The sequence below is a fragment of the Streptomyces sp. PA03-6a genome (assembly GCF_033792765.1).
Taxonomy (GTDB): Bacteria; Actinomycetota; Actinomycetes; order Streptomycetales; family Streptomycetaceae; genus Actinacidiphila.
On sequence record NZ_JARAVK010000038.1, the window covers coordinates 1 to 49,377 of the forward strand.

44 protein-coding genes, 4 pseudogenes and 1 riboswitch are annotated in these 49,377 nt (G+C 70.4%); of the genes and pseudogenes, 17 read left to right on the forward strand and 31 right to left on the reverse strand.

Features of this window, described 5'->3' with window-relative positions:
• Positions 1-92: 92 nt before the first annotated feature.
• The 3 genes and pseudogenes from PV350_RS12200 to PV350_RS12210 form a co-directional block, all read left to right on the forward strand.
• Positions 93-380, forward strand: a pseudogene (locus PV350_RS12200) (ATP-binding protein); the annotation flags it as partial.
• The gene (locus PV350_RS12205; protein WP_500333683.1) at positions 377-1,075 is read left to right on the forward strand and encodes a response regulator; all 699 of its coding nucleotides are present in this window, start codon (positions 377-379) and stop codon (positions 1,073-1,075) included. The pseudogene PV350_RS12200 and the gene PV350_RS12205, both read left to right, overlap by 4 nt.
• 106 nt (positions 1,076-1,181) lie before the next feature.
• Positions 1,182-1,892 carry a class I SAM-dependent DNA methyltransferase gene (locus PV350_RS12210; protein WP_500333685.1) on the forward strand — a complete coding sequence of 237 codons (711 nt, stop codon included), beginning with the start codon at positions 1,182-1,184 and terminating at the stop codon, positions 1,890-1,892.
• Between the two features lie 31 nt (positions 1,893-1,923).
• On the opposite strand, the gene PV350_RS12215 is transcribed toward PV350_RS12210, so the two are convergent.
• From PV350_RS12215 to PV350_RS12235, 5 genes and pseudogenes are all read right to left on the reverse strand, one after another.
• Entirely contained in the window at positions 1,924-2,316 is a 393-nt protein-coding gene (locus PV350_RS12215) for a GntR family transcriptional regulator (protein ID WP_499516327.1), read from the reverse strand.
• A 4-nt stretch (positions 2,317-2,320) separates the two neighbouring features.
• The gene (locus PV350_RS12220) at positions 2,321-3,127 is read right to left on the reverse strand and encodes a hypothetical protein (RefSeq protein WP_500333687.1); all 807 of its coding nucleotides are present in this window, start codon (positions 3,125-3,127) and stop codon (positions 2,321-2,323) included.
• 351 nt (positions 3,128-3,478) lie between these two features.
• Positions 3,479-4,681: a cytochrome P450 gene (locus PV350_RS12225; protein WP_500333689.1), complete on the reverse strand. Its 1,203-nt coding sequence runs from the start codon at positions 4,679-4,681 to the stop codon at positions 3,479-3,481.
• A 36-nt stretch (positions 4,682-4,717) separates the two neighbouring features.
• A pseudogene (locus PV350_RS12230) lies at positions 4,718-6,023 on the reverse strand (NAD(P)/FAD-dependent oxidoreductase).
• Positions 6,013-6,239: pseudogene (locus tag PV350_RS12235) on the reverse strand (ferredoxin). The pseudogenes PV350_RS12230 and PV350_RS12235 overlap by 11 nt, the downstream one beginning before the upstream one ends.
• Positions 6,240-7,228: 989 nt before the next feature.
• Here PV350_RS12235 and PV350_RS12240 point away from each other — a divergent pair.
• Positions 7,229-14,209: a glycoside hydrolase domain-containing protein gene (locus tag PV350_RS12240; protein WP_500333691.1), complete on the forward strand. Its 6,981-nt coding sequence runs from the start codon at positions 7,229-7,231 to the stop codon at positions 14,207-14,209.
• 158 nt (positions 14,210-14,367) lie between these two features.
• Here the strand turns inward: PV350_RS12240 and PV350_RS12245 are convergent, their stop codons facing one another.
• From PV350_RS12245 to PV350_RS12260, 4 genes are all read right to left on the reverse strand, one after another.
• Positions 14,368-18,552 (reverse strand): carboxypeptidase regulatory-like domain-containing protein, encoded by a 4,185-nt coding sequence (locus PV350_RS12245; RefSeq protein ID WP_500333692.1) that lies wholly within the window; start codon positions 18,550-18,552, stop codon positions 14,368-14,370.
• 308 nt (positions 18,553-18,860) lie between these two features.
• Positions 18,861-19,052 carry a hypothetical protein gene (locus tag PV350_RS12250; RefSeq protein WP_500333694.1) on the reverse strand — a complete coding sequence of 64 codons (192 nt, stop codon included), beginning with the start codon at positions 19,050-19,052 and terminating at the stop codon, positions 18,861-18,863.
• 204 nt (positions 19,053-19,256) lie between these two features.
• Positions 19,257-19,463 (reverse strand): hypothetical protein, encoded by a 207-nt coding sequence (locus tag PV350_RS12255; protein ID WP_500333696.1) that lies wholly within the window; start codon positions 19,461-19,463, stop codon positions 19,257-19,259.
• Between the two features lie 361 nt (positions 19,464-19,824).
• The gene (locus PV350_RS12260) at positions 19,825-20,259 is read right to left on the reverse strand and encodes an STAS domain-containing protein (RefSeq protein WP_500333697.1); all 435 of its coding nucleotides are present in this window, start codon (positions 20,257-20,259) and stop codon (positions 19,825-19,827) included.
• Positions 20,260-20,374: 115 nt separating this feature from the next.
• On the opposite strand from PV350_RS12260, the gene PV350_RS12265 reads away from it, so the two are divergent.
• The 3 genes from PV350_RS12265 (at position 20,375) to PV350_RS12275 (ending at position 21,676) form a co-directional block, all read left to right on the forward strand.
• Positions 20,375-20,686, forward strand: a complete 312-nt coding sequence (locus PV350_RS12265; protein WP_499516336.1) for a helix-turn-helix transcriptional regulator — start codon at positions 20,375-20,377, stop codon at positions 20,684-20,686.
• A 337-nt stretch (positions 20,687-21,023) separates the two neighbouring features.
• Complete coding sequence (locus PV350_RS12270) at positions 21,024-21,395, forward strand: CBS domain-containing protein (protein WP_500333699.1); 372 nt, start codon at positions 21,024-21,026, stop codon at positions 21,393-21,395.
• 77 nt (positions 21,396-21,472) lie between these two features.
• Complete coding sequence (locus tag PV350_RS12275) at positions 21,473-21,676, forward strand: hypothetical protein (protein ID WP_500333701.1); 204 nt, start codon at positions 21,473-21,475, stop codon at positions 21,674-21,676.
• 79 nt (positions 21,677-21,755) lie between these two features.
• Here PV350_RS12275 and PV350_RS12280 read toward each other — a convergent pair whose 3' ends face one another.
• The 4 genes from PV350_RS12280 to PV350_RS12295 form a co-directional block, all read right to left on the reverse strand.
• On the reverse strand, positions 21,756-22,373 hold the full coding sequence (locus tag PV350_RS12280) for a Ku protein (RefSeq protein WP_500333703.1): 618 nt from the start codon (positions 22,371-22,373) through the stop codon (positions 21,756-21,758).
• Positions 22,374-22,474: 101 nt separating this feature from the next.
• The gene (locus PV350_RS12285) at positions 22,475-22,870 is read right to left on the reverse strand and encodes a DUF2267 domain-containing protein (RefSeq protein WP_500333705.1); all 396 of its coding nucleotides are present in this window, start codon (positions 22,868-22,870) and stop codon (positions 22,475-22,477) included.
• A 109-nt stretch (positions 22,871-22,979) separates the two neighbouring features.
• Positions 22,980-23,369: a DUF2267 domain-containing protein gene (locus tag PV350_RS12290; protein ID WP_500333707.1), complete on the reverse strand. Its 390-nt coding sequence runs from the start codon at positions 23,367-23,369 to the stop codon at positions 22,980-22,982.
• A gap of 108 nt (positions 23,370-23,477) precedes the next feature.
• A complete protein-coding gene (locus PV350_RS12295) occupies positions 23,478-23,912 on the reverse strand; it encodes an Hsp20/alpha crystallin family protein (protein WP_499516341.1) in 435 nt (144 codons plus the stop codon).
• Between the two features lie 129 nt (positions 23,913-24,041).
• Here PV350_RS12295 and PV350_RS12300 point away from each other — a divergent pair, with 129 nt between their 5' ends.
• Positions 24,042-24,719, forward strand: coding sequence for an HSP18 transcriptional regulator (locus tag PV350_RS12300; protein ID WP_500333708.1), 678 nt, complete (start codon positions 24,042-24,044; stop codon positions 24,717-24,719).
• A 442-nt stretch (positions 24,720-25,161) separates the two neighbouring features.
• The gene (locus PV350_RS12305; RefSeq protein WP_500333710.1) at positions 25,162-25,740 is read left to right on the forward strand and encodes a cysteine hydrolase family protein; all 579 of its coding nucleotides are present in this window, start codon (positions 25,162-25,164) and stop codon (positions 25,738-25,740) included.
• A 235-nt stretch (positions 25,741-25,975) separates the two neighbouring features.
• Here the strand turns inward: PV350_RS12305 and PV350_RS12310 are convergent, their stop codons facing one another.
• Together PV350_RS12310 and PV350_RS12315 are read right to left on the reverse strand one after the other, a co-directional pair.
• A complete protein-coding gene (locus PV350_RS12310) occupies positions 25,976-26,110 on the reverse strand; it encodes a hypothetical protein (protein ID WP_500333712.1) in 135 nt (44 codons plus the stop codon).
• Positions 26,107-26,325 carry a hypothetical protein gene (locus tag PV350_RS12315; RefSeq protein ID WP_500333714.1) on the reverse strand — a complete coding sequence of 73 codons (219 nt, stop codon included), beginning with the start codon at positions 26,323-26,325 and terminating at the stop codon, positions 26,107-26,109. Before PV350_RS12315 ends, PV350_RS12310 begins: the two co-directional genes overlap by 4 nt.
• 632 nt (positions 26,326-26,957) lie before the next feature.
• Between PV350_RS12315 and PV350_RS12320 the strand changes: the two genes are divergently transcribed.
• Positions 26,958-27,161 carry a hypothetical protein gene (locus tag PV350_RS12320; protein WP_499516345.1) on the forward strand — a complete coding sequence of 68 codons (204 nt, stop codon included), beginning with the start codon at positions 26,958-26,960 and terminating at the stop codon, positions 27,159-27,161.
• A 724-nt stretch (positions 27,162-27,885) separates the two neighbouring features.
• A complete protein-coding gene (locus PV350_RS12325) occupies positions 27,886-28,080 on the forward strand; it encodes a hypothetical protein (protein WP_499516346.1) in 195 nt (64 codons plus the stop codon).
• A gap of 384 nt (positions 28,081-28,464) precedes the next feature.
• On the opposite strand, the gene PV350_RS12330 is transcribed toward PV350_RS12325, so the two are convergent.
• From PV350_RS12330 to PV350_RS12345, 4 genes are all read right to left on the reverse strand, one after another.
• On the reverse strand, positions 28,465-29,697 hold the full coding sequence (locus PV350_RS12330; RefSeq protein ID WP_500333716.1) for a CaiB/BaiF CoA transferase family protein: 1,233 nt from the start codon (positions 29,695-29,697) through the stop codon (positions 28,465-28,467).
• A 5-nt stretch (positions 29,698-29,702) separates the two neighbouring features.
• Entirely contained in the window at positions 29,703-30,929 is a 1,227-nt protein-coding gene (locus tag PV350_RS12335; protein WP_499516348.1) for an acyl-CoA dehydrogenase family protein, read from the reverse strand.
• Positions 30,930-31,315: 386 nt separating this feature from the next.
• Positions 31,316-31,981 (reverse strand): nucleotidyl transferase AbiEii/AbiGii toxin family protein, encoded by a 666-nt coding sequence (locus PV350_RS12340; RefSeq protein WP_500333718.1) that lies wholly within the window; start codon positions 31,979-31,981, stop codon positions 31,316-31,318.
• Complete coding sequence (locus PV350_RS12345) at positions 31,978-32,325, reverse strand: transcriptional regulator (protein WP_499516350.1); 348 nt, start codon at positions 32,323-32,325, stop codon at positions 31,978-31,980. Before PV350_RS12345 ends, PV350_RS12340 begins: the two co-directional genes overlap by 4 nt.
• A 178-nt stretch (positions 32,326-32,503) precedes the next feature.
• Positions 32,504-32,597: riboswitch (TPP riboswitch) on the forward strand.
• Here PV350_RS12345 and PV350_RS12350 point away from each other — a divergent pair.
• From PV350_RS12350 to thiE, 3 genes are all read left to right on the forward strand, one after another.
• The gene (locus PV350_RS12350) at positions 32,588-33,994 is read left to right on the forward strand and encodes a purine-cytosine permease family protein (protein ID WP_499516351.1); all 1,407 of its coding nucleotides are present in this window, start codon (positions 32,588-32,590) and stop codon (positions 33,992-33,994) included. It overlaps the preceding riboswitch by 10 nt.
• A 71-nt stretch (positions 33,995-34,065) precedes the next feature.
• Positions 34,066-34,875, forward strand: coding sequence for a hydroxyethylthiazole kinase (thiM, locus tag PV350_RS12355; RefSeq protein WP_499516352.1), 810 nt, complete (start codon positions 34,066-34,068; stop codon positions 34,873-34,875).
• The gene (gene thiE, locus PV350_RS12360; RefSeq protein ID WP_500333721.1) at positions 34,872-35,561 is read left to right on the forward strand and encodes a thiamine phosphate synthase; all 690 of its coding nucleotides are present in this window, start codon (positions 34,872-34,874) and stop codon (positions 35,559-35,561) included. Before thiM ends, thiE begins: the two co-directional genes overlap by 4 nt.
• 284 nt (positions 35,562-35,845) lie before the next feature.
• On the opposite strand, the gene PV350_RS12365 is transcribed toward thiE, so the two are convergent.
• The 6 genes and pseudogenes from PV350_RS12365 to PV350_RS12390 form a co-directional block, all read right to left on the reverse strand.
• Entirely contained in the window at positions 35,846-36,007 is a 162-nt protein-coding gene (locus tag PV350_RS12365; RefSeq protein WP_500333723.1) for a hypothetical protein, read from the reverse strand.
• A gap of 454 nt (positions 36,008-36,461) precedes the next feature.
• Positions 36,462-37,562 (reverse strand): Gfo/Idh/MocA family protein, encoded by a 1,101-nt coding sequence (locus tag PV350_RS12370; RefSeq protein ID WP_500333725.1) that lies wholly within the window; start codon positions 37,560-37,562, stop codon positions 36,462-36,464.
• A gap of 65 nt (positions 37,563-37,627) precedes the next feature.
• Positions 37,628-38,236 (reverse strand): nuclear transport factor 2 family protein, encoded by a 609-nt coding sequence (locus PV350_RS12375; RefSeq protein WP_500333727.1) that lies wholly within the window; start codon positions 38,234-38,236, stop codon positions 37,628-37,630.
• Positions 38,237-38,924: 688 nt separating this feature from the next.
• On the reverse strand, positions 38,925-39,311 hold the full coding sequence (locus PV350_RS12380; RefSeq protein WP_500333729.1) for a winged helix-turn-helix transcriptional regulator: 387 nt from the start codon (positions 39,309-39,311) through the stop codon (positions 38,925-38,927).
• Positions 39,312-39,570: 259 nt separating this feature from the next.
• A pseudogene (locus PV350_RS12385) lies at positions 39,571-39,873 on the reverse strand (LLM class flavin-dependent oxidoreductase); the annotation flags it as partial.
• Between the two features lie 220 nt (positions 39,874-40,093).
• On the reverse strand, positions 40,094-40,981 hold the full coding sequence (locus tag PV350_RS12390; RefSeq protein WP_500333731.1) for a helix-turn-helix transcriptional regulator: 888 nt from the start codon (positions 40,979-40,981) through the stop codon (positions 40,094-40,096).
• A 132-nt stretch (positions 40,982-41,113) separates the two neighbouring features.
• Here PV350_RS12390 and PV350_RS12395 point away from each other — a divergent pair, with 132 nt between their 5' ends.
• The 3 genes from PV350_RS12395 to PV350_RS12405 are packed head-to-tail and all read left to right on the forward strand — an operon-like array spanning position 41,114 to position 43,498.
• Positions 41,114-42,037 (forward strand): SDR family NAD(P)-dependent oxidoreductase, encoded by a 924-nt coding sequence (locus PV350_RS12395; protein ID WP_500333733.1) that lies wholly within the window; start codon positions 41,114-41,116, stop codon positions 42,035-42,037.
• A 50-nt stretch (positions 42,038-42,087) separates the two neighbouring features.
• On the forward strand, positions 42,088-42,969 hold the full coding sequence (locus PV350_RS12400) for an NAD(P)-dependent oxidoreductase (RefSeq protein WP_500333735.1): 882 nt from the start codon (positions 42,088-42,090) through the stop codon (positions 42,967-42,969).
• On the forward strand, positions 42,959-43,498 hold the full coding sequence (locus PV350_RS12405; protein ID WP_500333737.1) for an alcohol dehydrogenase catalytic domain-containing protein: 540 nt from the start codon (positions 42,959-42,961) through the stop codon (positions 43,496-43,498). Before PV350_RS12400 ends, PV350_RS12405 begins: the two co-directional genes overlap by 11 nt.
• A gap of 51 nt (positions 43,499-43,549) precedes the next feature.
• Here PV350_RS12405 and PV350_RS12410 read toward each other — a convergent pair whose 3' ends face one another.
• The 6 genes from PV350_RS12410 to PV350_RS12435 form a co-directional block, all read right to left on the reverse strand.
• Positions 43,550-44,509 (reverse strand): NADP-dependent oxidoreductase, encoded by a 960-nt coding sequence (locus PV350_RS12410; RefSeq protein ID WP_500333738.1) that lies wholly within the window; start codon positions 44,507-44,509, stop codon positions 43,550-43,552.
• 463 nt (positions 44,510-44,972) lie between these two features.
• Positions 44,973-45,635, reverse strand: a complete 663-nt coding sequence (locus PV350_RS12415) for a 3-oxoacid CoA-transferase subunit B (protein WP_500333740.1) — start codon at positions 45,633-45,635, stop codon at positions 44,973-44,975.
• Positions 45,635-46,447: a CoA transferase subunit A gene (locus PV350_RS12420; protein ID WP_500333742.1), complete on the reverse strand. Its 813-nt coding sequence runs from the start codon at positions 46,445-46,447 to the stop codon at positions 45,635-45,637. Before PV350_RS12420 ends, PV350_RS12415 begins: the two co-directional genes overlap by 1 nt.
• A 110-nt stretch (positions 46,448-46,557) precedes the next feature.
• Positions 46,558-47,418 carry a fumarylacetoacetate hydrolase family protein gene (locus PV350_RS12425; protein ID WP_500333744.1) on the reverse strand — a complete coding sequence of 287 codons (861 nt, stop codon included), beginning with the start codon at positions 47,416-47,418 and terminating at the stop codon, positions 46,558-46,560.
• Complete coding sequence (locus PV350_RS12430) at positions 47,415-47,879, reverse strand: nuclear transport factor 2 family protein (RefSeq protein ID WP_500333746.1); 465 nt, start codon at positions 47,877-47,879, stop codon at positions 47,415-47,417. Before PV350_RS12430 ends, PV350_RS12425 begins: the two co-directional genes overlap by 4 nt.
• Before the next feature lie 173 nt (positions 47,880-48,052).
• Positions 48,053-49,183, reverse strand: a complete 1,131-nt coding sequence (locus PV350_RS12435; protein WP_500333748.1) for an NAD(P)/FAD-dependent oxidoreductase — start codon at positions 49,181-49,183, stop codon at positions 48,053-48,055.
• Positions 49,184-49,377 lie beyond the last annotated feature (194 nt).

The following is a 49,377-nucleotide window of genomic DNA, read 5'->3' on the forward strand; positions in this document are numbered from 1 at the left end:
AAGAGCCCTGGCGGTGTTTTGTGTTGCCAAGCAGAAGGCGGCATACGCGGTGTAGAGAGGTTTTGTGGGCTCGGAAATTTTTATAAGAGACAGGCCTCGAACTCGCCGCCTACCGCGTGGTCCAGGAAGCCCTGACCAACACCGTGAAGCACGCCTTCGGCGCCACCGCCGCCGTGACCGTCGAATACGGCCAGGACCGGCTCCGGGTGGAAGTCACCGACACCGGCGGACACCCGGGCGCGGGCGCGCCCACCGGAAACGGCCGGGGCCTGATCGGCCTGCGCGAGCGCCTCGCCGTCCACGACGGAACCCTGACCACCGGCCGGCGCATGACCGGCGGCTACCGTGTGGAGGCCCTGATCCCCTTGGAGACGCCGTGACCGAGCCGCTGCGCGTGCTCCTCGCCGACGACCAGACCCTGGTCCGCACCGGATTCCGGATGATCCTCGGCGCCGACGGCATCGACGTCGTGGCGGAAGCGACCAACGGCGCCGAAGCCGTCGAAGCGGTCCGCCGCACGCGGCCCGACGTGGTCCTCATGGACATCCGGATGCCCGAGATGGACGGCCTGGAGGCCACCCGCCGCCTCCTCACCGGCGCCCCCACCGCACCCCGCGTCATCATCCTGACCACGTTCGACCTCGACCGGTACGTCTACGCGGCACTGTCCGCCGGCGCCAGCGGCTTCCTCCTCAAGGACGTCACCCCCGAGCATCTGACCGCGTCCGTCCGCACGGTCCGCAACGGCGACGCCCTCCTCGCGCCCGCCATCACCCGCCGCCTCGTGCAGCGCTTCACCCAGCGCGGCAGCGACACCGCCGCCCTCCACCGCGACCTCGCCTTGCTCACGCCCCGCGAACTGGAGGTCCTCGGCCTGCTGGCCAGAGGACTCAGCAACACCGAGCTCGCCAACCGCCTCCACCTGGCCGAGGCGACCGTCAAGACCCACGTCGCCCGCATCCTCGCCAAACTCGGACTCCGCGACCGCGTCCAAGCCGTCATCGTCGCCTACGAGACAGGGCTGGTCAGCGCCGGTGGACGTGAGGCCGGCCAGCAGTCCGACGAGCAGACGTAGCCCGGATCCGAGACACTACGCCGCCCTTCACCTGGGGAGTTCGGCGGAGCGCTCGGGTTAGCGGATGCCGCCCGTCAGGCCGGTCGAACGGCCTTACCCTGGACCGGTGTTCTCACCCGAAGGCCCCTCGCTGCGTGAGCTGGCCGTGCAGGCCCTGTCGTCCGTCGAGCGCGGTTATGACCTGCTCGCCCCGAGGTTCGACCACACTCCGTTCCGCACCCCGGACCGCATCCTCGATGCGACCGCCGCCGCCCTGAGTCCCTTCGGCCCTTTCGGTGACGGGCTGGACGTGTGCTGCGGCACGGGAGCGGGCCTGCGCGTCCTGCAACCGTTGTGCGGGGGCCGGGTCGCGGGCGTGGACTTCAGCGCCGGCATGCTCGCGCAGGCGCGCCGTGGGCACCCGGACGCGGAGTGGATACGCGCTGACGCACGGAAGCCGCCCTTCGCCGCGGAGTTCGACCTGGCCGTCAGCTTCGGCGCCTTCGGGCACTTCCTGGCCGCCGAGCGGCCGGCCCTGTTCGCCGGGGTGCACCGCGCCCTCCGGCCCGGCGGGCTCTTCGCCTTCCCTGTTTTCGCACCGCCGCGCATCGCCTCCCGGCGCTACTGGATACCCGCCGGCTTCGACGCGGCGATGCGGATACGGAACGCGGTCTGGCGGCCGGCCTTCGTCATGTACTACCGCACCTTCCCGCTCCGCGCGGTGCGCGCCGAACTGACGGCGGCGGGCTTCACCGTACGCACGACCGCGGTACCCGACTTCGGTCACCGCCCGGACGGTGCCCCGTACGCGCGCCTGGTACTGGCCCGCAAAGCGTGACGGCGGGCCGGGACCCCGTCAGGCAGGCCCCTCATTCAACCGAAGTGCGTGAAGGGGGCGATGCCGCGACGCCGTTGGCCAGCGCCGCTCGGATGATGCGGACGGCCTCGTCGGTGTCGATGCCCGCACTGGCGATGACGGCGGCGTACTCGGCGGCGGCGTGGCGTGCCCGCTCGCGCCCCTGCTCGCCGGCCGCGGTGACGAACGAGCCCGCCCGTCCGCGGGTCTCGATCAGCCCCGCCTCCTCCAGCGCCCGGTAGGCCCGGCCGACGGTGTTGACGGCCAGGCCGAGGTCCGCGGCCAGGCGGCGGATGGTCGGCAGCTGGGTGCCCACGGCCAGTGTGCGGTCCTGGATCCGCCGGGCGAGCTGGGCGCGGAGCTGCTCGAACGGCGGGACGGGCGAGGCCGAGTCGATGACGATCATCGGCTCACCGGGCGCTCGTGGCGTGCCGCGCCACCGTTCCGCTCTGCGCGGTCCGCTTGGTGATCAGGGCGAGCGTGACGGTGCTCAGGGCGACGAAGACGAGCCAGGCGGTGTTCCACCAGCCAAGCGCGGTATCGAACACGGACACGATCGGCAGCAGCCACACCACGGTCGGCGTGGCGACCTCGCGGGCGTCCTCGACCCGCATGATGACGTCGGCGGTCAGCGAGACCTCGTCGTCGGCCACGACCGGGTGCGTCAGGATGTGGCGTAGCTGGACAGCCGTACCGACCGCGACCCCGCACAGCCCGATGAGCAGGACGAGTGCCGCGTACCGCGCGGTGGAGTCCCGCACGGTCAGGGCGACGACCGCCGGTACCGACGCGCCCGCGAACGTGGCGACCGCGAACGCCGCACGCGGCCGGCCGAGCACGGTGCGCCATCCGAGCCGGACCGGGTGGGCCACCCGGCGCGGCAACGTCGCGCCGGCGCGCCGGTCGACCCGCCGCACCCACCAGTCCAGCAGGGACTGGGCCAGCACCAACCCGACGACCACCGCCGTCAGGACCATCAACGACGATTCCCGGTACGACCCGGAGCCGTCAGCCCCAGGAGGCCGGTCGGTCGTGTAGACAAGGGCAACCGCGATGATGAACGCCGCCAGCAGGACCTGAGCGGCCAGCCGGGCACCGCGCCGGACCGCCAGACGCGTGGCCAACAGCGGCGTCGGCCGGACGTCGACCAGGCCGTGCCGGGCCAACCACACGCCGGCCTGCTCGACATCCGCCGGACGCACGGACTTCTCGGGCATCCAGCAACCCTCCCTTTGACGTGACCCCTCTATGTCGCAAGCGTTGTCACAAGATAGTGCGTCAAGCCTTGCGACAAGTCAACGGAATGCGGCTCGGCGGCGCCGACGCCACGCCGGCCCGAAACGTAGGGCCGCCGGGGTCAAGGCGCCCGGCGGCGCTCACGCTCCGGGCAGGTCCACAGACTGCCCGACGCGCCGAAAGGTCACGGATCCATGATCACTCGTGCCAAAGCAGCTCCCGGCCAGCCGCGTTCCGCCGACCCCGTGGGCCATGTGCCCGCCTCAGAGCTTGAAGGTGCGCACCGACGCCGCCACGGGGGTTCTCCTCAGTCGGCCCTGCGTCGGTGGTCCTCAGGCCGTCAGGCCCTCGATGGCCACGGGAAGATGGCGCGGGCCGCGCAGCACCGCGTTGGCGCGGTACGGCGGGGGGTCCTCGAGCAACCGGGAGAACTTGACCCGGCGAAAGAGTTCGGGCACGGCCAGGTGCAGTTCAATACGGGCGAGAGGGGCACCGAAGCAGTAGTGGATGCCGGTGTAGAAACCCAGGTGCTCGTTGTCCTTGCGGTCGGGATCGAACCGGTCGGGGTCCTCGAAGCGCTTGGGATCGCGGTTGGCCGCGGCCAGCATGAGCCACACCGGCGAGCCCTTGGGGATCGTGGTGCCGGCGACCTCGATGTCGGCCAGCGCGGTGGTCCACGGCACGAACTGGACCGGGGGCTCGTACCGCAGCACTTCCTCGATGAGCGGGGCGGCCAGGTCCGGCTCCCTCCGGAAGCGCTGGAGGACGTCGGGGTGGCGGAGCAACGTCAGGGTCGTATTGGTGATCGCGTTGACGGTGGTCTCGTGGCCGGCGACCAGGAGCAGCACCGCGGTGGCCTCCAGGTCGGCCGGTGTCATGTCGGGCGCGAGCGCGCTGAGCATCCCGGGGCCGGGGTGGCGGCGTTTGGTCTCGATCAGGCCGGACAGGTAGGCGCCCAGCTCCTGGCGTGCCTGCTGTCCCTTCTCCTGGCCGGCGGCGCCGGACTGGGGATCGAGTGACGACGCCAGGGCATCGGCCCACTCGTGGAAGCGCGACTCGTCGTCGCGCGGCACGCCCAGGACTTTGCAGATCGCGGTGACGGGAAGGGGGTAGGCGAAGTCCTCGACGATGTCGACCTGGTCCTTGCCCGCGAAGGCGTCGAGCAGTTCGGTGACGACCTTGGCGAGGTCTCCGCGCAGGTCGTCGAGGAACCTGGGACTGTGCGGGGGACCGAACGGCCGGTTGATGGTGTCGCGCAGTCGGTCGTGCACCGGCGGGTCGGTGAAGATGAAGCTCGGCGGCAGGTTCGTGTCGCCCGCGGCCGCTGTGCGTGCGTAGCCGGCGGCCCGGTTGCGCGTGTCGTTGCTCAGCCGTGGGTCGTTGGCCAGGCTCCGCACCTCGTAGTACGTGCTGACCACGTACGTGCCGTCGTCCTCCAGCCTGACCGGTGTCTTGCGCAGCTCCTCGTAGAGCGGGTACGGATCGGCTCGATTGGCGTAGTCGGTGATCTGCTCGATGATGGTGCCGGGCGTCATGGCGTCTCCTGGGGCCGGGCGGCACAGGGCCGGTGATCAGGCATGCGATGGAGTGAACGCAACACGTCGTTCGCCCGGTGAGTGACCCGTCAGCGTGACCGTGGCCCCGCGGGTGGGCAGATGGGGATCGGGGAAGGCCGGGTCGACCGGCTGCGAGGTCTCGTTGCGGCGGTCGACCGTGCGGTACTCCGGAGGGAAGGGGGCGCCGGACGCGATCTGCTGCTCATGGAACCCCAGCCACTTGGCTCCGTCGAAGGACACCGCGGCGATGACGCGGCCGTGGTAGCCGTACACCGCGACGAACCGGTTCTCGGCGAGGGCCCCTTGGGCGACGACCAGCTGGTCGCCCAGCGGGGGCACGCCCACGGACTTGATGTAGACGCCGAACTGGGAGGACCAGAACGTCGGCAGCCACAGGTGGGGACGGCGCTCGGGACCCGCGCAGATCATGTTGTGGGCGCCGGCGGCGTACATGTCGTCGGTGACAATGCCGTTGACGTCGAACACCCGACATCCGGCGTCGCAGGCGACGCCCCGGGGACCCGCGGCCACCCCCGAGCCGGCGAGCCGTTCCGTGTTCCGGACGGCGCCGAGCGAGACGACCGCCACGTCCACGTCGATCACCGAGCCGTCCGATAGATGGGCGCGCTTGAGTCGTCCTACATCGTCGCCCTCCAGGGCGGTGACGCTCATGCCGCAGCGTAGGTCGACTCCGTGCTTGCGCTGCAGCCGGTCCGCGACCGTGCCGATCACTCCGCCGAGAGCACCCACCAGCGGTGCCGGGCCGCGTTCGGCGACCCTGACCGCAAGGCCCAGCTCTCGGCAGGCGGAGGCGACCTCGGAGCCCGTGAAACCGGCGCCGATCACCAGCACCCGGGGCACGCCCCCGGTCGGCTTCCGGCGCAGGCGGGCGGAGTCGTCGCGCGTGCGCAGCACGAACACGCCGTCCAATGAAGTCTCTTCGGGGTGGATCCGAGGCCGCGCTCTGGTGCCGGCGGTGATTCGGCAGGCGGTCGTAGGGGACGGTGTCGCCGTTTGTCAGGCGTACCTGTTCGGCGTCCCTGTCGAGGCTCTCGGCGGCGACGCCCCGACGCCGTTCGGCGTCGATGTCGCGCCGCCGCGGCAACGCGGTGTCCTCGGGCCGTGCCCGCCCGAGCAGTGCCTGCTTCGACTGTGGCGGCCGGTCGTAGGGATCGTACGGCTCGTCGCCGATCATGGTGAGCAATCCGGTGAAGCCCTTCTCGCGCAGTGTCTCCGCCGCGCGCAGACCGGCCAGCGAGGCCCCAACGACGACAATGCCGCCCTGGCGCCGCAGGACCTGGACGTCCGCGTCAGACGACATGGGACTTCACCCGCTTCGTCGGCTCGTCGAAGTGGTCGACGAGGATCGCCTGGACCGGGCAGGCGGCAGCGGCCTTCTCCACCCGGTCACGTTGTGCCTCGTCGAAGCGAGGGGAGAACAGCAGCGCCTCTTCCCCGTGCAGGGCGAAGACGTCCGGGGCGACGAAGACGCACTGCGCGAACCCTGGCACCGGTTGAGATCGACGACAAGCCTCATGGGAATCCGTTCCCTGCAGGGGCCGCGGTGCCCGAGCCCCGCTGCCGTCCGCGCTCGGTCCATGTGGTCGGTAGGCATGCCTCACTTTCAGGTTCAGCCTTCCGCCCAGGTCTCGCAAGGCGAGACGGCGCTGAGGGACCGGGCCTCGCGCGAGGCAAAGGGAAGCTCCTCGGGGAACTGTGAAACCAGTTCTTCGGCCTACTGACCGAGCTGGGATTCGAGGTCGGCCTGTGGGCTTGTGTGCTGCCTCGGCCGGCACCCCTGGACGGTCGCAGCGACCCTCACCATCCGGCTCCGAACATGGTCGGCCGGGCAAGTCCTAGTCAACGGGACGTAGGGCGTTCAGGACGGCTGACGAGGCACGGTGCTCCTCGCAGACGGCCCACCAACTCTCGGCACCCTTGTCCTTCACGCGCACGCTCCACACCGCCTCATGTGCGCATGGAGAAGCCCAAGCGCAACGCTGCTCGCGAGACTTCGTGCCGGCGGCATGCCGCTGCGGTTCCCATGTGACCGGTCCTTCGACAAGCTCCACGGCACCAGTGAAGCGCGTCGCACGACCTGCCGCAGTCGAATGAGTGTCGAAACGGCGGCAACGCAGGGGGACAGCCGGATGGGGCGCGGATCTCGCCCGTGACGAAGGACCGGGCTCGGATGACGTGTACAGGGCGGGCCCGCCCCGCTACGCTCTGACCCGTCGTCGGCCGAAGTCCTCACCCCCCGCCGCACGCCGAGCCGTTGTGTCGTCTTCGCGGCCCCCGGCGCGCACGTGCTGTACGAATTCTGTTCTCCTTCCGTACGCCTTCTCCGTGTCTGATGACGTACGGTCGTGAAAGCGGCGGCTGCGATGCCGTTCGTCCACTACCGTCTCGCTCTGGGTTGCACGCCCGGCGTTTCCGGGCTGACAACGTTGTCTTCTGGTGAGGCCGAACCGTGCGTGCGTATTGCGACGCTGGAGAGGTTACGTGTCCATCAGATCCCATCCCCCCTTGCCCCCCGCGGTCCTTCCGAGAACCGCGAGCGGGCGTCGCCGGCCGCTGCGCGCGACGGTCGCCGCGCTGCTCACCGGGGCGCTCGGCCTCGGCGCGCTGGCGGGTGGCGGCGCGGCCGCCGCCGTGCCCGTCGCCACCACGTCCACGGGGTCCGGCGGGACGTCCGGCGGGACGGACTACACCAAGCTCGTCGACCCGTTCGTGTCGACCGCGGGCGACGACGGCAACGACCTGCCGGGCGCGCAGGCGCCCCACAGCCTGGCCAAGGTCAACCCGCTGACCACGCCGAACCGGAACCACACCGGGTACGACTACAACGAGGACCACATCGCCGGGTTCACCGCGACGAACCTCGACGGCGTCGGCGGCTCCGGAGGCGGCGGCGACCTGCTCGTCGTCCCGACCTCCGTGCAGTACGACAGCCGGCCCGCCGCCGGCACGTACGCCCACGCGTACAGCCACGACGACGAGAGCGCGACGCCCGGCTCCTACCAGGTGGGCCTCGGGGCCATCTCCGGAACCGCGTCGTCGGTGAAGCAGGACCCGGGCACCATCAAGGCCGAGATGACCGCGACCACGCGCACGGCGCTGCAGCGGTACAGCTTCCCCGCCGGATCGAACCCCGAGCTCGTCCTCGACCTCGCGAACAACTTCACCAGCCGCACCCGCTCGACGATGAAGGCGACGACGCTCCCGAACGGGACCACGTCGATCACCGGGCTCATCGCGGGTTCGTTCAACGGCGCCTCGTACAAGCTGTACTACGCCGCCACCACGAACGTCCCCGTGACCTCCCTGAAGAGCTGGGGCAACGACGGCAAGCTGAGCGACGCGACCACGCAGGACGGGTCCGACACCGGCGCCGTCCTCGGGTTCGACGAGGCCGCGCGCGACGACATCGAGCTGCGCATCACGCTGTCGCCGATCAGCGCCGAGCAGGCCACGACCGACCAGCACAACGAGGTGGGCGACCTCACCTTCGACCAGGCGCGCGCGCAGACGAAGGCGGACTGGAACAAGGCGCTCGGCGCCGTCGACGTGCGCTCCTCGGTGAAGTCCGACCCCGGGTCGACGCTCACCAAGGAGTTCTACACGCACCTGTACCGCATGTACGCGCTGCCGGTGAACGCCACCAGCACCAGCGGGACGTACCGCGGCGCGGACGGCGCGGTGCACAAAACGAACGGCTTCACGTACTACGACGGCTGGTCCACCTGGGACGACTTCCGCAAGTACTCCGTCGAGTCCTACATCGACCCGGCCACCTACCGGGACATGATCCAGTCGCTCATCGTGCTCTTCGCCGACGCGCGTACCTCAGGCAAGAGCCTCGGCAGCCTCACCCACTCGGTCCCGACCGTGCGCTGGGAGCGTTCGGCCGTGCTGGTCGCCGACGCGCTGTCGAAGGGCTTCAAGAACTTCGACCGGCTCGACGAGGCGTACCCGGCGCTGCTGTCGTACTCCGGCTACTACACCGGCGCGCAGTTGCGGCAGGGGTACGTCACCGGTGACCCCGGTACGACCGTGCAGCGCGGCTACGACCAGTGGGCGCTGTCCGTCGTCGCCGACGCGCTCGGCAAGAAGGACGACGCGAAGAAGCTGCGGACCCAGTCGACGATGGCGATCGACAACCTCGTGAAGTCCGGCGCCTGGACAGCGGCCGACGGCACCAAGGTCGGGCTGCTCACCCCGCGCGCCGCGAACGGCGACTGGCAGAGCGCCGACTACGAGAAGTTCGAGGCGGCCGGCCTCTACCAGGGCACGCTGTGGCAGTACCACTGGTACGACGCGTACGACATGGGCGGCCTGATCAAGGCCATGGGCGGCGACAAGGCCGGCAAGGCCGCGGTCAAGCACATGTTCGGCGAGGACTCCAGCGTCGACGACGGATCGACCATGCTGCACTCCAACGCGAACGAGATCGACCTGCAGGCCCCGTACCTGTTCAACTACGTCGGCGAGCCGAGCCTGACGCAGAAGTGGGTACGCGCCATCTACACCGGCACGACCTGGAACCGCTACATCGCGACGGGCTCGACGAACGAGGCCCCCAGCTCCGGCGGCCAGTTCACCCCGCCGGTCAAGACCCAGGTCTACAAGCTCTCCCCGAACGGCTTCCTGCCGACCATGGACAACGACGCCGGCACCATGTCGACCATGTTCGTCGGCGCCGCGCTCGGCCTGTTCCCGGTGACCGCCGGATCCAGCCAGTTCCAGATCGGCAGCCCGTTCTTCGACTCGACGACGATCAGCTATGCCAACGGCTCCCGGTTCACGGTGAAGGCCGACGGCGTGTCGCCGAGCAACTACTACGTGCAGAACGCGACCCTCAACGGCAAGCGCTTCGACAACACGTGGCTCGACTACTCCCAGATCATCTCCGGCGGAACCCTGGACTTCACCATGGGTTCCAAGCCCTCCCAGTGGGGCGCCCACACCGAGCCCGCGTACTCGCTGAACACCGACGGCGGCGACACGGGCGACGGTGACGCGGGCACGGACAAGGGCGACACGGTCGTCTCCGCCCGCCCGGGCACCGTTGACACCGACGAGGACGGCACCCTCCACGACAGCGTGCAGCTCACCCTGGACGGACCGGCGTCGTTCGACGCCCGCAAGGGGACCAGCCTCACCAAGACCGGAGCGGCGAGCGTGACCGGCCTGCCGGCCGGCGTCACGGCTGACCTCCGCGTCGGTGACAAGCGGACGGCGACGCTGTCCCTCACCGGCACCACGAAGACCGACGCACGCTTCGGCATCACCTTCCGCGACGAGGCCTTCGCCCACGGCGTGCGGGCCTCGACGGTGAGCGGCACCGGGATATCCCCGACCGACCCGCTCCTCATCTCCGCCGCCGCGGTGCACCGCAAGGCCCTGGGCGCACTCGTCGACCAGGCGTCCGTGGTGCGCAGCGCCAACTACTCCGACGGCTCCTGGAACCTCTTCCGGTCGGCCCTGGAGCGCGCGCGGACGGTCCTCGCGGACACCTCCTCCGCGACGGGCACGATCATGGCCGCGCAGGACGCGCTGCAGACCGCCATCGACGCCCTGACCATCGACGAGGGCGGCTACGCCGTCCTGCAGGCCGAGAGCCCCGACCAGAAGGAGGGACCCAGCCTCATCAGCGAGCGGAACAACTCCGACGGCAACCTCGGTGGCGTCACCGAGGGATCGTGGGAGCGGTTCGCCAAGCTGGACTTCGGCGGGGTCGCCCCGCGGACCATCTCGGTCCGCTACGCGAACTCGCAGGCGACGAACGCGAAGCCGAGCAGCGTGGACATCCACGCCGGCGCCGCCGACGGCCCGGTCGTGGCCACCGTCTCGCTCCCCGGGACCGGCGGCTGGCAGTACTACTCCACGGTGCAGGCGGCCGTCACCGACGCCGACGCCCTGCTGGACGCGAAGAGCGCGACGTTCGTGTTCCACGCCCCGTCGGGCCAGCAGTGGGTGTCGAACTTCGACTGGTACCAGTTCTCGCCGTACGAGGTCTCGACGTCCCCCACCACTACGCTCGCCACGCTGACCGCGGTCAACAGCACCGCGACCGGCAACGGTTCGCTGCCGCTCAACCTCGGCAACGGCATCTTCGAGAACGTGACGAACGGCGCGTGGGCGCAGTGGAAGGACACGAACCTCCGCAGCGGCGCCGACACCGTCACCGTCCGCTATGACAAGCCCCAGTCGCGGGCCGCGTCGGACTCGCACATCGAGCTGCACCTCGGCTCGAAGGACGGCGCGAAGAGCGTCGACATCCCGCTCGACTACAGCGGATCGGGCTGGGGAACCATCGCCTCCACGAGCGTGCACCTCGACCCGAGCGTCTTCACCGGCGTCCAGGACGTGTACGCGGCGTTCGTCTCCAGCACGCAGACGGCCTCCCAGCCCTACGTGGGCAACGTCTACTCGCTGGCCCTGACGCAGACCGCCGACGCCCCCGTGGGCTTCGACGCCACCGCGTGGCGCTCCAACAGCGGCGGCGGCCTCAAGAGCGAGCCCGTCGGCTGGACGGGTTCGGGTTCCACGACCGACCTCGGCGGCACCTACAACGGCGCCTGGCTCAACTACGGGGACATCGACTTCGGCGCTTCCCCGAAGAGCACCGTCACGATCACCTACGTCAACAACTCCGCCCGCTGCGGCACCGGCTCCGCCGTCCAGCTCTACCTGGACTCCTTCGACACGGCCAACCCCGGCACGCCGTACGCGACCGTGCCGCTGCCGGTCACGGGATCCGCGTGGTCGTCCGGAGGGACGACGAGCGTGACGCTGCCGAAGGCGATCACCGGCACGCACACCGTCTACCTGCGGCTGACGACGAACCCGGACTCCTCGCACCCGTACGTCGCGAACCTGGGCCGGATCACCTTCAACCACGTCGAGACGCCCGCCGTCACGGACAAGTCCGCCCTGCGGAAGGCGATCGAGCAGTACGAGGGGCTCTCCGCCGACGCGGAGCGCTACGACGCGATCGACTTCGGTGTGTACGGGCGTGAACTCGCGGCCGCACGTACCCTCGTCACCGCCGATGACGCGACCCAGCTCGAGGTCGACACGCAGACGCGCAGCCTCACCCTGGCCGCGGGCCAGCTGATCCCGCTCCCGCGGCTGAAGCTGGAGGACCTGGTCGCCACCGCGTCCGCCCTCGACGACGACCGCTACACGGACGCGTCGTGGAAGGCGTTCACCGGGGCACTCGCCGTGGCGAAGACCGCGGTCGCCGACGGTGCGGCCACGGACGCGACCCTCACCGCCCGGTACGACACCCTTCGCCACGCCCTGTCCGCGCTCACCACGAAGCCCAAGACGGTGCCGGCCGCGCCTGACGCGGTGTCGGCGACCTCGTCCGGCACGAGCGTGACCGTCGCCTGGTCCGCACCCAAGGACACCGGCGGCTCACCGGTCACCGGCTACGAGATCACCCTCAGCGACGGCCACCAGATCAAGATCAAGGATCCGGACAGCCGGAGCACGACCTTCACCTGGCTGCGGTCGGGCAGGTCGTACACGGCACGCGTCCAGGCGGTCAACGCCGTCGGCGCCTCGCAGCGGAGCGCCGCCACGGCACCCGTGGTCACCGGCGGCGGCAAGCCGCAGAAGCCGGCCGTGACGGGTGTGATCACCGACGGCAAGCAGGTCCGCGTGACCTGGCAGGCGGCCGGCGACGGCGGATTCCCGGTCATCGGCTACACCGTGGCCCTCGACGACGGAACCACCGCGCACGTCCCCGCCACCACGGGCACGACGCTGCTCACGACCACGGGCAAGGCGAAGGCCCACGCGGCCACCGTCACCGCGGTCACCCTCGCCGGAACCTCGGACGACAGTGCCGCGACCGCCCCGGTGACCACCGCGGCGACCGCCGCGGCGGACGCCTCCGACCCGGCGTACGAGCCGTCCCCCTTCCCGGACGACACGCTCAACGCCACCTACGCGTCCGACAAGTGGCCGGGCACCGGTGACGGGACCGACTACTTCTACGGCCTGCTCAACGGCTTCAAGGACCTCGACTCCGACATCCTCGCCGCCAACACCAAGGTGCCGGGCGGCACCCCGCTCACCGCTGAGAACGACCGGATCGCGGTGCGCATCAACAACGCGGCGACGCAGAAGGAGGTGGACCGGGCCGAGGTCGACGCCACGAACAGCTCCACCGTCACGATGGCCGACGGCCTCGGCTCCCGGCTCGGCCGGATCTATCTGGACGCCCTCAACGGCGGCCGGCTGCCGAAGACCGGAGCGCTGTTCTCCCGCGTCACGCAGGGCCTCGACAAGGGCGGAGCGGCGAAGGACCACTTCGGCTACCAGCGCCCGTACGTGCGGCTCGGGTTCGTCGGCGACGGCGGCGCCGTCTACGAGTCGCAGGACGGTTCCTACGGCAGCCTCACCACCAGCGGCTCCTACCCGAGCGGCCACACCTACGGCGGCTACGAAGCGGGGACCATCCTCGCCACGCTCCTGCCGGAGCTGGCACCGTCGATCCTCGCCCGCACCTCGGAGTACGGGGACAACCGCATCGTCCTCGGGTTCCACTACCCGCTCGACGTGATGGGCGGCCGCATCGCCGCACAGGCCACCGTCGCGCACCGGTGGGCGGACGCCGACTTCGCGAAGCTGCTGACGCAGGCCCACACCGAGATGGAGAACGTGCTGCTCGCCAGTTGCGAGAAGGAGGGCTACGGCGACACGCTCGAGGCCTGCGAGGGCGACTCCTACGCCAGCCTGAGCACGGCGCAGCACGTCGACCTGTACACGCAGCGCCTGGACTACGGGTTCTCCCAGGTGGGGAAGTCCGGGCAGGCCCTCAAGGCGCCGTCCGACGCGGCGGCCCTGCTGATCACGGCCTTCCCGGACCTGACCACCGAGCAGCGCACCCAGATCCTCGAGCAGACCGCGACGGACTCCGGCTCCCCGCTGGACCTCACCGCGGACGGCGGAGCGAGCTGGGAGCGGATCAACCTGGCGGCGGCGATGGCGGCGCGCGTCGTCGTCAACGCCGACGGGTCGGTCAAGGTGACGAACCACACGGACGCCACCAAGGCCAGCGTCGCCGACGCCAAGGCGATCACCGTCGGAGGCATCGCGATCGACGGGTTCGACCCGGCCGTGTCCACGTACGTCGTCGACTGGCCGAAGAACAAGAAGGTCCCGGCCCTCTCCGCCGTACCGGCCCAGTCCGGTGCGCGCGTGAAGGTCACCGACGGCAGCTCGGTCCTGTCGTCGACCGGGCACCGGTTCACCACTCGCACCATCAAGGTGACCTCGGCCAACGGTTCGGTCACCCGCACCTACACGGTCGGGTTCCAGCCCACGGACCGCGACGACCGTCCGGTCGCGGCCGGCGGCAACGGTGGTGACCGCATCGCCGGGGCGACCGACCTGCTGAGCCGCGGAAGCAACGGAGCAGGCTCCGCCGGCGGCGCCGGATTCTGGGCGCCGTCTACGGAGTGGGCCAACCCCATGTGGATCCCCCAGGGGTAGCGCACACCGCCGCCGGCGGCCGGCCCCTCCGGGTGAACCCCAGTGGTTCACCCGGAGGGGCCGTCGGCATTCCGGGCGGCCGTGGGCGGCGGCGGTCGCCCGCGCAACACGGTGGGGCCGGCCCGGAGGGCCGGCCCCACCGTGTCCTGCAGGTCCGCCTAACGCCTGGTCAGAACCACGTCGGCGGTGACGGCGTCACGACCGCGCGGTCGCACCGTGCGCTCGGCCGTCCGGTAGCCCTCGGCAGTCACGGTGAGGGAGACGGCGGGTCCGGCGTCCGGGAGCCACAGTTGGTACGAGCCGTCGACCGCGGTGCTCAGCGTGTGCGCGCCCGACCCGGTCCCGACCCGGACCGTGGCTCCGGCCAGCGGGGTGCTGTCGCCATGCCGCCCGGCGCCGCTGACGGTGCCGGTCAGGTGCGTCCACCCCGGCGGCGCCACCACGGTCATGGTGACCGGCACGGTGACGGAGGCGTACGGCCCGTCGCTGTCGATGACCAGCCGCGCCTGGTGCACGCCCGCGTCGGCCGGACCCATGTCCCGGGCGTCGACGGTGACGGTCAGCTCCGCCGTCCTGCCCGCGCCGACGGAGGACGAGCCCGCCTTCGCCGCCAGCCACGTCACGTCCCCGTGGGGCGCGTCGTAACCGGGCAGTTCGAGGGCGGAGGTCTGCATCACCCTGTCCGCGCTCTGGCCGCCCAGGACCGACCAGCCGGGTGCTCCGGCCGCCGCGTACAGCGGCTGCGGCAGGTTCGGCAGCGGGCTCCACGTGTCCGCGGCCGGATCGTAGGCGTAGGCCTCGTTGGTCACCGCGGCGGCCCCGACCAGCACACCGCCGGCGGCCATGAGCCGGCCCGCGCCGCTCGCCGTCGCGGCACCCCAGAAGTCCACCGGCGGGTCGGCGATCGGCGTCCAGCGGCCCGCGGCCCGGTCCAGGGCGTAGCCCACGGCCGTGGCGTGCGGAGGCTGCCCGTCGCCCTGGTGGACACCGCCCGCGCAGTACAGCGTCCCGTCGACGGTTCCGCAGCTCTGCCAGGAGGTCGGCACAGGGTAGGCCGGTCCCGTGGACCACGTGTCGCCGGCCGGGTCGTAGACCTGGACGTCGCGCGTGCCGCAGGAGATGCCGGTGCAGCCGCCGATCACATAGAGCCGGTCGCCGACCGCTGCCGCGGCCGAACTGCCGTACGCCTTGGGCGCGTCGGCGATCCGCGACCATGTGTCGCTCGCCGGGTCGTAGACCTCGCCCCCGGCGATCGGCGTGCCCGCGCGGTTCTTGCCGCCGACGACGTACAGCTTGCCCCGGACGAACCCGTAGGCCGCGCCGCTGCGCTTGGTGACGGCCGGGGCGAGGTCCTTCCAGGTCGCCGTGGCCGGGTCGTAGGAGCGCAGAGCGGTGGTCCACTGACCGTCGGGGGTCTGGCCGAGACCGGTGTAGAGGACGCCGTCGTACGCGGCCGCGATCCCCCCGGTCATGGGCTGCGGGAGGTCCGCGAGCGGCTGCCACGCCTGCCCGGCGGTCGCCCCGGCGGTCCGGCCCGCCGCCGTGGTGTTCGTCGTGGCGGTGGCCGCGACGTCGAGCGGATCGGGTCTGGCCGCCGTCCGCTCCCTGGCGGCGCCGGACACGCGCGCCGGGGCTCCCGCGACGGCCTGCTCGCCGACGGCGAGGGAGGCCGGGGCGCCCCCGGTGTTGCGCACCTTCACCGTGACGGTCTTCTTACCGCCCCAGGGAACGGTGACGCCCACGGCACCGGGGGTGGCCTTCAGCCGGGACGGGCGCAGCGCGAGGTCCGCGGTAGTGACGACGTCGCCCTTGACCGACACGGACGACGTCCCGGCCGGATAGCCGAAGGCGGGCAGGGCGGCGGTGAACTCCTGGCGGCCGGTACGGGAGGAGAAGGCCCAGTACAGACCGTCGCCCACGGCCGGGTCATCCGGCGTGGCGATGCTGTGGCCGCTGTCCTCGGGGGCCTTCGCGGCGGAGACGGTCGCGCCGACCACTCCGGCACCGGTGTTGGCGTCCGTCACCCGGCCCGTCAGCAGCCCACCGGGGACGGTGACCAGCGAGCGGGTGCCGACGGCGACGTTGTCCAGCTGCCAGATGCCGGTCAGGGAGCCGGCGAAGTGGAAGCGCAGCCGCACCGAGGACTTGCCGGCGTAGGCGGTGAGCGGAACGACCTGGTGGGAGGGGCCCTCCACGACGTCCGTGTGGTGCCAGAGGTTCTCCCAGTGGTCCCCGCCGTCGGTGCTCACGTCGATGTCGGCCGTGGGGTCGTTGAAGCGCCACAGACTGGGCAGCGCGGTGTCGAACTCCAGCGCCGGCCGGGTCTGCGCCGAGAAGTCGTAGGCGGGGCTGATCAGTTCGGTGTCGACTTCGCCCCAGCCGAGGGCGTAGTCGTCGACCTGGGCGAAGCCGCCGTCACCACCGGTCTGGTTGCCGCGGGTGAGCGGGTCGTCGAAGCCCCAGCCGCCGGCTGCGGTGTGGTTGACGATGCTCCACCCGGCAGGCTTCGCGGCGGTGTCGAAGGACTGGAAACCGCCGCCGTGGTAGTCGACGGCGTAGCCCGGCGGGAGGGTGCCGGAGCCGACCAGGGGGAGCGTCAGGTCGGCCGTCTTCGGGGACGATCCGAGCACGACCTTCGTCTCGGCCGGCCGGTAGCCGGGGTAGAGGCCGGTGGCGCGCAGCGTGTACGTCTTTCCGCGCTCGAGGCGGACGGAGTAGCGGCCCGTCCTGGGGTCGGTGTGGACGGTGCCGGGCACGCCGTCGACGGTCAGCCGGGCGTAGAGGCCCCAGCCGTGTCCGCCGCCGTCCCGGACGGTGCCGGAGACCGTGGTGGTCGGCACGGCCGCGAGCGCGGCGTTCCTGGTCAGCTCCGTGCCGTCGGCGAGGGTGACCTTGCCCAGGTCCTTCTCGGAGTAGCCGAAGGCGTTGACCGTCAGCGTGTACGAGCCGGTGGGCGCCGCCAGCGACCACCTTCCGTCCGCGCCGGTGACCGCCGAGTTCGCGCCCAGCCGTACCGTCGCGCCGGACAGCGCCTTGCCGGTGCCCTTGTCGGTGACCTTGCCGGTCACGGTGCCGTGCGGGCCGGGGCGGAAGGCGCCGACGCCGTTCGGCGTGCCCAGCCCCGTCGGTCCGTCGTAGCCGGGGCCCGCGGTGCAGCTGTTCGCGGGCTCGCACGCGGGCGTGGTGTCCGGGTCGCAGGGCGCGTCGTCGGAGCATTGCGCGTTGCTGCCGGTGGTGACGTCGTTGAGCGCACCGGGCGCGCGGTACGGGTACCCGGCCGGGTAGGTGCCCTCGACGGGCGTCCCGGCCAGTGCGTACAGACCGGCGATGATCGGGGCGGAGGCGCTGGTGCCGCCGTAGACGCCCCATCCGCCGCCGGAGTAGGTGTTGTAGACCGCCACGCCCGTGTCGGGGTCGGCGACCGCGCTGACGTCCGTCACCGACCGCTTGTCGCAGCCGGTGCCGGTCTGGAAGGCCGGCTTGGGCTGGTAGGCGGAGCACCCCGAGCCCGTGCCGCGCCACACCGTCTCCGTCCAGCCGCGCGCACCGGTGTCGCTCCTGCTGAGCGAGGTGCCGCCGACGGACGTCACGTAGGGGGAGGAGGCCGGGTAGCTCAGCCCGTGGCCGTAGTCGCCGGAGGCGAACACCACGGCGGTGCCGGGGTGGTCGAAGTACGCGGCGTCCAGGGCGGCGAGGTCGGGGCCGTCGTAGTAGGCGCCGTAGGAGTTGGACACGTAGCGGGCGCCCAGCGCCACCGCGGTGTTGACGGCGCTGCCCAGGTCGTCCGTGGCGGAGCTGTCGGCCTCGACGAGGAGGATGTGCGCCTTGGGCGCGACGGCCGAGACCATGTCCAGGTCCAGGGATATCTCGCCGGCCCAGCCGTCGTTGGGCTGCGGGTAGTCGGTGCCGCCGCGCTGGTCGACCTTGCGGAAGCAGCCGTTGTCAGCCGTGCAGGAGGGCAGCCCGTACTGGTCCCGGTAAGCGGCGAGGTCCTGCTCGGCCAGCGGGTTGTCGTAGGCCGCCACGACCGCGATGGTCGCCCCGGCGCCGCCGTCCGCGGGCAGGTCGTACGCCGAGCGCAGGTCGGCCGGGCCGAATCCCTCGGGAGTGGCGGACCGTGCGGTGCGACCGCTGTCGGTGTCCGCTCGGCGCACCGCGAAGCAACCGAAGTGCCCGGGCTGCGGGGCGCCGCACAGCGACTCCGCCGCCGGCCCGGCGTCATCGGCGACGGCCGGGCTCTGCTGGGGCAGTTGGACCGCGAGGACGGCCAGCAGCAGGGCCGCGGCCCCGCCGACGGCACGTTGCCACCGGGATCCCGTCGGCCGGGCGGGGGCGCCCCTCAAGTACCGGGAGAGGGGGCGTGAAGGACGGGGAACGAGCACGGGGCGACTCCGGCAGTGGTCCGATAATGTTGTCGGGCACATGACGCGTTGCCCGAAGAAAGATCGCGCGCGCTCGACAACCAGGTCAATGGATGGAGTTGGCGACTTGGCGCCGCGTGTCGTATTCACGACTTCTCGGCAACCGCCCCGCCGTGGCGATGCGCCTCACCATCGGGCGGCCGGTCCGCGACCCTGTTCGCAACCGTGCAACGCCTGAGCCCTGTTGCACATGACGTCCGCGCCGTTGCCGTCTGCGCTTGGCAAGGGCCTCATCGCGACCTGTCGCCCTCGAACCGGCCGCGGGCGTGGGATGTGGTCCCGCCGGGCTCGTCCGGTCTCATGTTGAGCTGGGCGCGGCCGTCTCCGGCGTCGGCGGTCCACAGGTTCAGGGACGGCACGCGGTGGAACTCGCCGTTGGCGAGATGCTGCTGCAGCACCCCGGGGGAGACCACTTCCGCCATTCGGAGTACCAGACGGCGCCCGGCGGGTACGTGATGACTCCGTTGCCGTTGTCATTCCCGAAGGGGGCCGCCGGGACCATCTCTTACGCGCTTTCGACGCCGGGACGTCACCCTTGCGCAGGATGACGACGAAGCCCTCCTCGCCCTTCTTGAGCAGGGTCTCGATGGTGTCGCCGGCCTTGTCCTCGCCGGGGATCGACGTGGTCAGCGTCGAGCCCAGGTCGGGGTGTCGATCGGGGAGTTGCCGAGCGACCAGCCGGCGACGTCGGAGATCGCGCCGCACAGGTCGACCGGTGGTGATCTCCTGGCGGGTCGGCACGTTCGTCGCCGCGGTATGTCCGCCAGGAAGTAGATCTTGGTGGCCCCACGGCGCATGAACCGCTGCTGGGTGGTCCCCAAGGGGGTGCTCACTCCCCGGGAACCCCAGACCCGGCGTGCGGAGGCCCGTCCCCAACAGGTCGCAAGACTGCGACCCCAGAGGGTCGGTCCGTACCGTTTGGCCGGACGTCCACGCAGGGGCCTCCGCGGCGAGGTGCGATCAGACGTCAGCCGTTCGGCATCGACACCGTCAGGACGAATCGCTGCACGTAGGTGTAGGTGGAGCTCACGACACGTCCTTTCCTCACGGTCAACTTCGTCGGACACAATCAGTGATCGGCGGGTGACATGGGGTCTCCACCTGACAGGCTGGTTACCTGCGAGCTTGGCAACCGGCGCCCCTGGACGCCAGCTTCCGCCGGCGTCCGCTACGCACCCGTGCGCACCGGTGGTGTCAGCGGCCGCGGGTGAGCAGTGCCCGGGTCTCGGTCAAGTCGAGGACGCGGGCGACGGGCGGGCTCATGACCTTGATCGTCAGGATGCCTCCGCCGCGGCCGTCGAAGGTCCTGGCCTCCAGAAGCGCGTTGAGGCCCGAGCAGTCGAAGAAGGTGACCCCGGACAAGTCCAGCTCGAGGCCTTCGGGGTGGGCGCGCATGGCCGCGATGAGGCAGCGTTCCAGGTCCGCTGCGCAACCGGCGTCCACTTCCCCGGTGATCACCGCCACCGCTCCGTCCGTTCCGCGCGCTGCGAGGCTCAGCGTGGCCCGGTCGGCGAAGCTCCGCGTGCCTCCGGGAGGCAGATAGGTGGGCAGCGCCCAGGGGTCCGGGGCGGTGCCGTCGTCTTCGTGGGTGTGGTCCGGCCGCGACATCGTGGGCTCCCGCTGTTCCACCAGGGGACTTCCTGCCAACTGTGATGATGCTCGGACCGGCAACGTACGTCAAACAAATCATGAAATATTTTTCGTGGGTTGATAATCAGGAAACGGGGAGCGCATGATGGGGCGCATGGACGGACGCGCACAGGACCAGGACCAGCCGCGGTGGACCTTCCTCACCAGTCACGCGCGGGTCCTGATCATGATCGCCCGCGACCCCGGCATCAGGCTCCGTGACGTGGCTTCCGCCTGTGGCCTTACGGAGCGGACGGTGCAGGGCGTGGTCTCCGACCTCGAAGAGGGCGGATACCTGGTCCGGTCCCGCGAGGGCCGGCGAAACCGCTACGAGATCGTCCCTGGCGCCATGTTCCGTCATCCGGCCGAGTCCGATCACGAGATCGCCGGCCTCTTGGCGCTGATCACCGAACCCCCGGCGCCGTGACGGCCGGCCGTGTTGTCGGTGCCGGGTGGGGCACTGGCGTACGGAAGCCGTCGATGCCGGGCACGGATGTCGACCTCGGCACCTGGTTCCGGACAGTGACCACCCTGCCAGGTGCATGCCCGGTTGCCGTATGCCATCGATCAGCTGTCGCCCACTGGGTTCGTGCATGCGTTGCCTCGGATGGTCTCATTTCCGGCGATCTCCCGGCGATCTCCTGCGAGCCGTGGGGACGAAGCCGATCCTGGAGGAGGGTGCCTTCGTACAGCACCCCTTCCTGTGAACGCCGGGTTGCAGCATGGGCTTGGAGCCACGGCGGGGCGCACGAACGATCGACGAGATGGCTCTGACCAGCCTCACGAGCATCCGCTGTCTACCGGACCCGGCAGCCAGAATCGCAGCACGTGCAGCCCTGGAACACAGGCCCCCTGCGCGGGCGAAGGACATCGTCGTCCAGTGCGACGCGGAGGGCATCGACCCCGCAACGGTCCAGGCGGGAACCCTTGCCGGTGATCTGCAATGGATCGACGCGAGCGCCGGTGCCGATGAGGCATTGCAGTTGATGGAACAGCATCAGATCAAGCGCCTGCCAGTCATCGACACGGAGCAGGGTCACCAACTGGTCGGCATGATCAGCGAAGCCGACCTCGCGCGCAATCTGTCGGACAGTCAGATCGTGGAATTCGTGACCCGGGTGTACGTCAACGCCTGATCCGGTGGCGGGCTGCCCCCTTGCCTGCCAAAGGGCAGGCCGCCGCCCTCCCGGGCGGTGCAGCCTGAAGTCTTCGTATGGAGCGGCATCGGGTGGTCGTGTATCCGCCGCCTTCTGAGGGTGGCGGTCGGCGCGTGCGCCTGGACTGCCAGGACCTCGGCATCGCGTACGACCGTCGGGACCTGATGGAGTCCCTGCGGCGTGCAGGCCTCGACCCTGACTCGGTCTATCTGGACGACGAACTGTTCGACCGGCGCAGCGCAGGCCCGACAATTTGGTGAGTCCCCTGCCTGACCCGGTTTCTGGGATCACTTGGGGCCGGGCAGGGGACCTAAGGGGCGGCTACCCCCGTTCTGGCGGCTACATCGCCTCCGGCCAAAGGAGCAGCCGCGCCGCCAGGTCGATGACCGACACCCACTCGGTTGCGGGGATCGCCGCGGTGCCGGCGGCATGCCGTGCCGCGGCCTCAGGACCGCCAGGCGCTCCCGGGTGCGCAAGGTGACCTTGGCGACGGCAACCGTGCAGGGCCAGCGCCTCCACCAGGAGCGCGTATGGCCGCTGACCCTGCTCGCCGGCGGCCCCGACCCAGTAGGGCTTGGCGTAGAGCATCGGGTAGACGTCGCGCTCATCGACGAAGCCGAGGACGTCGACGGTTCGCTTCGTGGGAAGAGGGAGTGCGGCCAGGTCCTCATCGAGGAGCACGACGGTGCGGCCGTCGGGGCGCTGCCGGCCGCGCGCGATGTCCGACTGCGGTACCCCCACCTCTTCGCGCTCGCAGACCCTGCGGTGCCTGATGCGGGCTCCGTCGCTCGCGTGGACCTGGTGGAATCCGGTGCCTGGAAGCAGTACCGACGTACTGAGACGCAGGGCGGGTTCTTGCTCGGCTCGCTGTCGCAGGCGGTGTCGCAAGTCGTCAGCGCGGAATGCTCGACTCGGTGTAGGTACTGTCTGTTGCTTTGCGATGCCGCTTGTCCGCAAGCGGTTCCTGGCGGTCTTTCACCAGTGGGCAACGAGCTCAGTCCGAGTGGGTTGTGTGCCGAAGGGGTGAACTGCTGGGCGAGAGCCGACCGCGGCCACCGCTATGCGGTCGGCGCCAATTCGGCCCGACCGAATAGCAAGGCGTACCCGGTTGCCAGTTGTGCGAGAACCCGGTAGATGAGGTCGTCCCCGGCCAGGCGACTGAGAATCGCGAAAACGGTCCCGGCGTCCCAACGTGCGGTGGCGGGCGTGCCGCCGGTGCGGGTGGCCAGGTCGCAGACGAAGTCGAAGCCGGTGAGCGGTTCGGTGCGGGGGAGTTGGGCGGTGAGCTCGAGCGCGGCTTCGACAGGAAGCCGGGCGGCCAGGGCGACGCGTTCTTCGCCGATCAGCTGCCGACCGAGTCCGGCCAGCACATCACGGACCGCCTGCTCGGCCCGTTCGCGGGTTGGGTAGGCACCCTCGTAGCGTACGTGCTCGACCATCGCGTCGAACGTCATCGCCGTTGTACGGAGGTCCGCTGGGGGCTGCGGGGACATCGGTGTGCCTTTCATCTTCTTGTTGTGGTGTGGGGCGGGGGCAGCGTGTCCCGCCCCACGGTCGTGAGGGTCAGGCCGGCTCGAGGTGGCCGAACAGCAGGTCGTAGCCCGGGGGCAGCTGAAGCAAGAGCCGGCGCAGGAGGTCTTGTCCGGCCTCCTCGGCGGCCACGCTGAGGACGGCGCCGACGTCCCAGCGTGCGGTCTGTTCGGTGGCGCCTTCGATCCAGGCGGCGGTGGCCCGCACAAACCGCTCGGCGTCCAGCGGCTCGGCGGCCTGCAGCGGATTGAGCAGGATGAGTGCGTAGGTCTCCGGGAGCCGAGCGGCGAGTTCTGCGCGCTCCTCGCCGACCACGTGTGCGCCCAGCAGGGCTAGCACGACGCGTGCGGCCTGGTCCGCCTCCTGTGGTGTGGAGTATTCGCCGCATTCCTGCACGCGTGCGAGGAACGCATCCGGTCGCATGGGCACGGTAATCCCCTTGGGTTGCGCGGAGGACGGAACCGAGGAGGGAGGGAAACGGTTAGCCGTCCTCCGCCGCCTGCATGTGCCGGGTGGTGCCCGGCTCAGGGCTCAGCCGCTGATCTGCTTGCGGTCGCCGGTGGACGTGATGGCGATCTTGCGGGGCTTGGCCCGCTCCGCGATCGGGATGCGCAGGGTCAGGACGCCGGCGTCGTATTCGGCCTCGATGTGGTCGGCGTCCAGGGTGTCGGCGAGCATGAGCTGCCGGGAGAAGACGCCGAGGGGCCGTTCGGACAGTTCCATCTGCACGTCGTCGGCCTTGGCGACGGGACGGCGTTCGGCCTTGACCGTGAGCATGTTGCGTTCGACGTCGATGTCGATCGCTTCCGGCGATACGCCGGGAAGGTCGAGGGCGATCACGTAGTGGTCGCCTTCGCGGTAGGCGTCCATCGGCATCGTCGAGGGCCTCGTCCATGTGCCGGACGTCCCCAGGAGCTGCTGGGTCAGACGGTCCAGCTCACGGAACGGATCGGTGCGCATCAACATCGTGAAACACCTCCAAGCGTTCGGGCAGTGGCTGCCAATGCGCTTCACCTGCTTTCACTTGTACCATGTCGTCCAAGCGATGACAAACGTCAAGTCGTCGAAGCGATGACACGAGGAGACACCTGCTTCATGGATGCCACCGAGCCCTCTGCGTCGACGGCTGCCAAAGACGGTGGAGCCGTGCCGCTCCTGGCCGCCGCAACCGCTCTGGCAGCCATCGACGAGGCTCTGCGTACGGCCCGCGCCGCGGATACGACGCCGGCGGCCATCTCAGGTGACGACACAGAACAGGCGCTGGCCTCGCTCATGCTGCTGCGAGAGGTGCGCGAGCAGCTCGCCGGGTGGGAGAGGGGCCTTATCGAGACCGCCCGCGCCGCCGGCACCAGCTGGGCCGACCTGGCAGGCCCTCTCGGGGTCGCCAGTCGCCAGGCTGCCGAGCGCCGCTACCTGCGCCTGCAGCCGGGAGCAGCAGGCAGCACGGGGGAGGAGCGGGTGAAGGCCACCCGCGACCGCCGCGCCGCCGACCGCACCGTTACAGCCTGGGCACGCGACAACGCCGCAGACCTGCGCCGCCTGGCCGCTCTCGTCACCGGGCTGTCCGACCTTCCCCCCGCGGCTCGCTCCGCCATCGCCGCCATCGACAGGGCCCTCGCCCACAACGACGCGGCCCGATTGATGGCCCCCCTTGCGGCCGCCCGCATCCATCTGCAGCCGGGGCATCCGGAGATAGCTGCGCGCGTGGACGCTCTCATTCGGCACGCCGACCAGCTGCGCCAGGACAGCAACGACCAGCGACGCGACGCTTGACCCAGCGGAACGAACCGCAGCGGCCCGGCGTCCCCCCGGGCAGGCCCGAACGGTGGATCGGGGGTCGATGCGAACCGGGCGGCGTGGCGCGCCGCCTGTCACCAAAGATCAGGTCCGCCGCCCCGCCATTCGACCAGCTCCCCTTCCAGAGGTCTCTGACTCGGGGCCTGAGCCCAGCCCGCCGCAGCAAGACGAGAATGTCCCTGGGCCCATGGGCCAGGGTGAGGATGCGCTCATCCAGCCGGACCCGGCGCCCGCCGCATTCCGAAGGCGGATACACGATCATTCGGCATTCCACCCCTCCAGGCTGCGACGCAGTCTTGATGGCCGCATGCTGGAACAACGACCCTGTCCGGAGCTTTCTGCACTTCCCCCACGTACGAGCCCCGCACGCCGCCGGGGAGTGACTGCCTGACACGGCAACCATCGAGGTCCGCAACGAATGCACGACAAGGAAACGACCGCGCTCGTCGTGATCGACATGATCAATACGTATGAGCACGAGGACGCCGAACTGCTGCTGCCATCTGTGCGAGAGGCGCTCCCCGGCGTACGGAAGCTGATCTCACGCGCTCGCGCCATCGGTGTGGACGTCATTTACGTCAACGACAATTACGGACGCTGGCGCTCCCATCACGACGAAATCCTCGACATGGCACTCGCTGGCCCTCACGCCGACCTGGTCGAACCGGTCAAGCCCGACGCCGACTCGCTGTTCGTCGTCAAAGCCCGGCATTCGATCTTCTTCCAGACCCCGCTGGAGTACCTCCTGGACCGGCGGAACGTCGGCCATCTCGTGCTGCGCGGGCAGGTCACCGAGCAGTGCGTGCTGTATTCGGCACTCGACGCGCACGTCCGGCACCTGCCGACGACCGTCGCGAGTGACGCCGTCGCCCACATCCATCGCGACCTGGCCGACGCGGCGCTGCGCATGATGGAGCGCAACATGGGCACCCACCTCTGCCCAGCGGACGAAGTCCCGCTGGGCGTCGAGGCCGGGACACCGTTCCCGCCACCATGACCGGTCCGGTCCGCCAGCAAGGCCATGTGCTTCACGAACGCGAGGCCCTCTGGCGATCGGACGCTCAGCAGGAAAGTGCCTCATCGCAAATGCCGCCATGGCTGGTAAGCCGCTCATCGTGGTGGAGCAGAACAGCAGTGGCGGGTCGCGCCCTCACGGGCGTGGAAGGCGCCGCTATCTCCAGCACTGGGCCGCCCCGGCTGTCCTTCGGAACGGCGGGGGCGCTTTCGTGTCTTCAGGCCCCGGCTGCGGTGCGCGCGGGGTGGCAGCGGGGGCAGGCCTCGACGTCGGGCATGCCGAGGTCGATCTCCACCTCGCGGGGGCTGAGCCAGCCGCCGACCGCGTCCGGGCAGTCGCCGCGGTGGATCACACCGTGGAGGGACCCGCCCTTGGGTATGTGCTGGAGGCGCCAGCCGATCCCGCCTTGGCGTGCGACCGCTCCTCCTTCGGTGGCGTAGCAGCGGCACCGGGTCGAGGCTCCCTGTCCTCGACCTCGCGGATCTTCGCGTCGACCACGTCGATCTGCAACTGCAGGTACAACCGGATCACCCGCAGCCGCTCAGCATCAGGCGGCAAGTCGCCCACACGTTCGACTGTACGGCTGGCCAGCGTGTCGAGCCAGCGGGATCAGCTCTCGGTGGCCGTCTCGTCGACGAACGAACCTGCCCGGGGCGGTCATGATGAGGTCTTCCCGCAGGGCCGCGGTCAGGTTCCGCACAGTGCCGCGGCTCACGCCGAACTCGGACCCCCAGCCGCACCTGACCACGTACTCCCCAGGCAGCCCGTACATGCCGCCCAGTACCGATACCCGCAGCCGAGGGGCGGAGGCCGGAACGGCCCCGTCCGGCACCTGCGCCCGCTCCCAGTGGTAGACCGGCCCTGCCCATGCGGAACGGAGTCAGCCCTCGGGGCGGGGTCGCTTTACCGCCTGCCTGGCCATGCAAGTGGTCCACGCGGCTGGCCGGATGGGCTCGAAGACGCGGTCCCCGTCGCTTCCTTCCGGGGCTTTCGGCGGGGCCGCTCCGTCACCCGGTTGATGGGTCCAGCGTGCTGCCCGCCGCCACAGCCAACACGCTCGGTGCCCGCTTGTCGCACGCCTCGGCGCGGCACACGACCAAGATGCCGCCGGGTCCGGAGTCGGTTTCTACGCGGCGGGAGACGCCGTCGGTCAACACATCCGGCATGCACCCGCGTTCCGCGCGAGACACGCTGGACATATGCCTGCCAAGGAGCCGTCCGTCATCGTCCTTCCGCCCGTGGACGGCCGCCGAGTAACGATCAACGGGGTTTACTTCGGAACTGCCCGCGACATGACAGAACTGGAGCAGTTCCTTTGGCTTGCCGGCTTCGATCCCGCCTGGTTCGACATCGCCGACCCCGACGTCATCGAGTGGCGCGGCGGCGGCCCCGACGTGTGGTGACGGGCCCGCCCGGCCTTAATCGGCCCCGTAGGGCCTGATCCGGCCGGACGGACAAGTTCAGACTACGACGGCAGTCGGCGCCTGCCACAAGCGCCGGCACTCTGCTCTTCGCACCGTTCGCGCGCAACCGCAGGCGTCATGTGGCGCCCGCGGGCACCGGTCCGTGCCGTGTGCCCGCGAGTGCTGCAGTGTCTGCAGCATCAGGTGCAGGCCTGGACGCACTCGCTGTGGGCTGGTGGGAGCGCCAGTGGCGGCGCTGATGGCGGGGGAGCGGCACAGCCCAGCCGGCGCCACTCCTTCGAGTGGCCACCGCCCCGGCCCCGCCGCCCAGTACGAACCGTTGACACGCTTTGAGCATTGTCGAAAACGACCTCTTTCCACCGCCCGATTACGACGCCGTCGACATCGTCCTCACCGGCCCCGTCGACCAGGTCGCCCCCGTTCGCGCCCGGATTCAGGCCCGCGCGACCGACGGAAGCAGCATGCTGCTCGACCTGCCCGAGGACGGCCTCGTCCGCTGCCGCATGCGGATCACAGCCTCCCGGAGCTGCAGATGTTCCCGCCTAGGAGGTTTCGGCGACCTGTGCGAGGTAAGGCGATCTGCCGACGCCGCCCGCTTCGCCCCCCGACCGGGCGGCGCCCCGAGGGGCTCCCCCTCTCGGTGGTCAGCGCCTTGCAGACCGGGGCCTGCTCCATTCAGGCCCCGGTCGGCGAGGAGGACGTGATGGACGAGAAAACCCGCGTGAATCTCCCCGGAAAGAGGGTCCCGGTCAGCGGCATCTACGCATGCACCTGCGGCCAGGGCCATCGCTTCACCAGCACAGACGTGGAGGGCCACACCTTCCCTCCGGTCCCGAAGGACTGCTCCGGCATCGGCTGGAATCTACTGATCCCTGCCCATGCGGAGCGCAGCCCCTAGGCCCCCAGCAGCTCGCCCGGTTACGTGGTGAGTACCGGGCGGGCGCCGTACGCGGCCCCGTCGGCGTACCTCCCCTGTCCGCGGCGGGGCCGCTCTACTACGCGGGAGCTTGGGTCGGGGCAGGCGTCAGGCGCCTGCGCCCCGCCAGCTTCACGCCCTCACGCCAGAGCTCCGTCTGCTTCCGGAGCAGGAGTCAGACAAAGGATTGCCGCCTGGAGCGTACCCAGCACGGCCTGTAGCAGCGACGGCTGCGCTCTTGGCGAGCGTCGCCGTGTCCGTCCATGCCTGCACCGGGTACCGGGCGCCGTTGCGGTAGATCACGTGGGCCAGTTGGTGCTCGGTGCCGAGCCCGAGGGATCGGGGCCCGCAACGCTGATGCCCCGCTCACCGCGGCGCCTTCGTTTCCGACCCGCCGGGGATCGCTCCCTGGGCGCGCAGTTCGGCGATCTCGGCGGGGCCGAATCCCAGCTCGGCGAGGATCTCGTCGGTGTGCTCGCCCAGGTCCGGCGCACGCTTCGCCGGCACCTTCGGCACCCCTCGCAGGTTGACCGGGCTGCTGATGGTCTCCGTGAGCCCGGTGACTCCTTCCAGCGGCACCACGACGTCGTTCGCGCGCAGTTGCGGGTCCTGCGCGGCCTCCTCAGGGGTCTGGATGAGGCTGTGGGTGACGCGTTCTCGTCCCAGGGCTTCCTTCCAGTGGGCGAAGGGCCGCGCGCGGAACTCGGCGTCGAGCAGCTCGCTGAGCGCGGCGGCGTTCTCGAGGACACCCTCGACGTCGGCGAAACGCGGGTCCTCGAGCAGCTCGGGGCGCCCGATGGCCCGCGTCAGTCCCGGCCAGTGCGGGGGAGACGCGACCAGCATGAACCACTCGTCGTCGGCGGTCCGGTAGGGGTTGACCAGCGGGTTCGCCGGCGCCTTCCGGTCGTGCAGCTCGAAGGACGTGCCGCCGGCGAGTGCGCCGGCCACCAGGGTTCCCGTGGCCCAGACGCCCGTGGCGAGCAGTGACGTCCCGACACTGGCCCCTTGTCCCGTGCGCTCACGGCGGTACAGGGCGGTCACGATCGCCGCGTAGACGGCGATCGCCGACATGTAGTCGCCGCTGCCCCAGACCGGCACCGTCGGCGGTGCTCCCGCGTCCCGGGTGGAGGCCAGCAGCCCGCTGCGCGACCAGGCGGCGGTCAGGTCGAAGCCCGGTTGCCCGGCGTCGGGGCCGGTGTCACCGAAGCCGGTGATGTCGGCGTAGACGACCCGCGGGTTCCAGCCCGCGACCTCGTCGTAGCCGAGGTGCAGTCGCTCGCGGGTGCCGTGCGGGAAGTTGGTGATCACCACATCGGCCCACTCGACGAGGCGCTTGAGGATCCCGGTGGCCGCCGGAGACTTCAGGTCGATCACCATGCCACGTTTGTTGCGGTTGGCGAGGTGCCAGCTGTAGTTGGCCCGTGCCTGGGGACTGGGCGGCACGGAGCCCAGCCGCCGCTGGGGATCGCCGTTCCCCGGCGGCTCGATCTTGATGACGTCGGCTCCGAAGTCGGAGAGCATGGTGGCCGCGGCCGGTGCCGCGATGAAGCTCGATGCGTCAAGGACCTTCAGCCCGGTGAACACGGATTCGGTGGTCAACGTCGTCACCTCACGAAAGCGCTCAGGCCGTCGGTCACGGCACGCCCGACGATGAGGGTCTGGATCTCGCGCGTGCCCTCGTACGAGTAGATGGCCTCGGCGTCGGCGACGAACCGGCCGATCTTGTAGTCGAGGATGATGCCGTTGCCGGCCAGCAGTTCGCGCGCCCATCCCACGGTCTCCCGCATCCGCACGGTGCAGTAGGCCTTCGCCAGCGAGGACTGCTCGTCCCGGTACACCCCGGCGTCCTGCAGCTGGGCCAGCCGCGTCACCATCCCGCACGACGCCGTGGCATTGCCGAGCATCTTCACCAGCAGGTCCTGCATCAGCTGGAAGCCTCCGATGGGCCGCCCGAACTGCTCCCGCTGCTTGGCGTACTCCAGGGCGATCTCGTAGGCGCCGAACATGATGCCCACCGCCTGCCACGCCACCCCACTGCGGGTCCGGCGCAGGATCTCCGCGGCGTCCTTGAACGAGTTCGCGTTCTGCAGCCGGTTGGCCTCCGGAACACGGCAACCGTCGAGCACGATGTCCGCGTTCTGCACGATCCGCAGCGCCATCTTGTTCTCGATCTTCGTCGCGGTGAACCCGGGGGTGTCCTTCTCCACGACGAAGCCCAGCACGTGACGGGTCTCGACGTCGCGGGCCCAGATGACGACCAGGTCGGCGAACGTCGCGTTGCCGATCCACCGCTTCGCGCCGTCGAGGATCCATCCGTCGCCGTCGCGGCGCGCGGTCGTCCGCAGCCCGCCGGCCACGTCGGAGCCGCCGTGCGGCTCGGTCAACCCGAAGGCGCCGATCTTCTCGAAGCGGCTCATCGCCGGCAGCCACCGCCGCCGCTGTTCCTCGGAGCCACAGGCGAGGATGGTGCCCATGGCCAGACCCGTGTGCACACCGAAGAACGTCGCCACCGAAGCGTCGGCATGGGCGAGCTCCAAGGCCATGAGACCCGCGAAGAGGTTGCTCGGCCTGGGTTCCGTCGAGTCCGGGTCGGCCCAGTCCACGAGCCCGAGCCTCCCGAAGCCTTCGACCAACTGGAAGGGGAACTCGGCCCGCGCCCAGTAGTCGTCGACGATCGGGGCGACCTGCGTGCGGAGGAACTCGCGGACGGACTCGACCTTCTCCCGTTCCCGGTCCGACAGCAGTTCCTCGTAGGCGTAGAAGTCCGCGGGCAGCAGCCCTTCGCCCAGGTAGGGACCGGACGGTGCCGGCAAGGTCGTGGTGCCGCTCATGGCAATCTCCCTCAAGCGCTGTGAGGCCTGGCACGGAGATCCGCGCCCGCCGGCGCGCTCAGCCCCCGGCTTTTCGGATCCGAGCGCGATTAAACGCGGATCCGGAGCGGCGCCCCCGGACCCGCGCCGCCCAGGGTGGTGGTGTCGCCGCGGACCACCCGAGTGGCCCGTCGCCGACGGTGCGCGAGAGGCGGGCGGGGCAGGATGCGGGAACTGCCGGAACGTCATGTCGGCGGTGGTGCGTCGGCGCCGCTGCTGGTGCTTCGGCGCAGCGCTCGTAGGGCCAGGCCCTGCGGACCGCACGTGCGGCTGGTCCACGGCTGCCGGTGCCCTCCACGGGCGAAGCGTCCGGTTCCCGCGACCGAGCCTGCCGTCGCTGAGGGCGGTCAGTCGTCGAGCGGCTGGTCGTGGAGACGGGCGGTGAGATCGTCGGCCCATCCCTGGGCCCATTGGCGCAATTCGCCGATCTCGGGCTCGGTGAGACCGTAGGCGGCGAATTCGGTGTCGTCGATCCAGTCCGCGCCGCCCAGGCGGGCCAGCAGGTCCTCCAGGTCGAAGGCGTCGCGGGCGTGGCGGCGGCCGAGCGCTTCGAGCTCGATCGAGGACCACAGGTGGGCCGCGGCACGGACGTCGATGAGGTCCCGGGCGATCCCGCGGTCGGCCAGTGCGCGGACCTTGGTACCTACCACGTCTTCGAGGGACAGGACCGGTCCGTGGTCGGTGATCACGGCGGGGCGGGTGAGGACTTCCTTGAGGATGTCGAGCTCGCATTCCTCACCGCTGTCCGGGTCGGTCACGGTGAGACGTGCGGCCAGCGGGTCCGCTTCCACGACGTGCACCTGCCAGCCGCGGTCGCGAAGCCCGGCGGTGACGGTCGCGGCGATCTGGTCCATCGGGTCGTTGTGGTCCGTGGCGACGTCGAGGTCCTGGCTGAGCCGTTGGACCAGGCCGTGCGCCTGCACCGCGTAGCCACCCGTGAGGACCAGGGGATACGGATTGCCGATGGTGAGGACGTCCGCCAGCAGCCGGCGGTGCAGTGGATCGAGGTTCACGCTGCTCGAGGCGCCCGAGCGGGGAGTTCGCTGAACGCGGCTTCCCAGACGTCGCGGATGTCGCGGCTGATCAGCGTGCGAAGCACGGGCCAGAGCTTGATGAGAAGGTCCCGGTCGAGGTAGCGGACCAAGTCGTCGTGGAGGCCCTCGGCCAGGACGGTCCGGTAACAACTCATGCGCAGCCGCGGCTGGTCCAGATCGAACTCCGTCAGGCCCGACCAGGCCAGGTGCAGCGGCAGGGCGATCGTCCCGTGCGCGGGTCCCCGCAGAGCGGACAGTTCCGCGGGCAGCCGCCTGCGGAACCGATCGCGGCGCAGCTCTGTGGTGCTGGACGTCGATGCCATGCCCCGATTATTTCCCAGCCCGCGGTACCGGGGCCACAAACCCGCCGATCCGGGGCGGGCGCCGTCGCCGTGACCGTCACGCCGCTCCAGGCGCCGGGTGAACGCTCGCGAACGGGTCCCTGCCGGAGGCCGGCCCGCCCGGCGCACCGGGCGTCGCCGTCGGGTTAGTCTGTCCCCCGTACCGGACACGGGGTGCCCCGCCGAGGGCTGAGATCACACCCGTCGAACCTGAACCAGTTCGTACTGGCGGAGGGATGTCTCCATGCCATTGGCGCATGTTTCCGGCGGTCTGCCCGCCGACAGCCGACAGACCGTCTTCGACGGCCGCATGCCGGCGGCCGCCGGCGACCTACGGATCGAAGCACACGGCATACGACCGGTCCCCGAGGGCAACCGCTACGGCGGACCGGGGCGCCTGTTCACCGTGTGGTTCGCCCCCAACCTCACCATGACCGGCGTGTTCACCGGCACCATCGGCATCGTCCTCGGCCTGGACTTCGCCACCGCGCTCACCGCCGTGGTGCTCGGCACCGTGATCGGCGCGATACCCACCGCCTACCTGGGCACCTGGGGGAGCCGGACGGGCGCGGGGCAGCTGCCGCTGGCCCGGCTGGCCTTCGGCCGGGCCGTCGCGCTGCCCGGCATCCTGCAGTGGCTGTCCTCGGTCGCCTGGGACGCCCTGATCGGGCTCTTCGGCGGGGACGCGCTGGCGCGGCTGTGCGGCCTGCCCTTCTGGCTCGGTGTCCTGATCATGATGCTCGGCCAGGGCGCTCTCGGCGTCCTCGGCTACGAGGCCATCCACCGGCTCCAGATCGTGATGACCTTCGTGCTCGCCGTCGCCTTCGCCCTGATCGCCTGGAAGCTGCTCGACGGCGTCGACCCCGCGGTCACCGGCTCCGCCCACGGCGCCGACCGGGGTGGGGCGTTCGTCCTGACCAGCACCATCGCGCTGAGCCTGTCCCTGTCCTGGGCCCCGTACGCCAGCGACTTCAGCCGCTACCTGCCACGGACCACCTCGCGCTCGCGCATGTTCTGGTTCACCCTGGCGGGCCTGGTGGTGTCCTTCGTGGCCGTCCAGGTCCTCGGGCTGTGGGGCGCGTCCGTCCTGACCGACCAGACCGCCGCGGGCGTGGCCGATCTGCTGGGCGGCGGGCCGCTGGGGGCGTTCGGGCTGCTCGCCGTGGCCCTGGCGGCCCTGTGCAGCAACGCCATGAACGACTACAGCGGATCCCTGGCCCTGCAGACCGTCGGCGTGCGCGTTCCCCGCCCGGCGGCGGCCGCATTCGCCGCCGTACTCGGCTTCCCCCTGGTGCTGTGGATGCACGCCGCCGACACCACCGCCCGCTTCCAGAACGTGCTGCTGTTCGTCGGCTACTGGATCCCCGGCTTCGTGGCGATCGTCATCGTCGACTGGCTGGTCCGGGCACGGGCACGGGCGGGCGCCGAGATCGACCTCGCCGCCGAGACCGACCGGTCGCAGCCCGGCCTACCGGCCGTGGTCGCGTTCGTGGCCGCCTTCGCCGCGGCCGTGCCGTTCATGGACACCACGTTGTACGTCGGCCCGGTGGCGGAGGCCCTGCACGGTGCGGACCTGTCGTACTACGTGGCCTTCCTCGTGGCCCTCGCGGTGTACACCCCGCTGCGACTGCGTCAGCGCTCGCGGCCCTGAACCGCCGCGTCCCGAACCGCCGACCATCGCAGGCGCCCGCACACGTCCGTCCCCCCAAGGAGCGACACCGCATGTCCCCGACGTCCGCCGACCACACCGCCTTCGCCGCGGAGGCGCTCACGCGCCTACGGGCCCACTCCCCGCTGGTCCAGTGCCTGACCAACTCGGTGGTGACGGGGTTCACCGCCAACGTCCTGCTGGCGCTGGGCGCCTCGCCCGCCATGGTCGACATCCCGGGGGAGGCCGGACCGTTCGCCCAGGTCGCCTCGGGGGTCCTGGTCAACCTCGGCACCCCGCACGCCGAGCAGCGCTCCGCCATGGTCGAGGCCGCGCAGGCGGCTGCCCCGGCCGGCACCCCGTGGGTGCTCGACCCGGTGGCGGTCGGCGCGCTGCCCGTGCGCACCGCGCTGGCGCACCGGCTCCTCGAGCTGCGGCCGACGGTCGTACGGGGCAACGCCTCGGAGATCATCGCGCTGGCGGGAGCGGGCGGCGGCGGCCGCGGAGTGGATTCCTCCGACGGCGTCGAGGCGGCGGAGGAAACGGCACAGCGCCTGGCCGGCGCGACCGGCGGCGTGGTCGCCGTCTCCGGACCCGTGGACTTCATCACCGACGGGGTGCGTACGGCCCGCATCGCCAACGGTGACGCGCTGCTCACCCGGGTGACGGGCGGGGGCTGCGCGCTGGGCGCCGTGATGGCCGCCTACGCGGCGGTCGACGAGGACCCGTTCGCCTCGACGGTGGCGGCCGTGACCGCCTACACGGTCGCCGCCGAACTGGCCGCGAAGAAGGCCGCCGGGCCCGGCAGTTTCGCCGTGGAGTTCCTGGACGCGCTCGCCGCGCTGCGGGAGTCCGACATCGCCGAGCGGGCGGCCGTTTCGTGACGGCGACGCCGGTCGATCTGTCGGTCTACCTGGTCACGGACGCGGCCCAGTGCAGCGCCAGGGGCCGCAGCGTGGCCGAGACCGTCGCCCAGGCGGTGGCGGGCGGCGTCACCGCGGTGCAGATCCGTGAGAAGCACGCCGACGGCGGTGCATTCCTGCGCACGGTCACGGAGGTGGCCGCGGTCCTCCCGGAGCACGTGGCGTTGATCGTCAACGACCGGGTGGACGTGTTCCTGGCCGCCCGCGCCGGGGGCATCCGCGTGTCGGGCGTCCACGTCGGACAGTCCGACCTGCCCCCGGCCGCCGTCCGCGAACTGATCGGACCGCACGCGGTCCTGGGCCTCAGCGCCGCCACCCCCGAGGAACTGCGTGCCGCCGCCCAGGATTCCGCGGGCGTCCACCACGTCGGCATCGGCGCGCTGCACGCGACCCGGACCAAGGCGGACGCCCCGCCTTCGCTCGGCCTTGACGGCTTCGCCCGCCTCGCCCGGCTCAGCGCACTGCCCACCGTGGCCATCGGCGGCGTGAACCCTGCCGACCTTCCACGACTGCGGGAGGCCGGAGCCGCGGGCGCGGCCGTCGTGTCCGGCATCTGCGCCGCCGAGGACCCCCGTGCCGCGGCCCGCGCGTACACCCTCGCTTGGGGCCGTGTGCCGACCCGGAGCCGGGAGAGGCACCTCGCCTGACGGTGCGAATCCGCAGGCCAGTTGATCGCTCGGCTTAGCGCAGGACCGACGAGGAGATCGGCTCGGTGAACGGTCCGTATCGGGCACGATTCCAGCGCCGTGCCTACACCGGCCAATCCAAAATCAATTGCTCCCGTCGATCCCCATAAACCAACTGAGTATCGTGATCGGCCCGCAGCTTCGGTAGAGCTTCCGCCTCTACCCCAGTGCCGGGTCGGCGTGCTGCGTTGGCGCGGGCATGGAGCCGGCCCCACCGGCATCACTGCGGCGGTCGACGTGCCCGGCTACACCCGGAGCTCGGCCCTGGAGTTCGACAGAATCACCGCCGGGATCATCTCCCGCGCGAACGCCTTGAAGGGCACGGAGGTCGCGCTGCGCGCGGCCGACCAGCGGCGCCTGCCGCAGCAGAGCCCGCCGGGGACGCCGCGGGACGTGGTGCTGTGCATACGTGTCTTCTCCGTCGTGGTCGTTGCATGGCTCTCGAGAAGTGACGCCGCCGTCGGGAGGCATTCGGTTTGCCGCCTCTCGCCTCGGCCCCGGCACGGGACCTGCCGGCGCCTCGAGCTGAGGGCTGGCTCGACTCAGTGAGTCGGGAGGTCCCGAGTCGGAATGTCGCCAACGGTGCCGACACAATCTTCGTCCGCCAATCGGATGGTAAGTGGCTAATCCCTGGTTAGTGACGTTGGCGTGTCCCCGCGTGCCATGGCAGTCGGCTCCTGGCAGGGTGCGTCATCCCAGGCGGGGGGCATCGGCGCCGGCGCGGGCGAACCCGCCCCACACTCTTGGCGCCCAGCCTGGTGATGCTGTGGAGCCGGCGCCGATGCAATAGCGATCGTTCGTTAAAGTTTTGCCTCAGAGCTGTCCGTACCCCAAGGGAGGGAAAGGGCGTACCTCGCGAGGTCAGCCGAGGGTCTGCGCGGTCTGCTGCCGGGACGAGTTGCCAATGGCGTCCATCAGCTCGTGGCGTGTGTGGGCGTAGGTGAAGTCCGGGACCGTGTGGGTGCCTTCGCGGAGGTCCCGTCCCAGATGGGTGTAGAGCGCGGCGACGTTCCTGGCGGGGCCGACGAGGCTGTCGGGGATACCGGCGGAGTACTCGGCGGGCACGTCGAGCTTGGCCACGGTGGCATCTTCGCCGAAGCCGGCCTGGAGGGTGAGGTCGGTGACCTGGATGTTGCCCCAGGGAGCGGTCAGGACGATGTCGCCGTCGGTGCCGTTGATCTCCCAGCGGAAGTTGTCTCCGCGAGAGGCGCCGCCGCGGTAGAAGACCGAGGCCGCGGCGCCGTTCTCCAGGGTGCCGATGACCGAGATCTGGTCCGGGGCGGTCACCGGGACGATGGTGTTGCCGTCATCGGTCACGGTCACCTCCGTGCGGCCTCGCACGAGGTTGGCCGACAGGTGGTCGAATTCTCCGAGGGTGACGTTGAGTGCGTCGATGGCGTGCAGGGCGGCGCCGGACAGGGGGGTGGCGCCCTGGGTCTCGTCGTACCAGTAAGTGTGGGCCTTGGTGGTCTGCCCGTTCCAGACCATGCCGGAGGCGACGAGGGAGGTGCCGATGACCCGGCCGATCCTGCCGTCCTGGATCAGATCGCGCACGTAGCGCAGTTCGGGGTGGAAGCGCCCCTGCAGGCCGATGGCGGTGTGCACCCCGGCGGCCTCGGCGCGCCGGGTGAGCTCGGTGGCCTCCGCCAGGTTCAGAGCCAGCGGCCACTCGCTGTAGACGGTCTTGCCGGCGTCGATCGCGGCGGAGATGAGTTCCCGGTGGTGGGGGACCTTGACCGCCACCACGGCGACGTCTATTCCAGGGTGGGCCAGGAGGTCGGCGTGGTTGTCGTAGGCCGCCTCGATGCCGAACTCCCGCATGGCCGCCTCTGCGGACTCGCGGCGGGAGGTGCTGACGGCGCGCAGTGTGAAGTCCGGCAGTGCCTTGAGGGCGGGGATGTGGCTGATGGAGGCCCAGCCGCCCGGGCTGCCGCCGATGATGCCGACACCGATGGTGCTCATGTTGTACTCCTGTGAGACGGGCTGTGAGACGGGCCCTGTGCGGGCCGAGGGGGAAGTGGTTGGTGCTACTTCTTCGCTGCGGTGGACGGCGTCCAGTTGGGGACGGTGTCCACCCGGAACCGGGACAGCACGGTGCTGGCGATGTACCAGCGGCCGTGGATCCGCTGATAAGTGTCGCGGTACTCGCCGTAGCCGTGGAAGCCGTTCTTGTAGCTGGATCCGGCCGGGAAGCTCACGTAGTCCTCCATCGCCCAGATCGCCGTGGCGCGGTTTCCGTGCACCTGGATCTCGGGCAGGAAGCCCTGGTGGGCGGTGGGGGCGTTCCCCAGGAGCGCTGCCGTCTTCTCGGCGAGCTCCTTGCCGCTGCTGTACTTCGCGCCCACGTCGATGGTGGGGTGGGCGGTGAAGAGAGCGGCCAGCTTGGACCACTGCTTGCTGTCGAGGTAGCGGAAGTAGCGCGCCTTCACCTGGCGGATGTCCTCGATGTCGGCGAGCCGCTGCACAGTGGCCGCGTTGTGTGCCGCAGCGGACTGCGCCGGGTACGTGGCGGATGCGGGCTGGGAGGCCCAGGCGGCCGCGCCCGCGCCCCCGCCGGCCAGCAGTGCGGCCACGGCGGCTGCGCCGACCACACGCGAACGCCATGCGGAGGGCGTGCGGGATTCCTGCTTGCTCATGCTGTGTCCTTTCGGCGCCGCATCCGTGCGCGGGCGACGGTCGTTGAGTTCCGGGCCTGTGGGCTACCGACTTGGCGCTCACCGAGGAAGCGCCGCACTACCGGTCGGTCGCGACCCGGTCACGTCAGCCAGTGAACCCTATGTGGAACGATGCGTCAAAAAAATCGTCCGAATTTCCTGCCTCAGATGGGGGAATATTTGTAGCGATCGTTCGAGATGGGGCACGGCTCTTACGCGATCGTCGGCGATAGAGCTGATGAACCTGTCGCCTCGACGCCACCCACGCGGGTCGCTGACGCAGTGAGTCGACCGCCCAACCGGCCGGCCGGCGACTCGATAGGGGGTCCGGACGCCCGGTCGGCCCTCGCGTGCCGATGCGGGTGTCGTGTCGCCGGCCGTGACGGTACCCGCGGGGCTCTCGCCGGGTGCACGGCCGTCGGTCTGCCCGATGCGGGGTATCGGGAGGGAGGCCGCGGAGGCGGCGAGAGCGGCGAGAGCGAGCGTGGCGAACGCCCAGGTGCAGCCGCTTTCCGCGGGCAGCACGCTGGGGGGCGTGTGCCCGGTGATGATGTTGCCCACGATGGCGGTGCCGAAAGCCCCGCCAATGGTTTACACGGAGGGAAAACGACGGCTGCGGGTGTCTCCGCCACCGTTGGCGGCAGTGCGCACGTGCCGCTGCCCCAAGCGGTCAGCCGGGGCGGTGGACGGGTGATTGTGCCGCGCCCGCCCGGACGGAGCGGTGGGCCATCCACTGGGCCAGGGGTTGGAGTGCGTTCAGCAGTGATTGGCCGTCCGGGGTCAGGCTGTAACGGATCTGCACGGGCGTGGTCGGCATCACCGTGCGCTCGATCAGTCCCTCGGCGGCCAGCTCCTTCAGGCGCTGCGTCAGTAGGCGGTCGGAAATACCACCGACCATCGCTCGGAACTCCCCGTGGCGCCGGGCCCCATGTGCGGCGGCCGCCAGAATTCCTCCTGTCCAACGTCGCCCGACAAGCTCCAGCGCGCCCAGCAGATTCGGACAGGTGCTGTCGTCGATGGTGCGTTCCTTGCACTGCGCGGATGGTGAAGCGGGCATTCCGGAAACTCCCATTGAGGTAGGTTGCCTGCTGACGGGGACTGAGGGCCGGGCAGAGATTCAGCACACCTCCCGGCACCGGACGGCAGGGCACGTCGTTGCACGACGGTTGCCGTGTCCGAATCTCGCAGTGGCATCCGCCCTGCTGCTGCCGTTGTCAACGAGACCGGGACGAGCGCCGTTTTCGACTCCTCGGAAAGGACAACTGTGGGGCAGCGCGTTCCCTTCCCCCGATGGGTAGGCCGAGAGCGCTTGTCACTCAGCCGGGCGTCGCACATGCCGGGAGCAGCCGGACGTAGTCCCTGCGAGGCCAGCGGGTGACCACGGAGGGCATCGCACCGCTACGCCGCTTGTCCTGGAAACGCAGGGAGCCGTGCTCGCCGCTTTGCCGGGCGCCGCGGAGGATGTCGAGCGCCTCGTCGAGGGGGAAGGCGCCCGCGCCGAGTCCGAACTCGAACCGGCGCCCGGACAGGATGTCGAGGCTCGCCGCCGTCCGGGCGAGCATCGCCGGTGGTCGCAGGGGCAGGTTTGTAACGTTCGCCGAGACGTGGATGCGGCTGGTTCGTGCCGTGACCCAACGAGAGCTCCGATGGGCAGGGACGGCCGTGAGCGGAGGGTCGTCGCACGGTTACGACAGCGGTTTTCAGCCAGCTTGTCCCTGGAGGGCCGGACCGCACGCGTGTGGGGGGCACGACGCGCCTCGGCGTGCTCAGGCCGCGGAACGCCGCCGGCCGCCTAGTTCGTGCGCATTCCGGTGCGGCCGATAATGCTCCACATGTCCGTCACTGGGTGGTGTTGCCGGGGGCAGGCTGGTCGGCGGCAGCCGGTGAACTGCCGGCACGGTCGGGGGCGTGCATGCTGGCGAGCAGGCGTAGGCGTTCCTCGGAGGCGCTGCCCGGCTGCGCGTGGTAGGTGATCAGCGTCTGCCCGGCGCCCGGTATGAGCAGCTTTTCGTAGCGCAGTTCCAGCGGGCCGGCCTGGGGGTGGCGGAACATGGTGGTGCCGGTGGTCTTGTGCTTGACGTCCTGGCGGGCCCAGAGCGTACGGAAACGTTCACTGCTCAGGGTGAGCTCACCGACGATCTCGACGAGTCGCGGGTCGTGGATGTCGGCGCCGACGATGGAGCGCAGGTAGGGGACGACCCGGGCGGTCATGTCGTCCCAGTCCTGATGGAGCTCTCGCATCTCGGGTTCCAGGAACGCGGCGAGGATGCCGTTGTGGCCGGGGGCGTTGAATGGCGAGAGCGCGACGGCGAGGTCGTTGGCGGCAAGGATGTCCATGTACTTGCCGTGGACGTATGCCGGCGTGAGCGGCCAGGAGTCGATGAGGGTGCGAATGCCGGCGCTGACCTTCTCGGGCCTGCGGGGCCGCTTGCGCTGCGGACCCTTCGGTGCGGCGATCTGCAGCAGGTAGGCCGTGGCCTCCTCGTCCAGCCGCAGGGCGCGAGCTATGCTGCGCAGGACCTGCTCGGAGGGATTCTTGTCGCGGCCCTGCTCCAGGCGGTTGTAGTAGTCGGAACTGATGCCCGCGAGGAAGGCGACCTCCTCGCGCCGCAGCCCCGGGACGCGCCGGTTGCCTTGATCGGCAACGCCGGCCTCATCTGGTGAGATGAGCTCCCTGCGGGCCCGCAGGTAGCGACCCAGTGCGTTGGCGTCTTCGGTGGCTGGCATGTCTCCAGCGTACGAAGGCATTCCGGTTCCCCGGGTGGCCCTGCCGGTCCCAGTCTCAGCCCGGCCTGGTCCGCCCGGCGGCATCCGGTGCAGCCTGGCGGCACAGTCCGCGAACCAGGAGGAATGCATCGTATGTCCCAGCTCTTCACCACCTCGTTCGACCGCGACAGCACCGCCTCCGAGGTGATCGGGGGCGTCGACCTGTCCGGCAAGCGCGTGGTCGTCACGGGGGCCAATTCGGGCATCGGCGTCGAGACCGCCCGCGCTCTGGCGGCCGGGGGGGCCGAGGTCACGCTCGCGGTGCGCCGTCCCGAGGCCGGCGAGCAGGCCGCAGCGGACCTGCGCAAGGCGACCGGGAACGACGCGATCCACGTCGCCCGCCTGGATGTGTCCGACCTGGAGTCGGTACGCGCGTTCACCGCCGCCTGGCAGGGCCCGCTGCATGTCCTGATCAACAACGCCGGAATCATGATGCCGCCGGAGCTCGAGCGCGGCATCGCCGGACACGAACAGCAGTTCGCCACCAACTACCTGGGGCACTTCGCCCTGACCCTGGGGCTGCACCGCGCGCTCGCCGACGCGGACGGGGCGCGCCTGGTCTCGGTGTCCTCCGGTGGACACCTGTTCTCCCCTGTCGTCTTCGACGACATCGACTTCCGTTTCCGCCCGTACGACGCGCTCACCGCCTACGGGCAGTCCAAGACCGCGGAGGTCCTTCTGGCCGTCGAGGCGCAGCGCCGCTGGGCCGGTGAGGGCATCACGGCCAACGCCCTGCACCCGGGTGCGATCGCCACCAACCTGCAGCGGCACACAGGCGGCCTGCGGACACCCGAGCCTTACCGCAAGACGGTCGAGCAGGGCGCCGCGACCACCGTGTTCCTCGCCGCGTCGCCCCTGGTCGAAGGGGTCGGCGGCCGCTACTTCGAGGATGTCAACCAGGCACCGGTGGTAGACGCCCGTCCCACGAAGCTCGGTGTACCCGGCGTGGCCCGCTATGCGCTGGACCCGGCGAACGCCGAGCGTCTGTGGGAGCTCGCCGGCGACATCGTCCGCTGAGCGTGAGTCCAGATCCCATGTCTCACCCGCTCAAACGAAAGAACTCCGCAATGAAGGTGACAATCGAGAAGATCGGCTTCATCGGTCTCGGTGACCAGGGCGGCCCCATGGCGGAAGCCATCGGTGAGCACGGCTTCGAGCTGCACGTATGGGCCCGGCGCCCCGCCTCGCTGTCCGCGGTGGAGAAGGTCCCGCACACGGTTCACGGCACCGTGGCCGCACTCGGGGCGTCCGTCCAGATGATCGAGTTGTGCCTGCGCGACGACGCCGACCTCTGGGACGTTCTGGATGGCCAGGGCCTGCTGGCCGCTGTCGCTCCCGGGACGATCATCGTCAACCACGGCACCGGCGACCCCACCGAGGCCGTACGCATCGCCGAACACGTCGCCCGGGCCGGAGGGGTCTACCTCGACGCACCCGTCAGCGGCGGCAGCCCCGGCGCCCGCGCCCGCACGCTGACCACCTTCACCGGCGGGTCGCGGGGCGCCTTCGAGGCGGCTCGGCCGGTGCTCGCCACCTTCAGTGACACAGTCAAGCTGATGGGGCCGGTCGGCGCGGGCCAGTTCACCAAGCTGTTCAACAACGCGCTGACCATCACCAACATGAAGAACGCCGAGGACGTCCTCGGTCTGGCCGCCCAGGTCGGTCTGGACATTCCGGCCCTCATCGACGTGGTCTCCGCCAGCAGTGGCGCCAGTGCGGCGCTCCGCGCCCTCGGCGGAGACATCACGCCGGAACTGGCCGAACACGTCCACACTCTCATGCACAAGGACATGCACCACTTCGCCGACGCCGTGCGCGCAGGTGGTGGTGACCCCTCGGAGGTGCTGGCACGCGGCCTCGCCGGCGCCGCGGGCCTGGTCGAAGCGGCCCGCATGGTGGCCCGTACCCGGGAGAAGGCCACAGCGCAGGGGGTGACCGGTGACCGCTGAGATCCCGGCGACCAGCCGCGCGGCCGCACTGACCGCCACCGGCGAAGCACTGCAGGTACTGGACGTGGAGATCCCCGCGGCCATCGAGCGGGACGCGCTGCCGGTCCGCATGACCGCCGCGATCCTGTGCGGCACCGACGTACACGTCGCAGACGGCTCCGCGGGTGATGTCGGCGGCGCACTTCCCCTGGTCCTCGGGCATGAGATGGTGGGCCGGATCGCGGCCTTCGGCGACGGTCCGCGAACCGACTCGCTCGGCCCACCCCTCGCGGAGCGCGATCGGATCGTCTGGACCCACGGCATGTGCGGCCGCTGCCGCGCCTGCGTCATCGACGGCGAGCCGAGCCCGTGCGAGAACCGGCGCCGTTACATGACCGAGAGCGCTCACACCTACCCGTTCGTGCACGGCCGCTTCTCCGCATACGGGTACGTGTACCCGTATGCGGGCAGGGTCCGCGTCCCGGACGATGTCCCGGACGCGGTGCGCAGGCGGGAACAGAGGATCCCACGCGGTCCCGTCGCAAAGTGACGCACACGCCTTGGTTCCCCTGAGACCGCCGCGAACGCAGAGGGGGGCGGTTCAGAACTCCAGGACGAGGCGACCGCGTACGCCGCCGGCCTCCAACAGACGGTGGGCCTCGGAGGCCTGTTCGGGAAGGAAGGTACGAGCCACGCGCAGGGTCAGCTTTCCAGCTTCGGTCTGTTCACGCAGGTCATCGAGCCGGCTGCGGTCGCCCAGGTACTCCGGGACGAAGGCCATGCGCACCCGCAGAGACCGCCGCCGCATCTCGTTGGGGCTGAGGGCGCAGGTTCCTTCGCCGAGCACGGTGACGATGACGCCGCCGTCATGGACCGCCGGGGCCACCGCCGCCGAACCGATGACTGCCGCGTCGATCAGGCCTGCCACTCCCGCCGGCACGGCCCGCAGGATGTGCTGAGCAACATCGGGCCCCCGGGGTACGACGATGTCGGCGCCGAACGAGCGCACGAGCTCCTCATCGGCTGGCGAGGCGTCCGCGACCACGGTGAGTCCGCCCGCTTTGGCCATCTGGGTCACATAGCCGCCGACGGCTCCCGCTGCGCCGGTGACCGCGAGCGTCTGCCCCGGTGAGAGCCCGGTCAGGTCGAGAGCGAGCCGCGCGGTCAGCCCGTTCATGGGCAGGGTGGCCGCCTCGGCATGGGTCGTGCCCCGCGGCGCGCGGGCGACCTGCTCCGCGGGCAGGACGACGTATTGCGCGTAGGCGCCGCCCAGGGCACTGGTCGGGTCGGCCATGGCCATGACCCGGTCCCCCAGGCGCAGATCGGTCTTTGTACCGGTGCCGATCTCGTCCAGCACCCCGGCTGCTTCCATGCCGGGGACATACGGGGGTGCGGGGGATGTGGGGCCCAGCGCCCCGATACGCAGGTAGCGGTCACCGGGGTTCACCGTGGCGGCGTGGACCCGGATGCGTACCTGCCCGGGACCGGCATGAGGCTCGTGCACCTCGAAGACGCGCAGGGCCTCCGGCCCTCCGAATCGGGATACTCCCACTGTTTTCATTTTTCCTCTTCATACGGGCCGAAGTTGCGTGTGCGTAGCGGGGAGGTGCCGCGCCCGGCCGGGGCGTCCGGCCGGGTCAGCCGCGCACGACTCCTCCTTGTCGATGTCTCTGACGCATCCCACGGGGTGGAGCACACGTCCCATTTGAACGAACGATACAGATAATACTTGGTCGGACGATACGGATTCGCGCGTCGCGAGCGATCTGCTCGGCGAACGGACCTGCGGTGTCCATGATCATTCAGCCTTGATCTTTCATGGCTCGCGGCGCCGCATCACCCGCACCTGTTCCCCTGTCCGTCCTCGACTCGCCACAGTGGGACAGGGCACGTCGGCCACTCAGGCCCTCCACACCAGCGTGCGCCTCGCCCGACAGGCGGAAGCCCGCGGTTGCCAGCGGAAACTCGATTTCGGGCACGCGCGGGCCTCTGCGGCCGACAGCTGACGGGCACCTCGATGTCGGTCACCGCAGTGGGTCAGCAACGGAGAACGGCGGCTCGGTAGCCGCGCGCACCGTGTCGACAGTGGCGCCGTGGCCGAGTTCCACCAGATGCAGGCCGTCGGCCGTCACGTCGAAGACCGCCAGCTCGGTGATGATCCGGTCGACGACACCGCGGCCGGTGAGCGGCAGGGTGCATTCCTGAACGATCTTCGGGGAGCCGTCGCGGGCAGTGTGTTCCATGACCACGACAACCCTGCGGGCGCCGTGGACGAGATCCATGGCGCCGCCCATGCCTTTGACGATTTTCCCGGGAACCGTCCAGTTGGCCAGGTCTCCGCCGGCGGACACCTGCATGGCGCCGAGGATCGTCGTGTCGATGCGGCCGGAACGGACCATGCCGAAGGACGCCGCCGAGTCGAAGTAGGCGGCGCCGGGCAGGACGGTGACGGTTTCCTTCCCGGCATTGATCAGGTCCGGGTCCACCTCCTCCTCGTATGGGTAGGGGCCGACGCCGAGGATTCCGTTCTCGGCGTGCAGCACTACGTGCACGCCGGGGGGAAGGTGATTGGGGATCAGGGTGGGCAGGCCGATGCCGAGGTTCACGTACTGGCCATCGGTCAGTTCCCTGGCCGCACGTGCGGCCAGCGCGTCGCGCAGTTCGCCGCTGTGGGTCCTGGTCGTCATCACTGTTCCTCCTGCGTCGTGTTTGTGGCGGGTGTGGCGTGTCGAGGGCCGAGTCGGACGTCGCCCGGCTCGCGCACTGTGCGGCGCTCGATGCGCTTGTCCGCGACGTCGGCGGCCACCACGCGGTCGACGTAGATGCCCGGCAGGTGGATGGCGTCGGGCGGAATCTCACCGGGCTCGACGATCCGGTCGGCCTCCACCACGGTCGTCCGGCCGGCCATGGCGCACAGTGGATTGAAGTTGCGGGCGGCGGCGTGGAAGACGAGGTTGCCATGCCGGTCCGCGACCGCCGCCCGGACGAGCGCGAAGTCGGTGGTGATGGCCTCTTCCAGCAGGTACCGGCGGCCGCCGAACTCTCGCACCTCCTTGGGCGGGGAGGCGACCGCCGTGCTGCCGTCCGGCGCGTAACGCCAGGGCAGTCCGCCCGCTTCCACGAGGGTTCCTGCGCCGGCAGGGGTGTAGAAGGCCGGGATGCCCGTGCCGCCGGCGCGCAGCCGTTCGGCGAGGGTGCCCTGGGGCACCAGCTCTACCTCGAGCACGCCTTCCAGGTACTGGCGGGCGAACTCCTTGTTCTCGCCGACGTAGGACGAGGTCATGCGGGCGATGCGGCCGGCCCGCAGCAGAAGTCCCAGGCCGCCGTCGTCGACACCGCAGTTGTTGGACACCACGGCCAAACGGGAAGTACCTGCGGCGACGAGAGCCGAGATAAGGGTGGAGGGGATGCCCGAGAGCCCGAAGCCGCCGACCGCGAGGGTGGCGCCACCAGGGATGTCGGCCACCGCGTCGTGTGCCGAGCCGACCACCTTGTCCATCTGACTTTCCTTCACTTCGAATTGGGCGCACGCGCGGGATCACACGCCGTGTTGGCCATGGCTGGAGCGCGTCTGCTGCCCGGGCACATGGCCGGCGGCAGACGTACTGTCTAGTTGGGGGCCGTGGGAGCCATGCGCACGGGGTTGCGGAGCCGGCCCAGCCCCTCGATCTCCACGGTGACCACGTCACCGGAGCGCAGGTATCCGCCGCTCGCCAGGGCGACGCCGCCGGGCGTCCCGGTCAGCACCACGTCGCCGGGCAGCAGGGGCGTCGTGGCCGAGACGTGGGAGATGATTTCCGGAACAGAGAAGATCATCTCGCTGGTACGGGAGTCCTGGCGCACCTCGCCGTTGACATACGTGCGGATCGCCAGGTCCAGGTCGGTCCCGGTCTCGTCCACGGTGACCACTGCCGGACCCATGGGCTTGAAGTGTGGGAAGGACTTCCCCCTCCGAACTCCGTCGATGTCGGTGACGACGCCGTTGGTCATCGCCGCCAACTGCACGTCACGAGCGGAGACGTCGTTGACCGCGATCAGCCCCGCGACGTGGTCCCACGCCCGTCCCACCGGGATGTCCCGTCCCGGCCGGCTGATCACCACGGCGAGTTCTGCCTCGTAGTCGACCTGCGAGGGGGCCTCGGCGGGCAGCCAGATGGGGTCGTGCGGCCCGGTCGCGCTCATGCCCGTCACAGTGATGAACGCCGGGGCGTTGGGGGTCGGCATGCCGGCCTCCGCCACGTGATCGCGGTAGTTGGCACCGGCGATCACCACCGTGCCCGGAACCGCCACCGGTGACAGGAGCACCGCGTCTTGGAACGGTATTCTGCTGCGGACACGGGCGCATCGGGCCCGTTCGATGCCGTCCGACAGCAGATCGGCGACATCGACGTGGGGGAGGTCCAGTAGGGCGAGTTCATCGCCCTCGCCACGGGCCAGCCCCTCGGGTGTGCGGTACAGGCGCATCATCATTCACCTCCCGCAACGATGTCGACGACTCGCCGGGCGATACGCCAGCGGCCGTCGTCGCCCTTCACGAACCGGTCCGTGAGCAGCGTCACCGCACGGGGCACCGGAGCAGTGCCCGCCCGCTGGTTGGCCTGCCGGTACAGATGCAGGTACGTCTGGACCTCCGCCTCAGCCGGCGACAGCAGGTGGAAGGAGGAGGCGGCCGGGACGTGGACGCCCTGCTTACCGCTGTCCTCCTGCCGGGCCCGCATGGCAGCGGCCAGCCCGGCTCCCGAGAAGGACGACGAGCCCACCACCAGTTCGCCGTCCGAGGTGAAGAGTTCCACAGCGCGCGCGGCCTCGCCGCCGTCGACCCGTCGGAAGAACGCGTCGATCACGTCCAGGCAGGCCACCCGGGCCTGCAAGGCCGCCAGGTCGGGTTCGGTACCAGGCTGCCGCTCCGCAGCGGTGGTTGGTTCAGCCATCACTGAGCCTCGTATTCGGGTAAAGGGGGGTGTGCGTCATTCAGTGAGCCTGGTCAGTGGCCACTTAGGAGGGTGACGTCCCGGGTGCGGCTGACACGCCCCGCCATCTGCCGCGTGGGGGTGCCACCCTCCTGAATGCCGGCTCACCGGATGGGTGACCGTTCCGAATGGGCTCAGTGACCGAGGGTCCAGGCGCCCTCGGTCAGGCCGAGCTTGTCCGTGTACATGTCCACGAGCAGGTGGTCGCCCTTGAGTTGCGCCACCGAGGCATCGTCGAGCAGATCCTCCTGGTGGACCAGCCAGCCGGTTCCCTTGCCGGGACCGAAGGGCACGACGAGGTGCGGGAAGGGGTCCGCGAACACGGCGTCCTCGCCCTCCTCCTCACCGACGATGTGCCGCCGGATGTTCTTTGCGGCCACCTCCGCCTGAATGTCGGCGAGGAACGCGGTCGGCAGGCCGAGATCGGCGATGTCGCCCACCGCGTACACGGTCTCGTGCCCCTCGACCCGCATGTCGTCGCCCACCCGCACGGTCCCCGAGGTGTTTCGCGCCCCGGTCAGGCTCCCGGCGAGATAATCGGAGGGCACCGCCCCGCCGAAACAGCGCAGCCACAGGTCCGCCTCGATCGTTCGGCCCGTGGTGGTCTGCGCCGTGAACGGCGCCACCACTCCGGCCGGCGCCTCGGGCAGTTCCGTCAAGCCCTCGTCCAGGCGCAGGTCCACTCCGGCCTCGGTGATCATCTTCCGCAGTGCCGTCCGCAGCTTTTCCGGGTAGTCGCCGCCGAGCACGTCCGAGGAAGGATCGAGAAGAGTGACCTTCTTGCCCGGCCACTGCGCGAGGATCTCACCGACCATCTCGATACCAACAGCACCCGCACCCAGGATCACGGCGTGGTCCGCCCGCTCCAGCTCCTTGGCGGTCCTGGCGTAGTTGTCCTTGGACCTTTCGCTGCTCTCCTCCCCGTCCTTGGCCGGGAAGGGGTACCGCGATCCGGTGGCCAGCACCAGGAAGTCCGGACGCAGGACCTGACCCGAAGCCAGCTCGACGTGGCCGGGCTCGACCCGTGCGGCCCGCTCGTGCACCACCTTGCCCCGGGTGAGCAGGCGTTCGTAGGACATGAAGATGTTGTGCGCCCAGTCCGGCTGCACCGTCGCGCGCAGTGCACCGATGTTGTGGCGGAAGGAGTCGCGCGGCTCGACAAGGATGACGTCGGCGATGTCGTCCAGCTCCCGGGCCGCACGGGTGCCGGCATAGCCGCCTCCGATCACAACGACACTGGGGCGGTTTTCGGATTCCTGGGGCATGAGTTGCTTCTCCAATTCGGGCATTGCGAGTAGGAGTTGGTTTCCTCGCTGCGGCGGCGGGCACGACCGAGAGCCACCGCGTGATGTCGCGTTGCACAGCTCCACGAGCCGCGGCGACAGTCGTCGACACACGACTTTCCGCTGGGACCATCGGTGACAGGGGAGGGGGAGGGGGAGGCTGGTGCCCCTTTAAA

Coding starts and splice junctions, on each gene's coding strand:
- PV350_RS12215 (WP_499516327.1), bottom strand. CDS start 2,316: ATGATCGTCATCGACTCGGCCTCGCCCGTCCCGCCGTTCGAGCAGCTC.
- PV350_RS12220 (WP_500333687.1), bottom strand. CDS start 3,127: ATGCCCGAGAAGTCCGTGCGTCCGGCGGATGTCGAGCAGGCCGGCGTG.
- PV350_RS12225 (WP_500333689.1), bottom strand. CDS start 4,681: ATGACGCCCGGCACCATCATCGAGCAGATCACCGACTACGCCAATCGA.
- PV350_RS12250 (WP_500333694.1), bottom strand. CDS start 19,052: ATGGCGGAAGTGGTCTCCCCCGGGGTGCTGCAGCAGCATCTCGCCAAC.
- PV350_RS12265 (WP_499516336.1), top strand. CDS start 20,375: ATGGACGGACGCGCACAGGACCAGGACCAGCCGCGGTGGACCTTCCTC.
- PV350_RS12270 (WP_500333699.1), top strand. CDS start 21,024: ATGGCTCTGACCAGCCTCACGAGCATCCGCTGTCTACCGGACCCGGCA.
- PV350_RS12275 (WP_500333701.1), top strand. CDS start 21,473: ATGGAGCGGCATCGGGTGGTCGTGTATCCGCCGCCTTCTGAGGGTGGC.
- PV350_RS12285 (WP_500333705.1), bottom strand. CDS start 22,870: ATGACGTTCGACGCGATGGTCGAGCACGTACGCTACGAGGGTGCCTAC.
- PV350_RS12290 (WP_500333707.1), bottom strand. CDS start 23,369: ATGCGACCGGATGCGTTCCTCGCACGCGTGCAGGAATGCGGCGAATAC.
- PV350_RS12295 (WP_499516341.1), bottom strand. CDS start 23,912: ATGTTGATGCGCACCGATCCGTTCCGTGAGCTGGACCGTCTGACCCAG.
- PV350_RS12300 (WP_500333708.1), top strand. CDS start 24,042: ATGGATGCCACCGAGCCCTCTGCGTCGACGGCTGCCAAAGACGGTGGA.
- PV350_RS12305 (WP_500333710.1), top strand. CDS start 25,162: ATGCACGACAAGGAAACGACCGCGCTCGTCGTGATCGACATGATCAAT.
- PV350_RS12320 (WP_499516345.1), top strand. CDS start 26,958: ATGCCTGCCAAGGAGCCGTCCGTCATCGTCCTTCCGCCCGTGGACGGC.
- PV350_RS12325 (WP_499516346.1), top strand. CDS start 27,886: ATGGACGAGAAAACCCGCGTGAATCTCCCCGGAAAGAGGGTCCCGGTC.
- PV350_RS12335 (WP_499516348.1), bottom strand. CDS start 30,929: ATGAGCGGCACCACGACCTTGCCGGCACCGTCCGGTCCCTACCTGGGC.
- PV350_RS12345 (WP_499516350.1), bottom strand. CDS start 32,325: ATGGCATCGACGTCCAGCACCACAGAGCTGCGCCGCGATCGGTTCCGC.
- PV350_RS12350 (WP_499516351.1), top strand. CDS start 32,588: ATGCCATTGGCGCATGTTTCCGGCGGTCTGCCCGCCGACAGCCGACAG.
- thiM (WP_499516352.1), top strand. CDS start 34,066: ATGTCCCCGACGTCCGCCGACCACACCGCCTTCGCCGCGGAGGCGCTC.
- PV350_RS12365 (WP_500333723.1), bottom strand. CDS start 36,007: ATGCACAGCACCACGTCCCGCGGCGTCCCCGGCGGGCTCTGCTGCGGC.
- PV350_RS12370 (WP_500333725.1), bottom strand. CDS start 37,562: ATGAGCACCATCGGTGTCGGCATCATCGGCGGCAGCCCGGGCGGCTGG.
- PV350_RS12375 (WP_500333727.1), bottom strand. CDS start 38,236: ATGAGCAAGCAGGAATCCCGCACGCCCTCCGCATGGCGTTCGCGTGTG.
- PV350_RS12380 (WP_500333729.1), bottom strand. CDS start 39,311: ATGCCCGCTTCACCATCCGCGCAGTGCAAGGAACGCACCATCGACGAC.
- PV350_RS12390 (WP_500333731.1), bottom strand. CDS start 40,981: ATGCCAGCCACCGAAGACGCCAACGCACTGGGTCGCTACCTGCGGGCC.
- PV350_RS12395 (WP_500333733.1), top strand. CDS start 41,114: ATGTCCCAGCTCTTCACCACCTCGTTCGACCGCGACAGCACCGCCTCC.
- PV350_RS12400 (WP_500333735.1), top strand. CDS start 42,088: ATGAAGGTGACAATCGAGAAGATCGGCTTCATCGGTCTCGGTGACCAG.
- PV350_RS12410 (WP_500333738.1), bottom strand. CDS start 44,509: ATGAAAACAGTGGGAGTATCCCGATTCGGAGGGCCGGAGGCCCTGCGC.
- PV350_RS12415 (WP_500333740.1), bottom strand. CDS start 45,635: ATGACGACCAGGACCCACAGCGGCGAACTGCGCGACGCGCTGGCCGCA.
- PV350_RS12420 (WP_500333742.1), bottom strand. CDS start 46,447: ATGGACAAGGTGGTCGGCTCGGCACACGACGCGGTGGCCGACATCCCT.
- PV350_RS12425 (WP_500333744.1), bottom strand. CDS start 47,418: ATGATGATGCGCCTGTACCGCACACCCGAGGGGCTGGCCCGTGGCGAG.
- PV350_RS12430 (WP_500333746.1), bottom strand. CDS start 47,879: ATGGCTGAACCAACCACCGCTGCGGAGCGGCAGCCTGGTACCGAACCC.
- PV350_RS12435 (WP_500333748.1), bottom strand. CDS start 49,183: ATGCCCCAGGAATCCGAAAACCGCCCCAGTGTCGTTGTGATCGGAGGC.